Below are 57671 nucleotides of genomic sequence, written 5' to 3'. Positions count from 1 at the left end.
ATCCACATTACGGATAGCCTCTAATTTATTGCCACCTGCATAAGAGATGGAGGATTGAAGATCCTGCTCCATTTCTCTTAGGGTTTCTGCTAAAGCCCCCTTATGCTCAACCGCAATTTTCTTACCTTCGACGTTCTTCTTTTCACCTTTTTGGTATTCTGAAGCGGAGCCAAAGTATTCTTTATAGAGCTTCCCAGCGATTTCGATGGTTTCACCCGGAGATTCTTCATGACCAGCAAATAGTGAACCAATCATGACCATAGAAGCGCCAAATCGTACGGATTTAGCAATATCACCGTGTGTGCGAATGCCTCCATCGGCAATAATAGGCTTGCTTGCAGCCTTGGCACACAAGCGTAGCGCAGCTAACTGCCAGCCGCCTGTACCGAATCCAGTTTTGATCTTAGTGATACATACCTTCCCTGGTCCAATCCCAACTTTAGTAGCATCAGCCCCAGCGTTTTCTAATTCTCTAACGCCTTCAGGTGTTCCTACATTTCCTGCAATAACAAAACTAGCAGGCAGGTATTGTTTAATATGTTTGATCATCCGAATGACTGCTTCGGAATGGCCATGTGCAATGTCAATTGTAATGAATTCCGGAACCAGCTGTTCTTTGGATAATTGTTCGACGAAATCATACTCTTCTTCTTTAACTCCGACGCTGATGGATGCGATTAATTCACGGGAGTGCATGTCTTTGATGAAAGACGTACGTTTCTCCGGTTCAAAACGATGCATAATGTAGAAATAGCCATTTTGCGCCAAGGAGATAGCGATCTTCTCATCAATGATGGTTTGCATGTTGGCAGGTACCACCGGCAATCTAAATTTATGCCCACCGAGGGTGACTGATGTATCACACTCCGAACGGCTGTTTACGATACATTTTGCAGGAATTAATTGAATATCTTCATAATCGAATACTTCTTTCATAATTTACACCTCTAAATGCGAACATTATAGTATTTTGGTTTGTTAATTGTTCGTCCAAATTGTAATGTACCTCATTCTGCGCCGTAAGTCAAAATTCTAGTACATTATGGTGTAAATTGGACATAATTATACGGCAAATTCGTGTACGGCATTCTTTTCCCTCCATTTAAAAAAGCTTGAAGGCAATATAAGCAGCAACGGTCCAGATAATGATCGCGGAGATCTTATTAATGATCCGCATGATTTTGCCACTTGAGTCGATTTGTCCTACGGTTTTTCCGGCTACAGCCAGCCCAAAGAACCAAATCCATGACACTAGGATAGTCGCGCCAGCAAATACAACTTTGTCTACACCTGTGTAACTAAGCGAGCTAGTGCCGATAACGCCAATAGTATCCAAAATCGCATGTGGATTTAATAAAGAAACGGACAGCGCGAACAGGATTTGTTTTTTGGAGGATAAAGGGGTTGCGTCTTGCGCTGACGATGCCGGTGTACTTTTCCAGATAGACCATCCCATATACAAAAGAAATAAAAGTCCTACAGCAAATAAAGCGGTCTGCAGAACGGGGATGGCAAACACAAGGACTGAAACACCTAATACGGCTAATAAAATAAGCAGGGTATCGCATAAAGCGGCTGTAACAATAACGGGAATGGCTTTTTTAAAATGTGGCTGCGAGGCCCCTTGGTTAAATACAAAGACATTTTGTGCGCCAAGTGGAAGAATTAATCCAAAGGCTAGTGCAATGCCATGAAGTAGTGCGGCTAACATAGTTATTATTCCCCCGATACTGGTCATACGTTATGAAATTTACGGACCTATTGGTTTGATTGGTCTACTACAATTTTATGGATAAATAATATGTACTATCATACAGTCTGTGTTTTGATTTAAAAAGCTGCTTATTCAGAGGGACATTGAATGATCAATTACACTAATTACACCATTAGTAAGAATGTCATCTCAACTCATGACTTTTTGTAACTAGTGAGCCCTTAAGGGGTTACACTATAATAAAGATTAAGTCAGCAGAGTATATAGGGGGAAATGTCTTGTTTAATCTGGTCAAACAGTGGTTCTGGTACGATTGGCTCGTCCTCCTGTTTCGGATTTGTTTTTCTACTTCTTTTTTGGTCACCATGTGTTATCTTTCGGAGGATTTTACGATTCCGTTCTGGATCGCGTTTGTTTGGGGCGTGGTCTCTTTTTCTGTGCCTTGGTTTTGTTTGCAGCTGCACTACAAGTATTATCTGATGGCGGAGATCCTCTTTTCGGGTGGACTTTGCTTATATTTGGCTGCTTTGTTTCCTGAATCATACGTAACTTTTCTGCCTATCGCTTTTATGATTGCCAGCAATAGTGCAGAGAAGTCCTATCGTTGGACAGCTCCGATCACGGTCATTTTGATTCCAATTATGTTATCTAGATTGTCACAACAAATGGATGCTGTATCAATGATTTTTAACATGGGTTTAGTGTATACGCTTGGGTTCGCTTTTCATTTACTAGTGGTGAATCACAAGCAGGGTAGAATTATTAAGGAGCAAAATGCTGTTTTAGAGCAGTATATCTCGCAAGTTGAACGTATGACACTTCTGGAAGAACGAGATCGTTTATCCAAAGATCTGCATGATACGGTGGGGCATTCTTATACTTCAATTATTATGGGGCTAGAGACTTTACGTTCGGAGGTGAACACCTCTGAAGGAGAGCACAAAATAGATGCCTTGTTAAAGCTAACCCGCAATGGCTTGGATGATGTTCGGCGATATTTGCACCATGTGGGCGCTTCGGAGGATGCATTGACGCTTATGCAGTCCCTACAGAAATTAGTGGATGACTTCCAGACCTTCTCCAAGGTTAAGATTCGCTTAAGAACATTCGGAGAGCCGTATACAGTATCTAAGCAGGCCCAAATGGCACTATACAGATGTTTGCAGGAGTCGATAACCAACGCTGCACGTCATGGTCACGCCACTGAAATTGTCATCAGCTTACATTATGAAGAGAAGTTGATTCGGCTGGATGTGCAGGATAATGGATTAGGCACTGAAGATTTAAAAGCAGGATTTGGTGTGAATGCGATGAAGGAGCGTGCCTCCAACTTGCAAGGACAGGTGTATTTCTACTCTAAGCCAGGGGAAGGAACCTTAGTGACCTGCAGTTTACCAAGGCTTGAAGAGATACAGGAGGAAACGGTTCGTTTATTGCTGGTGGATGATCAACCCTATATCCGCGATAGTCTGCGAATTATTCTAGAGCAGGAGCCGGATTTTGCGATTATTGGGTTAGCTGAGAATGGTGAACAAGCAATAAGCCTCTGCGAGCAGGAACAACCTCACGTGGTGCTGATGGACTTAAATATGCCAGACATGGACGGTGCAGAAGCGACTAAGCTTATTAAGCAAAAGTGGCCAGGGGTACGAGTGTTGGTCCTAACTACTTTTCAAGAAGCAGATATGGCAGTCGAGGCACTGCAAAATGGGGCAGATGGTTACTTGTTAAAGTCTACCGAGCCGCAGGAGCTGTTCGAAGGAATACGTCTCGTACATCGGGGCGTAAAGATGATTACACCCGATATTACGAATGTATTAATTGATCACTATGAGATGCATCCAGCTTCAGAGGCGTCGCCGACGGAGAAGAATAATGAATATGGGCTGACCTCGCGTGAGCTGGAGATTCTAGAATGCCTCTCGAAGGGAATGCGTTATAAATCTATTGCCGCTAAACTATATCTGTCCGATGGAACGGTGAGAAATTACGCGTCCACCATCTATGCTAAGCTCGGGGTACGAAACCGTGAGGAGGCAGTCGAGAAGGCTTTTGGCATTTCGGATTAACGCTGACTAAATCTAAATCAGTTAAAATTGAGAAACACCTTATTGTTTGCTTTCCCTTGTGGGAGTGGGCAGTAGGGTGTTTTTTTTGTCATATGACATTATGGCACTGGTCGATTTTACACCAAAAGCACTAGCATAAGAGTTGCTTAGATATGAACAATTTTTTATTGCAGAGAGGGAGAGAAAAGCATGAATCAAATGATACGGAAACATGTGAGAAATTTCTGTTTCTTATTAATTACTTTTGCCACAGGGCTATTTTACTTTTGTTTTTATTTGGTGGGCATTACCTTTGGAGTTGCGATGTCCTTCACCTTAGTGGGGATTCCGATCCTCTATTATGTTTTGCGTTCTACCGAGACTTTTTTACAGTATGAGCGAATTCGAACTAAAGTCTATACGGATATCTCCGTTCGCACGCTACCAACCCGATCTCACGAAGAAGGCAGCTTGTGGGAAAAGGTGAAGATGGAGTTGCAGGATAATCATAACTGGAGAGCGATTATAGGGTTGATGTTGCAACTTGGCATCGGCATGGTCAGTCTCATTTGTGCCACTCTTTTTTACTTGACCCCTATTATTCTCCTGTTGTCACCTATCCTGTATTTATTAGATGTATCCTCTATAACGCTATTTGGGATTGAAAATAAAACATTCAACATCTCACTTTTCTTCATGTTGTTAGGTGCAGTGTCTCTATGGATAGGTGCTTATCTCGGAAACAGTCTGGTAAAGATGATCGGCAGGTATACGCGGCGTTTAGTGAAGGATTTTGCTAGAAGATAAACTCAAACAGGAAAGAAGGAAAAATGATGATAACCTCAGTTCCATTTATAAAATTATTCTCACAATCCCTTTGGATGATGTGGGAGAACATATTTGCTGTCATCACCAAATTTCGTAGTCAGTCCGTGCGTAGATACGGGATATGTAAATTGGTAGTGTTGAAATATCACGGAGAAATTTTGGTCTGCCAAGATGGGCAACGGATACTTCCTGGAGATTGGGTGGGTGAGCTTCATTTGGACAATCGCCAGATCGTGCAGCTGACACGGACGCTTGGTGCAGATCGGGCCGGAATTCGTACGGCACGCATGCTTCGCGAGGCTATGAAGGAGATCAGTCGTGATCTAGACAGCAATCCGGAACTAAGCAAAGTAAATGCGCTAACCGGGATTACGCTGCTTCACCGGGGGATTATTCATGGAATAGGTTTTGAGCAGCGCCCCATCAAGTCCAAATGGCAGCGGCACTGGTTCGGGATATACCTTCGTTTCTTACTGCGCATGCTGCATCCGGAAGGGAAACATCGTGTAGAGGACAGCACAGAGAAGTTATCTCCCATGATGCTTGTGCTTAGTAAGCAGTCCTTGAAAGCGCGGTTTGCCCCGCGTAAGACAGAGGCGGCTTCCTAATGTGGGCCTTCATAATTTTAGCAGTGGATGTGATTGTTCTTTATATGATCGTTCCTTTTGCACTTACCCGAATATTGGGATGGGGGGTTCACTCGGAGGTAGGTGCAGAGAAGGAAATTGCCTTTACGTTCGATGACGGTCCGGATCCTTGTTATACACCTGAACTTCTAGATCTATTAAAAGAGCATGGCATAAAGGCGACCTTCTTCGTATTAGGCAAAAAGGCAAAGCAATATCCGGAATTGATCGAGCGTATGCACAGAGAAGGACACCAAATCGGCATTCATAATTATACTCATACACCCAACTGGATCCACTTCCCCTGGACCAATAGACGGAAGCAAGTAGATCGCACAGCAGACATTGTTGAGCGAATTACAGGAGAGCGGCCTATCTTTTACCGCCCACCTTGGGGGCTTCTTAATTTAGGGGATTTCTTTTTGCTAAGAGAATCTTATCGAATCGTATTGTGGTCTGTCATGGTCGGAGATTGGAAAGCGTCACTGAGTGCAGAACAATTAAAGGATGCCTTAATAAAAAAAATAAAACCAGGCTCAATCATCGTTCTACACGACAGCGGAGATACACCGTGGGCAGATGAAGAAGCGCCCTTGAATATGATCACTGGATTAGAAGAAGTCTTAAAAGAAATGGATAAAAAGGGTCTGAAGTGTCTTCGGATGGATGAACTGCTGAACAAGGAAGTTAGTCATAGTAGAGAAGCTAGATCCAGAGTCAAACATCGGGGGCAGATTGATCTGTAGCTATTGAAATTTCTCAATCATTTTTTATATGGCAAGGGCTATGGTAACATTTAGAGTAAAGCGGTCCGTTCCTATATAAATTGTTGAGAAAAGGATGGGGTAGCATGTTGAATGCTTCTTACTGGTTAACCAATATAAGATTAGAACAAGGTTATGTTATTGAGGATGGGCAAGTAGCGGGTACGAATACGAAGATTTGTCATCTCCGCATTGACGGGGATAAGATATCAGAAGTTGTTGGAGCAGACATAGAGCTTCAGAGCCAGCTCCCGAAATATGACTGTAAAGAGTTGTTGATGTTGCCTTCTTTCGAAGAAGCACATATCCATTTAGATAAAACGTATTACGGTGGACCATGGAGAGCGGTAAAGCCTGCGTCCAGTGTTTTCGAACGGATTGAGGAAGAGAAGGTATTATTGCCTAAGCTGCTGCCCATGGCGAGACAACAAGCAGAGAGCATCCTGACGCTTATTCAGGGGTTTGGTGCCACACATGTGCGTAGCCATTGCAATATTGAGCCTGTCAGTGGTTTGCAGCGATTAGAGGCAACTGTACAAGCATTAAATACATTCGCGGGCACAATTTCAGCTGAAATTGTGGCGTTTCCGCAGCATGGCCTGCTGCGCTCGGATTCTGTGCAACTGGTAAAACAATCTCTGGCAGAGGGGGCAACCTTTGTAGGCGGAGTAGATCCTTATACGGTGGATGGAGATATCGAGAAGTCACTTCAGACGATGGTGGAACTAGCAGTGATGAGTAATGCCGGCATTGATATTCATTTACATGATGGAAAAGAAGCGGGAAAGAAAACACTGACGCGGTTAGCTGATCTGACGGAAGAAGCTGGCTTGCAAGGAAAGGTCACGGTCAGTCATGCGTTCTGGTTCGCAGGAGCTCAGCAGCAAGAGGCAGAAGAGGTAGCTAAACGGATGGCATCACTGGGTATGACTATTGCATCCACAGTGCCTATTGGAAGAATGATGATGCCACTTCCGATGCTGCATAGCCAAGGGGTAAAAGTGAAGCTGGCAACAGATAGTCTTACCGATCACTGGTCCCCTTTTGGTAATGGAGATCAATTGGAAAAGGCAGGACGTTACGCGGAGTTGTACGGCTGCAACGATGAATTGGCATTATCTCAATCCCTCGGATTTATAACAGGAGGATTAACACCCCTTGATCCAAAAGGCGAGCAGGTATGGCCAAAGGTTGGCGACACTGCTAGTTTTGTGCTGTTGCATGCCAGCTGTTCGGCAGAAGCAGTAGCCCGAAGAGCGCAGCGCCAAGCTGTCTGGTACGAAGGCCGTCTGGTGAGTGGTTCGATAACAAATAGAGACCTGTGAGGCAGATGATATGCTCCTCTCTAACTATCTGCATCAGTATAAATCGGCGATCCTCTCACTCCCGAAGGGTACAGTGCTAACTAAAGAGGATCTGCAGGTGGATAAGCTTCTAATGGAGCGTAATGGCAAGGTGGAAATTTATTATGCGCCCCATAATGAGTACATTAATCCTTCTGCTAAGGTGATCATTATGGGGTTAACACCCGGGTTCACACAAATGGGTTTAGCGATACAAGAAGCGATCATAGGTCTGGAAGCTGGTTTGCCAGATGAAGAGGTATGTAGAACAGCAAAGGAAGCGGCGAGATTCGCAGGTTCCATGCGGAACACGTTAATTCATATGTTAGATACACTTAAACTGCATCAACACTTGAACCTAACCTCTTGTGAAGAACTATTTCAGCAGCAGCAGACGATCCTGCACACCAGCTCTTTATTGCGTTTTCCTGTGTTCGTGGATAAGAAAAATTATAGTGGGACCCAGCCCAAGCTACTTTCAAATTCATTCCTCAGGGCGCAGGCATTATCTTCCTTGCGTGAGGAGCTGAACATACTGAGCCGGGCCTTAATTATTCCCTTAGGAAAAACAGTGGAAAGTATACTTCAACTCCTTGTGTCCGCAGGTGAGCTAGATAAACAACGCTGCTTATGGGGATTTCCCCACCCCTCGGGCGCCAACGGACATCGATATAAGCAGTTCGCCAGCCATCAAGAACAGATGATGAAGATACTGCATAATCATTCATGGAAGGGCTGATTCAAGCTTCCCATCAGATGATCTACATGAAGTCGAAAAAATAACGAATGACATGAAAAAAGACCGGTGAAGTGTAGGTCAAGCTATCGATCCGGCTTAAATGGCTTTGCTTCAAAGCCACGAATTTATCGCCATCGCCGATTAGCAGATCCCGCTTTAACACGGAAACCGTTAAACTGCCAAAGAAGCCGCTCAAGCTGACCAACATGCCTGACAGTAACCCGAAGATTGGGTTGAGCGGCGTCAGGTAGGGATAGATTAGATAGGAAACTCCTGTCGTGATGACAAATGCGAAAGCGAAACCCTCCCAAGTCAAATACGGATTGGCGGTGGGAACTATTTTACGCTTCCCTACATAAAGTGATGCCAGATAGTGGACCACATCATTGAGCTGCGTTAGCACTACTAGAAAAAGTACAAGCCCGGCTCCATACTCCGGTGTAGCAAATTGAAAGTAGGCCAAGTGACTAAGCCCGAATACCATCAGCATTAGCCCCCATTGCGTGGAGCTGACACTACGCATAAAACCAACCGTGCCTTTATTAATCATTCTGGGCAGTGGTAGGAGCAAGAATACATAAACTGGGATGAAGACAATAAACATTCCGTACCACTCGATATAAATCCAGTAGAACTGTAACGGAATGGATAAGTACGCCCACAGAAATAGCCTGCGGTCGGATTTTCGTGATTTCATCATGGAGAAATACTCCTTCAGTGCAAAGAAGCAGAGGACCATGAGAGACAGCAGAGAGACGAGGGGATTAAATAGGGTAGCTAGGCAAAAGATAAAAAGCATTCCCCACCACGTCTTGATGCGAAAGCCAATGCCCGTATAATCTTTATTTGGCTGTAGCTTCCCTATAACTACATACATCAAGTGAATGGCCGATAGGGCCGCAAAGATAAGAATTATAGTTAATAAAGAGCGGTCGATAACTGATCACCAACTTGTCCTAGAGTAGATTCCATTAATGGGTTCATATGTTATTATGAAGGAAACGTTCAAACTTGATAAGGGGAAAATTGTAAATGGCAGCAGATCCATCGGTCTTTATATTACTGACGAATACCGGGACGCTTTTTACGAAGCTCATTCAAGGCTATACAAAAGCACCCTATAATCATGCCTCGATCTCCTTTAATCGAGAGCTTTCTGAGCTGTATAGCTTTGGCAGGAAGCATCCGAGCAACCCCCTGAATGGAGGGTTTGTGAAGGAGGATATTAAGACAGGTACGTTCAGCAAATATCCAAATACAACATGTGTCCTATATGAACTTCAAGTTACAGCCCGCGAAGTGGAGAAAATGGAGCGGGTCTTGCAAGTCTTTATCCGAAGCCGTCAAAAGTATCTCTATAATATTCTCGGCGTAATTGGCATTGCCCTAAAGGAGCCTGTCGAATTCAGCAACTCTTATTTTTGTTCGCAATTTGTAGCGGAAATTCTAGAGCGGTCGGGTATTAAGTTATGGAATAAGCTGCCTGCACTCGTTACTCCGGATGATTTTCGCCAAAGTGATCGGCTGAGATTGGTTTACCAAGGTAAATTAAGTGAATATGAACCTGAGCGCCTAGGAGGAGACGAAGGATGAATAGCAAAGAAATATTTTCTAATCGGGTAGATTCGTATGTGAAATATCGGCCGAGCTATCCTGGAGAAGCCATTAATTATTTGTACAATACTATTGGGCTCCAACCCAATTGTGATATTGCTGATATTGGTGCAGGAACAGGAATATTCTCAGCATTACTTCTGGAGCGCGGGAGTTGTGTGACTGCCGTTGAACCCAATCCGGAAATGCGTAGAGCTGCGGAAGAGAAGTTCGCAAAGGATAACCATTTCTCTGTATCGCCGGGGTCTGCTGAACATACAGAATTATCAGATCAGTCGATGGATTTTATAGTATGCGCCCAAGCGTTTCACTGGTTTGATAGGGACGCAACGCAATTGGAATTCAAGCGGATTCTAAAACCGGGTGGAAAAGTTATTCTGATATGGAATTCCCGGCTTACTTACGGTACCCCATTTCTGGAGGAATATGAGCAGCTGCTGCAGACCTTCGGCACGAACTACACTCAAGTTAATCATAAGAACATTACCCCTGAGATCCTTAGTTCCTTTTTCAAGAAAGAACAGATGCAAGTAGCGCATTTTAGCAATCAGCAGGTATTTGATTTGGAGGGCTTAAGCGGGCGGCTTCGATCGTCTTCCTACACTCCGGTCCCCGGAGATCCAAGCTATGAGAATATGATGGCTGAGCTGCGGAATATTTTTGAACGAAATAACCAGGGTGGGCAAGTGTTTTTTGATTATAAGACGGAAATTTATTGGGGCGAAGTGTAAAGTAAATAAAAAGACTCAAACCTTAGAGATAACAGGGTCTGAGTCTTTTTTACTTGTAGTTATGAAAGATGTACGTAAAACGTGGTGGACTCGCCGACGAAACTTTTGGCATAAATTTTTCCTTTATGCTGTTCAACAATGGATTTGGCAATCGCCAGCCCTAGGCCATATCCTCCTTGTTTACGCACCCGGGAGGCATTTGTACGGTAGAATCGGTCAAAGATGCTCGCTAAGTGCTCCGGTGCAATGCCCTCCCCCGTATTGGTGACCGCTAACACCATGTCATTATGTTGTTTTTTAAGGGATAAGGTGACTGAGCCTTTAGGGTTCGAATATTTTACAGCATTGTCCAAGAGGATCATAATCACTTGTTTGATCTGTTCACTATTGCCTAGCACTGTCAGATCAGGCTCGATGTCATATTCAAGGGAAATATGCTTCTCAAAGATTACAGCTTCCATCGTTAAAATGATATTTTCAACCACGTCGCTCAGATTGAATTTCGAATAAATCATTCTCGATCTGGAATCGTCCATCTCGGTCAGGTACAGCAGATCATTGGTCAGGCTGGTCATTCTCTCTGTTTCCGATTTGATATAGTGCAGCCACTTGGACTGATTGTGAATGGTGTCATCACTGTTGGACAGGAGAACATCCGCATTGGTGTTAATAATGGTCAACGGCGTCTTCAACTCATGGGAAGCATCCGCAATAAATTGTTTCTGTTTCTCAAAAGCCTCCTTTACCGGCGCAATTGAACGATTAGCAAAAAAGCGGCTAGCGAAGTACAAGATAATCAGCATCACTGAGCCAACTACAGAGAAGGTATAGATTAGATTGGTGAGGATTTTTTGCTCTGCAGTGATGTCCAGAAATACAAGCATCGCCCCATCACTCGTATGCTGGATGTTGAAGATCCATTTGCTGCTATCCAAGGTGAACCTTCCGGTATCTTTACCGGCACTTAGCGCTTCTTGCAGAGCCGTATTATAAAATTCATCGTCCATAGTAAATTTGGAATCTTTCCCTATGAGGTTCGACGCTGTATCTATCTTCAGCATAAATGAGACTGACCGTTCAGGAGGTGGAGTCCCGTTATCCATACGTTTATTATCAGCATGGGGTAACTGGGAACTTCCCTTAGTTGAGCCCATTCGTCCTGTATCACCACCGGGAGACTTGTAGTTTTCCATGATTCTGTGAAGATCCATCTGAATATTGTTTTGGACATCTTGGTACGTAATTACATAAATCGAGATGAAGGCCACCAGCATGATCACCGAGATAGTGACTAAGTTAACAATAAGAAACCGATTTCTGAGCTTCGTGAACATTAGGTCGTCACCTCTAATACATACCCTACGTTTCTGATCGTACTAATACGTACGGTCGAATTTAAGAAGGTCAGTTTTTTTCTCAAAAAAGAAATATACACCTCTACATTATTGTGCTCAGCATCAGAATCGAAGCCCCACAGCTTCTCAATAATTTGTTCTTTGGAGGTTACGGCTTGTTTCCTCAAGATAAGAAGCTCCAATAGTTCACATTCCTTTAGATTGAGCTTGATCTCTTTGCCACCCACGGTAAGCTTCAGATTGGATGTATTCAGTTCAATATCCCCGAACTTTAAAGCATCATCCGGTATCACCTCGCCTTTACGTCTTAGTACAGCCCTTATTCTTGCCAATAAGATCTCTGAGGAAAAAGGTTTGGCGATATAATCGTCAGCCCCATAGTCCAGCCCAGTGACCATATCTGTAATCTCACCCTTTGCAGTAAGCAGGATAACGGGAGTGGGTATCCCCTTTTTTCGCAGCATCTTGAGGACGCTAACCCCATCCATCTCAGGCAGCATAATGTCGAGCAGCAGCAAATCATAGATTCCACTCAGTGCATAATCCAGACCCGACCTGCCGTCATGGACTGCATCCACCGAATAATTATGTTTTTTTAATATTTGAGTTAAGGCTTCAGCGAGATGAAGCTCGTCTTCTACTATTAATATTCTCATGGTTTTGCCATCCCCTACATAGAACCAGTATTTGTTATTGAGGTCATTATATCAGTATTACCTTTATTGAACCTTAATGAAGAGAGACAACAGCGGCCGGAAGTCCAACATACACCGCAGTTACGATGTACACCTGTGTTAAGGGAATGTAAAAGATAATCAATAATTTGTAAAACCATTTAAGATTCATTAAAGGTTTGGGATCTAAGATACATTCATAAGCACACGAGACAACGATAAACAGAAAGGATTGATCACATATGGCGATTGAGGTATTCAACCGTTATGAGAACAAATATTTGTTGGACAACGAAGCCTACTATAAATTTTATAACCAATTGCTTGAATACATGGAACTAGACGATTTCAACAAGCAACATGAGTTTTACTCCATAACCAACTTATATTATGACACGGAGCACAATACCCTGATTCGTAACAGTCTTGCGAAGCCCAAGTACAAAGAGAAGCTTCGTTTAAGAGCTTACGGTGTTCCAAATCAAGATACGAAGGTGTATCTGGAAATCAAGAAGAAGGTATTTGGTCTTGTTAATAAAAGAAGAACGTCGCTCAAATTAAACGAGGCTTATGATTTTGTCGCCACCGGCATGGAACCGGAATTCAAGGATTACATGAATAAACAGGTGATTGAAGAGATCAAATATTTTCTGACACGCTATGATTTGCAGCCCAAGGTGTATCTGTCTTATGACCGAAAAGCGTTGTTCTGTAAAAACAATCGCGATCTAAGAATTACATTCGATACAAATATTCGCAGCCGCCGGTACGATCTGAAGATGGAGCACGGTGTTCATGGCGAACCCTTGCTGGAGCCGGGGCAGTGGCTTATGGAAGTAAAGGCTGAGAACACGATTCCGGTCTGGCTGGCCAAAATGCTCTCAGAGCATCAAATGTACCGTACAAGCTTCTCCAAGTACGGCAACGAATATAAAAAAATGCTGAAGAACAGTAAAACAGAACGGGAGAGTGCCCTCTATGCTTGATTCATTATTTACCGTAGCAACTAGTACAGAGTTAACGTTTACCAACGCACTGCTAACTATTTTTATAGCTATTGCTCTTGGCGGGATCATTAGCTACACCTATATGAAGACGAATGCCAGCGGCTATTCGCAAAGCTTCACACTGACGATGGTACTGCTGCCCGTAATTGTGGCAATCATCATTTTGCTTATCGGCAGTAATGTTGCCAGAGCTTTCAGTCTTGCCGGGGCGTTCTCCATCATTCGCTTTAGAAGTGCGCCGGGCGATCCGAAGGATATCACATTTGTTTTGTTCACCATGGCTTCTGGACTTGCCTGCGGAGTGGGTTCCTTTGGATATGCAGTTTTGTTCACCCTTATCCTATGTGCCCTTATGTTTATCCTTAACCGGACTAACTTTGGCGTAAGAACAACGTCGCAAAAAACATTAAAGGTAACCATCCCGGAGAGTCTGGGATATGAGGAAGCCTTCGCTGAAGTATTCAATAAATATAATGTTGGGTACGAGCTTAAAAAGATTAGAACAACTGAGCTTGGCAGTTTATATGAGCTGGTCTACGCTGTAACGCTGGGTGAGGCTGTGAACCAGAAGGAATTTTTGGATGCGATTCGTACCCGGAACGGTAATTTAGACCTCTCGCTGACCATGACTCCAACTGCTAATGACTATTAAGATAACGAAAGGATGGATGAAAAATGGATAAATATATAACCGGAAGTAAAGTAGGAATCTTGCTATTGTGTGCATTACTTATGTCGGCTTGCAGCACCAATTCCACAACAACACAGTCTGAAGCGGCGGGTACAGCAGCAGCCTCGGGAACAACGATAACTCAGAACGGGGCTGCCACGGGAGTACAACTGGCAAGCGCCAAATTGTCCGATCTGGTGACGTTCGATGAAGAGGATTCTAATACAACTTGGACGGCTGACCAATCGACGGAAATTGCTTTGGCTGGAACAAGTGCGCTTGTTGACGGCACCGGGGCTGAGTCTAAGGATGGCTCAGTGACAATTACTGCAGCAGGAACTTATGTGCTGTCTGGTAAGCTGAGTGATGGACAGATTGTAGTTAATAATCAGGATGAAGGTAGTGTGCACTTGGTACTGAACGGTGTGAACATCACGAACAGCGATAGTGCTGCAATTGATATTAAAGAAGCGGGCAAAGTAATCATTACCTTGGAAGACGGGACGGAGAACTCCGTATCTGATGGAGCAACTTACGTGTATGCCGATGAAACTACAGATGAACCAAGTGCGGCTATCTTCAGTAAAGCGGATTTAACGATTAATGGTACCGGGAAGCTGTCTGTTTCCGCTAACTATAATGACGGAATTACGAGCAAGGACGATCTGAAAATTATGGGTGGCACTATTGAAATTAAGGCTGCCGATGACGGGATTGTAGGTAAAGATCTTGTCGCTGTACAAGACGGAAATATCAGCATAACGGCAGAAGGCGATGGTATGAAATCAACCAACGATACTGAGACGGACAAAGGCTTCATAGCAATAGCAGCAGGAACATTTGATATTACGGCTGGTAATGATGGAATTCAAGCTGAGACTTCACTTGTAATAGATGGCGGAACATACACCATAGTTACGGGTGGGGGCAACGAGAAGGGTGAAGTGAAAACAGGTGATCAAGGGCAAGGTATGGGCATGAGAGGTGGCCGAGGTCAGGGAACAGGGGATCAAGCACCAGGAACAACAGGAACCTCAATACCTGAAACAAAACCAGAGACGATGCCAGAAACAAAACCGGAGGTACCAACAACGGAAGCACCAACAACGACAACAACGGCAACAACTACAGAATCGGAAACACCAAGTACTAAAGGATTGAAGGCTGGAGGAGATATTAGCTTAAACAACGGAACCTTTACCATCGATTCTGCTGATGATGCAGTGCACAGCAACAGTAACATTGCTATAGCTGATGGAGAATTCAACATCAAAACTGGCGACGATGGAATCCATGCGGATGCCTTGGTGGCGATATCTGGTGGCAAAATTGATATTACGAAGAGCTACGAAGGGATTGAAGGAGCAAACATCGAGATTTCCGGTGGCGAGGCTCATGTGGTTGCTTCTGATGATGGAGTGAATGTAGCAGGAGGTAACGATGAGGCGACTGTAGGCGGCGGCCCTCAGGAGCAGGATCAATTCAGCGATTCTGCTAGCAATATGCTAACGATTAGTGGAGGAACACTAACGGTGGATGCTTCAGGTGACGGGCTGGATTCGAACGGCTCCATCACAATGTCGGGTGGCACGGTTATTGTCAATGGACCTACCAATAGCGGTAACGGTGCACTTGATTTCGACGGTAGCTTTGAACAGAGTGGAGGAATTTTGGTGGCTGCGGGAAGTTCGGGCATGGCACAAGCACCGTCTGACACCTCTAGCCAACATGCAGTGAGCATGACTTTCCCTCAGACCCAGGAGGCTGGAACCTTGGTTCATCTAGAGGACAGCGAAGGCAACACAATCCTGACCTTTGCTCCTTCGAAGAGCTATCAAACGGTGGTGATTAGTTCACCGGATCTGAAGGACGGAGGTTCTTACACCCTCTACTCGGGAGGTACCTCGACTGGTAGTGAAGCGAACGGACTGTATACGGATGGTGAATACACAGGAGGAACAAAAGTAGTAGCGTTCGAAATTACCAGCAGCGTAACTTGGCTAAATGAATCAGGAGTAACAACCGCAAACACTAATCAAGGTCCAGGTGGCGGTGGTGGAAACAGAAGACCTTAGTTTGTAAATTGCATATCAAAAGCCACTCCAGCATTATTTTGGAGTGGCTTTTGATAGTTTGAGGTAAATCAGTCGCCGTTAACAGGGATGGAATTCTGTTTAATCGGTTGATTTGAAGTATTGATGATCACATTATGTGAATTAAAAGACAGAATCTCAATCAGCTGCTCTGCCATATGGTTAGCTGTATATTTAAATCCGCCTTTTACCCATTCTATGATTAATCCAAATAGAGCATAGGCGGTATAACTGGAAAACAATTCGATATTAACATTGGTATTAGTGTTATTAACTGCGACTAAGTCCCGCTTGGTGAGCTCCTTTAAGAGGTCGCAAATCCTATTTTGGAACCCTGGCAGAACATTGGAATTTATAATGATGGTATAAAAATTAGAGTAAGAGACCACATGTTCAAAAATCTTGATGCTCGAGGTGGTCAGCTCACTAACTATAAATTTATCGGTATGAAGATAGGGTTCTTTATAAGCCTTAATTAAATCCTCCAACACATCATCAATTAGCTCATTCAGAAGTTCTTCTTTGGTTTGATAATGTTTATAGAAGGTTCCGCGGTTTAAATCGGCAAGGGTAACGATATCGGTTATCGTAATGGTGCGGAAATTCTTTTTTTCCATGATTAATATCAATGCGTTTTTAAGCTCTTTACGCGATTTGCTAGTTCTCCGATTATTTTTAAGCAACAGAAGACCACCTAACTGTCTATTTTCTAATCCTATTTGAACAGAATCCTGCATTATATATATTTATGAACATTTGGTGTCCCATTTGTATATTGATAGTTAAATTTTAGAGGATTAAACTTGAGTAGTATAAATTTTAAGCGTTAAAGAGATTTTATATATTGATATTTACATTATAGATAAACGTAAAGGAGACTTCCAACATGAAACTTCAAGACAGAGTTGCAGTGGTTACCGGGGCGGCATCAGGTATGGGGAAATCTATCGCAGAGTTGTACGCTAAAGAAGGGGCGAAAGTGATTGTAGCCGATCTTAATCTCGAAGGTGCAGAACAAGTAGCTGCAGGGATCAACAGTAATGGTGGAGTAGCTAAGGCACTGAAAGTAAATGTTGCCCTAGTTGAAGATATCGATAGCATGATTGATACCGCAGTAAAAGAATACGGAACACTAGATATTCTTGTTAATAACGCCGGTATTATGGATGGGTTTGAGCCAGTTGGCGACATTAGCGACGAGAAATGGGATCTTATCTTTGATATCAATACCAAAAGTGTAATGCGGTCCACTCGTAAAGCAATGCCTATTTTTCTGGAAAAAGGAAAAGGGGTTATCGTTAATACCGCTTCTACAGGTGGCGTAAGTGGTGCCCATGCGGGAGCAACTTATACTGCCTCTAAACATGCTGTAGTAGGCTTGACGAAAAATACAGCTTTTATGTATGCCAACAAAGGGATTCGTTGTAATGCTATCGCACCGGGAGCTACTGCCACAAACATCAGTGCTTCAATGAAAAATATAAATGAATTCGGCGTGAGCCGTACACAATTAACACAGGCTGTGATCCCTCGTGTAGGTACACCTGAAGAAATCGCACAAGTTGCGTTATTCCTGGCTTCGGATGATTCCAGTTTTGTGAACGGAGCTATCATCGCTGCTGATGCGGGTTGGACTTCTGCATTCTAAATGTTGGTTGTCTACCTCTGCCTCAACAATTTATCCACGGAGTCTTAGGGACCCAGATGGCGTTATTCGCAAATTTTCAGTCTTTTGAGAAGGGATTCGGACTCCAGAGACGCTATTTCATATAAATCGACCCATATTTGGTGTTTTCGCGCCAATAGCTGCAGTGGAGTCCGATAGCAATTCAAATATGGAATAATGGCGCATTTAAGGTCTGCTGGGTCCGCCAACCAATTTTTTCGGGCAAAATGTTATCGGATTAAACGAAGGAGTGCCCCAGCACGCTACCATTATGCCAAATGATGACCCAAACGGGATGTTACATAAAACTCCGCTAGAGATTAATCTAGCGGAGTTTTTTATACGCTTGATATTTCCAGGGGAACCCTGCAAAATAGAGAGAATGCTAACTATAGAGGAGTTATATGAAATGAACGATGTTATGGTGCGGAATCATGTAAAAGTCATTGGAGCAGGAGAAAAAACTATCCTTTTTGCGCATGGATTTGGGTGTGATCAAAGCATGTGGCAGTTTATTACGCCATCATTTGAGAAAAAGTATCGAATCGTTCTATTTGATTATGTAGGCTCAGGCCATTCAGATTTAAGCGCATATACATCGGATAAATATCATACTCTCCATGGTTATGTACAGGATGTACTAGATGTCATCGAAACATTTGAACTCAAGGATATTATTTTTATAGGCCATTCTATTAGCTCTATGATCGGTTTGCTTGCTTCAATCGAGCGGCCGGATTATTTTGATAAAATGATTATGATCGGACCTTCCCCACGTTATTTAAATGAGGGAGATGCTTATTTCGGGGGCTTTGAAAAAAGTGATATTACTGAGCTTCTGGATATGATGGAGATGAATTTCGCGGGCTGGGCTAGCTTTATGGCTCCACTTGCGATGAATAACCCTGACCCAATGTTGACTAAACAGCTGGAACGAAGTTTTATTTCGGCCGACCCTATTATCGCTAGAGAATTTGCGGAAGTTACATTTTTTTCGGATCATAGAGAAGATCTGCCTAAAGCGACAGTGCCTACACTCATATTGCAATGCTCGGATGATAGTATCGTTCCTATAGAAGTAGGAGAATATTTACATAGACACTTGAATAATAGTACGTTCCGGTTAATGGAGGCCAAGGGCCATTATCCGCATATTAGCCATCCACAGGAGACCATTACTTTGATTAATGAGTATCTTAGGTGAGATGGAGAAGATTATGGTGTTGAAAGGATATTTAGACAATGGATGACCGGTTAAAATATGCGCCGTGCGGATATGTTTCCATTACCCATGAAGGAATGATCCTCAATGTGAATCAAACCTTTTTGGATGGGATGGGATATCAGCAGGTTGATTTGGTAAATAAACATTTTGAATCTATCATGTCTACGGCGAACAAGCTTATTTTTCATTCATACTTCTATCCTTTTATCAATCTGAATGGACATGTAGAAGAGCTATTTATCAATTTGAAGGACAGCAAGGGACAAGCCGTCCCTTACTTGTTAAATGGTAGACGCCTCGAGTGTGAAGGTGTAGAGGTCATTGATTGTATTCTCGTACAGATGGGCAAACGTATTGATTATGAGCTAGAGTTACGATCTGCGAAGAAGCAAATAGAAGAGGCCTATTGGGAAAAAGATCAGGCGCTGGCAAAGCTCAAACAAATCCACCTTGAAATCGAGCAAAAGCAAGCTGAATTGCTGGAGATGAATGCCGTTTTAGTAGAGCTATCTACTACAGACAAGCTTACTGGATTAAAGAATAGAAGGTTCCTGCAAGAAAAGCTGGAAGAGCAGATTGCAGCGTATCACCGTGATCAGGCGCCTTTTTCATTATGTATTTTAGATATTGATCACTTTAAAAATGTGAATGATACCTACGGTCATCAGATGGGTGATTATGTCCTGGAGAAATTGGCGAGTATCCTGAAATCCCAATCTCGTAAAGAAGATATCGTAGCTAGGTATGGTGGTGAGGAGTTTATCCTTCTGCTGCCTAATATAGATTCATCGGATGCCAAGGCTATAGCGGACAATTTGCGGCAATTCATAGCCAGCTCCACTTGGGAGATTGGCAGGGTTACGGTAAGCATCGGCATAGCTACTTTTGAAGCAACCGATACAGACATCACTCTTCTGGAAAAAGCTGACCATGCGCTTTACGCTTCGAAAGAACAGGGGAGAAATCGCGTTACGCATATTATGGATTTGAGTGAAAAGCTTCTTTAATTGGAGGCTTTTTTTGTTATTTATAAACGATACATCCTCTTTGCTCTAATTGCTCTAATAATTCTGTTCTTCTTAAGCTGTGATTCCATCTTAAATCCAGTTTCTCTAATCGTCCAAGTTGTAGAATCGAATCCGGGATTTCTTGCAGATGATTATCTCTTAAATCAAGCTCAACAAGGCTGCTTAATTGACCTATTTCCTCAGGAAGCTGATTAAGTTTATTTTTTCTAAGGTTCAGTCTTCTTAACTTGCTTAAATTACCGATAGATGAAGGCAGCTTAGTGATTCGATTATCACTTAAATCAAGTATCCGAAGTTCTTCTATAGCACCCAAATGTTCTGGTAACATGACCAGTTGATTACCATAGAGATGGATCTCTCTTAGCCCTTTTATTTGTGTGATCGAATCAGGTAAACATTCTAGCTGATTATAATAAAGCCGCAATTCAATCAGACTGCTCATTTCGCCTATACGGGCAGGCAATTGCTTGAGATGATTATCTGTTACGTTCAGATACTTAAGTTTCTGGAGAATACAGAGCTGCTCCGGCAGCTGTTCGAACTGATTATTGCTTAGGTATAGAAAAGAATCCAACCCCTGCAATCCGCCAATGCTCTCCGGCAACACCTTCAGCCGATTATGGCCTAAATCCAGCATTCTTAGGTGAACTAAGCGACCGATGTTCTCGGATAACTGTTCGATTTCATTGCCCGCATAATTAAGTGCCTCTAATTCGTCATGAAGGAAGAGCTGATCGGGAATCTCTTTAATATGATTGTTGTACATGCTCAGTTCTAGCAGCGGATTGCTCTCAAACACGACATCTGGCGTTTCAATAAGTCCTTTTCCGTCAAAATTATATTTCATGAATGGATCTCCTTTGTAATTTGTATTGGCATCAAGCCTATGTGACAACGTTACGATAGAATATAACAGGATGATGATTTATTATCAGTATGTTGGCATACAAAACTATGGAATGTGTTAGAAAGGAATAATGAGATGGAAGCTTCTTTTTGGACTGGCACTCGCTTTTTTCAAGGTTTACCCTCGGAGAAGATCGAGGCGGTCTCAGGATTATTCACTTATAAGGCATATTCTAAGGGGACCCTGGTGTTTGCAGAATCAGATCCGGGGGATTATGCCTACATTATCTATTCGGGGATTATAAGGGTGTACGCTACCACGAAAGGGAAAGAGCATACCGTAGATCTTTTTGGAAAAGGCGATTTCTTTGGCGATCTGGAAGTGATCCATCCCTCCAATATAAGAGTGCTGTCTGCGGTGGCTATGAATGATACTGTATTATTTGAGATTAAACATGAGCTTTTTAAGCAGATGCTTGCCGATTACCCGTTGATTAAGGAGCAATTGATGCTGCTGCAAATGGACCGTTTATTTTTATCGAATCGGTTATTACATGAAATGAAATTTCATGATGCGAGAGCGCGTGCGATATTTACGCTGAGAAGACTATACCAAAGATTTGGAGTAGAGGAGCAAGGCAAACAGAGGATTGATCTTCGATTGACCCATCAGCAGTTCGCGGATATGATCGGAACGTTAAGGGAGACGGCTACCCTTGTGCTTAAAGATCTGCAAGAGCAAAAGATTATTGAGATTCAACATCAGCAGATCACCGTGTTAGACGCGACATATTTACTGGAGTATACGGATTTCGATTGAGAAGAGCCGTTCCGGGATCTTTTTCAGAGAATCGATTATTAAAGGGGTTATGAATATGGCTTGTAATCATTGTGTAGTAAGAGAGCTGAATTTTCAAATCAAGGCTCATGGTGAGCTTAATCTTAGGGTTTTACCTGAGGTTATTCATCACTTGAGTAGAAGTAATACGATACATAAGGTAGAAGAAAATGTGATTACGATTAAGGAAGCTGAAGCGCGAGATCTTCTAGATTTCTGTAACGATCATATGGAGTCCGGGAAAATTGAATTTCGTATAGATGACCAAGCATGGAGACCTCTATCCGAGATGTCTACTGTAATGGATATGAAGTGGATTGATGAGGTTATCACTAAGGGTCTTGTTACTTGTTACTTCCAACCGATTGTGAACGTAAGGGAAGAGATTTTTGCATACGAGCTTTTATCGAGATTTAAAAAAGAAGATGGATCCCTTATCTATCCTAATGAGATCTTTGCGGCAGCACGGAATCGTGGGCGTTTATATGCTTTAGACCGGTTATGTAGAATGACTGCCGTAAAATATGCTGCGCCCTTAAATAAAAAAACGTTTATTAATTTTATCCCTACATCAATTTACGCTCCAGAGTTCTGCTTAAGATCAACCGTTGAACTGGCCAATCAATTAGGCGTCGACCCCTCTCTTTTTGTCTTTGAAGTTGTTGAGACGGAGAAAGTGGATGATCTCGCTCATTTGAAAGCTATTTTGACATATTACAAGGATCGGGGATTTGAATACGCTTTAGATGATGTTGGTGAGGGCTTCAGCACGATCGAGATGTTATTGGAGCTTAAACCTCATTACATGAAGTTAGATATGAAATATGTTCAAGGCGTGTCCAGTGATCCGAACAAACAGAAAATAGCTAAACAATTTTTAGAAAAGGCTTTAGAAATCCAATCTGTTCCTTTAGCAGAAGGTGTGGAGTTTAGAGAGGACTTTGAATGGCTTAAGCAGAGTGGTTATCAGTTGTTTCAGGGATATTTATTTGGAAAGCCTGATCCTATTCCCAAACAGTAATCCTAATGAGTATATATCGGTCCAGAGGATGAGATGAATTTCAGGTCAGAGTCTGAGTACAGCCAACCCCCGGGGTTGTATAATTTAGGTAATTTGAAAAGGGGGACGGGATGGATATGAAATGGCATCAATTTGTAACGCGCTGGGCGGATTCTAGGGGCTTTGATGGACGAGAAATTGATTATCAATGGCCTTCTCCCTCATTTCCGGTCATCAGTATTCGTAGTAATTTAGGGCGATACTCAGGTCAAAAGTATGGTCATGGAAGTAAACCCCGTGTAAAGACAGCTGTTGGTTTAATCGCTATTGGAGATGTAGCTGTCGGATTGATTTCCATAGGTGCGATAAGCGTGGGCGTACTTTCCTTAGGAGCAATATCACTGGGAATGTGGTTAGCGATTGGAGCAATAGCACTTAGCTGGCTTGGCTTCGCAGTGGGAGCGATTGCGATTGCAGGAGTGGCTGTAGGAGCGATCGCAATCGCGGAAAAAGCGTTGGGGGCCATCGCCATAGGGGATACGGCGTTTGGTGCGATAGCGATAGGCAGGATCGCTGGGGGTGCCATAGCTATCGGACAATGGGCATATGGTGTAATCGCAGTTGGCGAACATGGTTTCGGATTAATTCCCATCACGGGCGATGTGTGGAATTGGTTCCGGCGTTTGTTCGGATCGGGGAGTTAATTAGACCTCCAGTCCTAAAGGATCCCATTCTCTTCCGGGATAGTCGATAAATAATATCTATCACATGAGAAAAACTAATTGCAATTACCTATACTCATTTCATACCAATTAATCATGCGATCAGATCTAGGCTTATGTTACTCTTTGAATGTATTCGAAACTTCATAGGCAAACCTATGGAAATGTAGGGACGCAAAGCTATAGGGACTAAGGTTATCATAACTATTGTCAGCCAGCTGCCAAAGAGTGTGTAACGCTTTTTGTTAAAATATAAGAAAGTATAAGTTATACACCTATACTTAATATCTTATATTTCTCGCTTAAACGCTTACCGTCCTTATAAGGACGCCGAAGACGTTTATGCTTGTTAAGGTTTAATAAAAATTAAGTCTTAATTTTTAGGCGACTTTATACGCAATCAAGCTACTCTTTTGGGGTAGTTTTTTTTGTGCCCATTTTTGGGCACTGGAGAGATTCATATGACATCTGGGGGTAAGAAGAGATGAAGAAAATGATTGCGATCGCTACATCGGCGGCCATGTTGGCCAGTTTTTCGAGTGAGGCAGGTTATGCTTTAGCAAGTGAGGCAAGCAAGGTAAATGTAACAAAAACAGTCGCGCAAAGTAAGGTCAACTTATTAAGCAACGCTTCGGTTATTCCGTTTGAGCTGTACGGCAAGGATGTTCTAAATGCCTATAATGAGGTTTTTAGAATGAATCCAGCAAATATTAAAACCATCACAAATAACGGTGGCAACTACTCAGGCTCACCTATAGCTAAGGCTATGGATGGGGATATGAGCACGCATTGGGAGACTGGCAAACCGAATAGTTCAACGTTTACGAATGAGGTTGTGTTTGTTTTCAATGAGTCCACTGAATTAAATAGAATGGTCTATGCCGCTAGGCAATCTGGTGCTAGAGGTAAAGGTTTTGCTCAAGAATTTGATATCTATGGCTCCACTACCGATGCGGGTGATTTCACACTCGTGTCTTCTGGAGAATATACAGGCTCAACCGGTGATGTAGTGGAGATTCAGTTCGCACCTACGGCTTTTAAGAGACTTAAATTTGTCTTCAAAAAAGCGAACCAAGATTGGGCGAGTGCGGCTGAGTTTTCTTTTTATAAAGAGGATAGTGTCTCTGCTAAAATGAAAAATTTATTTACAGATGATACCTTGAGCCAAGTTAGTGCTGCCTTTAATACGACAGAGAAATTAACAGCTTTAGAGAATGAAGTGCAGGCACATCCACTGTATACGCAGTTTAAAGAAGAGATAGAGAATGCAAAGATCCTTTTGGAGAACCATCAGGTAGACGCAACGGCAGCCAAGGTTTCGAAGCTAAAAGGGTATGGTACAGCCTATGAAAATGCCTATAGCCAAGCTTATAGAATGCCAAATGCAAACGTATCAAAAGTAACGGTGAACGGTGGAAGCTACCCAGGTACGAAGCCTGAATATATGCTGGATGACCAGCCCACTACGCATTGGGAAACGAACAAAAACAATGATGCAAGCTTCACGAATGAAGTCGTGTTTGAACTAGCGCAAGCGGAAGTGCTGGACAGAGTGGCTTTTTTGGCTAGAGATAACCGCAAAGGATTCCCAGAGGCTTTTGAAATCTATGCATCAGAGACGAGTAAAGGAGAGACCTTCCAACTTGTATCTAGCGGAACCGCGATTAGTACCAATGATTTTCTGGAATTTAAATTCGAACCGACGAAGTTTAAAAGATTAAAATTTAAGTTCACAAAAGCTAATATTAACAGACCTTTTGCGGCTGAATTTAGATTTTATACAGAAGATAAAGTAAGCGAAGCTGTAAATGGTATTTTCACAGATGGAACGATGAGTGCGGTTGTGTCTGCTTATAATAACGTTGCAAAAATCAATGAATTGGAGGAAGCGGCAAAAGTACATCCGCTCTATCCAATCCTTAAAGATTCATTGGAACTAGCTAAGAAGCTGGTTAATGGCGAGGTTCAAATCGAAGGTACCATCATAGAGGCGGAGCAGCGTGGAGATATGAAAAAACATGCTCAGCAAAACCTGAGAATAGGCTTCGGCACGAACAACCAGCCTACAGGACTTGCGGCAATGCCTGGCGAGACCATCAATGTTTATGTGGATGCTGCTTCGGGTGATAAGTTGCCTTCTTTGATCTTTTCTCAACAAGAGGGAGCTTGGAATAGTTGGGCTAGGGGCGTACAATTGCGTGCGGGCAAGAACACTATAACTGTACCTGAAATTGCAACGACTAGTGCTTATGCTCATGATGTAACTAAGGGCGGCACCGTTTATATCGTAAATCCCTATACAGCTGAGGAGCAAGGGAAGGCGCCACTGATCCGCTTCGAAGGTTTAGAAAAGATTCCTTTTATGACCAAGACCACGGATCCAGAACAATTCAGAACCTTCTTAACCACATACAAACAAAGATTAGACGAAGATAAAGCGGCTCATCCAAATGTTCAAGATCGCAAACTTATCGATGTGGTAGAAATGGCCAGCGATCATGTTATTTTTACAGGAACTGCGACTGAAGCGTACAACAAATTTATTACGCAAGGAAATAACCCGCTGGATACCGTAACTGGGTATGACACCTGGATGAAAAGCATTTTTACCTTCTATGGCTTGGATGGCAGTAGTGAGATTCATGATGCCAAGCTAATTCGTGAGAATATTCGATTGATGCAGCCTTATGGTGCGATGTATGCAGCGGGAGATCATACAGGGATCCAACTTGGAACAGTAGGAACCATGTTAGGTGATTTTAACAAAGCTTATCCGGGCTGGGGACTGAATCACGAAATTGGGCATCGCTTGGCTATGGGTGAACGGGAATATGGCGAAGTAACTAATAATATGGTGTCTATGTTTATGTCTGTCGCGGCGAATTCGATAGATAATCGTATACCGTATGAATCAGATATCTATAAATATGTCCTCGAAGAAAATAAAGTGGTAATGAATCAGCAGGGCTTATTTGCACAACTCGGAGCCTATTGGCAGCTGGAGCTGGCACATCCGGGATACTGGACAGAGCTGACCAAGCTATATCGGGAGCGGAAGGTCACCCTTCCCAACGGTGACAATTCCAAGCAGCAGTATTTGGTGGAGTTCTCCTCCGAAGTACTGGGATTAGATTTAAGCAGCTATTTTGCCAGACATGGCTTCACTGTGAATCCTGAGACAAAAGCGAAAGTAGCCAAGTATCCGGCACCGCAAAAGTTATGGTATTTAAATAACTCGGTGATTAATTATGAGGGAACTGGAATAGCGGATAAAAATCTGGCCATTAAGGTTAATATCACACCTAACACCACGGCTAGAACGAACACGTTAAGTTTCAGTATAGATAAAGAGCTTAAGCAAGACTTTTTAGGATATGAAGTGTATAGAAATGATGTGTTAGTTGGTTTTACAGGAACTGACCAATTTGTGGATCAGAATGTAGATGCGAGTATCAACTATACGTACAAGATCGTCGGTTATGATAAAAAGCTGAACCCACTGAAGCCCGTACAGGTTAAAGCCTTTAAGCCAGCCTTGTCTGTTGAAGATCAGCTCACTTTAAAGCTTAATCAAACCTTTGATCCGATGAGCTATGTAAAAGCGGCTAACTATCTAGGAAACGATATTACTGCGGATGTCTCTCTGAAAGCCAATAACGTTGATGTAACGCAAAAAGGCAACTACGAAATTGTATATGAAGTGAAAAGCGAAGGGGTTACGAAAACGAAAACCACACAGGTTACGGTAACGAGCGACTACGCCTATATTTCCGATCTCAATGCCAAGTCAGTCGTTGTAGGCTGGGGTGAATTAAAGAAAGATAAAGCTATTTCCGGGGGAATCATAACCCTTGTTCGCCAAGGATTGGCTGCGACGTACGCGAAAGGGATTGGTGTTCATGCCAACTCTGAGGTAGTTTACGATATTGAAGGTAAGGGTTACGACTTCTTTGAAAGCTACATTGGGATCGATCAGGCCATGAAAGGGAAACCTTCCTCGGCTACTTTTGCAGTGTATGTGGATGGAGAACAGAAATTTGAGAGTGATGTTTTCCGGGCAGGAACAGAACATCAATTTGTGAAAATCCCAGTGACTGGCGCAAGAGAGGTGAAGCTGGTCACAACAGATGCTAAGGATGGCAATGCTTCAGACCATACGGTATGGGCCGATGCGAAGTTCTCGAATAATTCAAGCAAACCTATCATTACAGTGCCGGAAGAGACAAACTTCGTTAAGCTGAACAGCGAATTTGATGTGTTGAGCGATGTAACAGCTTTTGATACGGAAGATGGTAATTTAATTGGAGCCGTTGAAGTACAATCCAATGGATTCACATCAAGCAAAACAGGGACTTACAACGTCGAGTTTTCAGTTACAGACTCAGATGGAAACTCCGCTGTGCAGGCCAGAAAGATTGTTGTATACAGCGCTAGTAAATACCTGAGTGATGTAGATTGGCAATCGGCAAAAACGGATTATAATGTGGTTCGAAAAGATAAGGCTAGCTCTAACAATCCGTTTAAGCTGCTGGTAAATGGTGAGGTCAAAGAGTTCGCTAAGGGCTTAGGAACCCATGCCAGCTCTGAAATCGTGTATAATCTGGCGGGTGCAAACTATGAATATTTTGAAACGTATGTAGGGGTTGATAGAAATATCCCTGAGCAGAGCAACTCCAGTGTAATTTTCAAAATCTTTGCCGATGGGGCAGAGGTTTATAACAGCGGACTGATGAAATTTGGTACAGAAGCCAAGCTTGCGCGGATACCTGTTAAGGGTGTAAGTGAATTGAAGCTGGTGTTAGATAATGCAGGTAACGGAAATGCTTCAGATCACGGTGATTTTGCTGATGCGAAGTTTTTGATCTTGAACAATACACCAGAGCTTACCATACCTAAATCTGTCTCAACCAAAGTGGGCCAAGCGATTGATATCAGTGAAAGCTATTCGGCAATGGATTCGGAAGACGGTGACTTGACGGCTCAAGTGAAGGTCACAGGCCAAGAGCAAGTTAAATTCAACCGGGCTGGAAAGTATCCAATCACTTACACAGTAACAGATAGTGATGGAAATACGACCACGAAGATTAGAACTATAGCCGTAGTAGACATGACGGACTTTACGTATCTGACGGATTACGACTGGAACTCTACTCAGAACAGCTATACTGCACCTTTGAAGGATAAATCTATTAGTGCCAATACGCTGAGATTAACAGATGAGAACAATCAGGTAGTGTCCTATGAAAGAGGAATTGGAGCGCACTCTAACTCGACGATTGTATACAATCTAAGCGACAAAAACGCGGACTATTTCACTTCCTATGTAGGTGTAGATAGACAAATGTACGGTTCTGTTGGTTCGGTGAGCTTTGAGGTGTTTGTCGATGGAGAGAAGAAATTCGATAGTGGAGTCATGAGTTCGAGAGATCCGCAGAAATTCATTGAATTGGATATTAATGGAGCAAAAGAACTGAAATTAGTTGTCACAGACGGGGGAAATGGCAACGGATCTGACCATGCTACATGGGGTGGAGCCAAACTACATTTCGCGAATGGAGATCACTTATTCACTGGAGATCTGGAACAGGCGATTGCAGCGGCTAAAGCAATTTCTCTAGAAGGCTTCACACCTGAGAGCATCGCGGCATTTACGTCCAACCTCTCGACAGCAGAGACAGTGTTGGCTAACTCTTCTGTTACGCAAAGTGAAGTAGACGAAGCTGTAGCAGCGTTGCAACAAGCAACCGAAGGTTTGGTCCAAATAGATCTTACGCAAGAGATTACTGTGGCGGACCCGTATTTAAGTGCTTCGATCAAGACTACATTGGGCGTAACTGGAGAACTAACGCTAGGGGATATGTATAACCTTACAACGTTAACCAGCGAAACCAGAAGAGCCAGATCCTTGGAAGGTTTGCAGTACGCAAATAACCTAGAGACACTTGACATTACTGGAAATGAAATTACAGATTTCTCCCCATTACAAGGGTTAACTAAACTAACGAGCTTATTGGCCGACCCACAAGTGTTAGAGGTAGGAGAATTTAAGGGACCTGTGGTTGAAGTAGCTAATCTGGTGAAAGGGCTCGATGGCAGCAAAGTGATCCCTAATTCCGCTGGGGTAAGAAACACTAGAACATCTAAAGAAATTGTGTTTGATATGAAGGAATGGGCTGCTAATCCGGATGTGTTTACTATTGACCTATCAAACGAGGAGAAAGGAACTTACATGCTGGGGTTAACTTACCAAGTCGCAGGTAATCTCGTGCAAATCATTTCTTTTATTAATAATAATTAAATTCCCAAGAAAACAGGCGGATTGTGGTCTCTATAACCATGGTTCGCCAGTTTTTAAATGAGGGGTTTTTATGTAAAAATATCCATTTTGTCATATGACAAAAGAAATGACAACGCTCACTATAAGCGGTGTAGTCTTTTAACTATACTTAATCAGAAATGCGTCAAATTTAAATGAATACTCTAATTGAAGCTTTTTATACAAAGAAGTAAATAATGTATGCGGTTTAGAGAGAGGTGTTTCTGTGAAAATCATCATTGTAGATGATCATCCATTAGTTAGAAGAGGGCTGGCATCTGTCATTGCAATGCAATCGGATATGCAATTTGCAGGTGAAGCTACGACTGGCCCGGAAGCACTTGATGTGATTGAAGAGACAAATCCAGACATTGTCCTCATTGATCTTAAACTTGCTGATGAATCAGGACTGGATGTCATTAAGATAGCACGTACCCGCGGCATGGTTAGTAAATTCATACTGTTGACTTCCTCTGCGAGCAGAGAGGATTTTTTGAGGGCTGAAGAAGTACTGGTAGACGGATATGTACTGAAAGAGGCACTGCCGGAGGAATTACTCTTTGCTATCCAGTTGGTGAACAAAGGGAGAAAATATTACGATCCTGGCCTAATGGAAGAAAAGATGCGAATGAGCGCCAGCAGTCCAACAGATGAATTGACACCAAAAGAGAAGGAAGTCCTGATTCAGCTTGGACAAGGTGCTTGCAATAGAGTGATTGCCACACGTCTTTTTATCAGTGAATTTACGGTGAAGAAGCATGTCAGTCAGATTTTAGCGAAGCTGCAGGTTACTGACCGGACACAGGCGGCACTGTGCGCCAACGCGATAGGATTAACGAAATATGAAATGTCTTATGAGTAGAACGGCAAGATCAGATGTTATAATGGCTTTAACTACTTTGCGAGATTGAGTATTCTGTCTAATTGTAATTAGGGAGTGCTGTTGATGTTTGAATTGCCAGGATACCAAACCTTAGATCTGATAGATAATACCGCAGATATCAGGTTATACAGACTTCTACGTCAAGAGGACGGCCTAAGGGTTATCGCTAAGACAACAATAGGAGAATACCCGGGAGCTGCCATGGTCGATGCTTTTCGTCATGAGTATGACATGCTTAAGCGACTTTGCGGACGTGGTGCAATAGAGGCGTACAGTTTGGAAATTATGGCGGACCGACCAGTCCTTCTCTTAAAAGATATAGAGGGGAGTACTCTTGGGCAGATCCTGCGTATGCCTGTTAATTCACTGGGTCTTCCAGCGCTGCTTCGGATCGCTACAGCTATTGCTGATTGTCTTATGCAAATTCATCGTGAAAAAATAACACTAAATGAACTAACCCCCGCTCATCTAATCGTCAATCCCATTACTTTTGAAGTGAAATTTATTGATATAAGAATGTGCTCTACCGAAAACATCACGAGTCCTTTGTCACCGTTAAGCGGTCGGCCCGATGTTCTGCTTCCTTATATAGCTCCAGAACAAACGGGACGAACCGGAGTCAAACCGGATTACCGTTCTGACTTTTATTCGCTTGGGATCATCCTGTATGAATGTCTCTCAGGCAGCCGCCCCTTTGAGCTGCATGATGTTGTTGATATTGTATATCGTCATCTTGCAGATACACCTGAGCCTCTGCACCGCAAGTTCCCCACTATCCCTCTATCGGTCTCTGATATTGTTGGTAAATGCATGGAGAAGATGCCTGAAGCGAGATACGCCAGCGCATTAGGCATTAAATCGGATCTTGAGGAATGTCTATCCCGTCTAGAAGAATCCGGGCATATTGAGCCTTTTCCACTAGGAAGCTGGGATATCCCAGAGCGGTGGATGGTATCAGGACGCTTCTATGGAAGACATCTTGAGCAACAAAGCTTAAGGGAAGCGCTGCAACGAGCATCACAAGGTGCCGTAGAGACGGTCTGGATTAGCGGGGAGAGTGGTATCGGCAAAACAACCTTTCTAAAGGAGACCCTTAGAAATACAGTCTCTTTGGATGGTTTCTTCGCCAGAGGCAAATTCGAATCCCGACATACCTCACTCCCTTATGGCATCTGGCATCAAGTCATAGAAGAGTTGGTTAGTCAGCTGCTGATGGAAACAAAGCTGCAAGTGGAGGTTTGGAAGCTGCGTATTCTACAAGCAGTGGACAATTACGGTCAGTTGCTGATCGATTTTGTTCCTAAGCTTGAACTCTTGATTGGCCCACAACCCTCCGTGCCTTCACTGCCACCGCTGGAAGCTCAGCATCGCTTTCAATTAATCATGAGCCGATTTATTCAACTCTTTCCTCATGAGGATCATCCATTGATCTTGGTATTGGATAATTTGCAATGGGCTGATGATACGTCGCTGCAATATCTCACTTCGCTTATAGAGGATACGGCAACGACTCATCTGCTAATCGTGCTTTCCTATCGCAATCGGGAGATTACAAGGCTGCACCCACTCAGTAGGCTGGAAAAGCATCTGATTGACCGCAACGTAGCGATGAGCAGAATTTCTTTACAAGCGCTTGAACTCACCGATTTAAAACAACTGCTACTTGATGTTATGCGTTACGAGGCAGCTGACTTGGACGAGCTGGCGCGTGTGCTGCTTCATAAGACAGATGGAAACCCGTTATTTATTAAGCAATTCCTTCAAGATTTGATAGATGATCAGCGAGTGGAATTTGATGAGAATATTCGAAGCTGGAAATGGGATCTCCAGCGTATTACTGAATTAAATGTTCCCGATAACGTAGCTTCATACCTTTCAAGTAAATTGCAACAATTTCCTGAACAGACGGTATATGCACTTAGCAGAGCCGCATTCATAGGCAGCCTATTTGATTTACGTACACTTGCTGATATTACGGAGACCCCGATAGAGGCATTGAGCGAAGCGTTGGCGGTTGCTGTACATGGGCGCTTGTTGCAGCCCGTTAACGGGGAGGAATATCCGCATTATAAGTTTCAGCATAACCGCATTCATCAGGCAGCATATGCCTTTATTTCCGAAGAGGAGCGTTCCGAGCTGCATTGGAAGATTGGTCTGTTATTGCTAGGCCGCAGCCCGCTAAGTGAAGGAACGACCCTATTTGAAGCTGTCCAGCATTTGAATCAGGCACTTACATGGTTAGACCGCCCTGAACAGAGGCTTCAACTGGTAGAGCTGAACTTACAGGCAGGGGTCAAAGCGAAGCAAACAACCGCACATGAGACAGCCTTACAATATATGCTTCAGGCAACGTCATTATTAGCGGAGCAGAGCTGGGAGGCGCATTATGGGCTAACCTTCCGGGTATTTCGTGAGAGGGCAGAGCTCGAATATTTATGTTCCCATTTTGATACGGCTAATGAATTATTCCATCTGTTAATTGATAAAGCTACGACAAATATGGATAAGGCTTATGTCTACGCAATGAAGGTGCAGTTGGAAGCAAGTAATGATAACCACGAAGAGGTGATCTCCTTAGGCCAGCATACCCTATCGTTACTGAAAGTGAAGCATCAATTTGATCCTGGTTATGCTCAATTGACGCTTCAATGGTTACGATTGCGGCGTAGACTCAAGAAGGTCTCACTCGAATCGCTTACTCTTTTACCTCCAATGACTGATGAAGCACGTAGAATCGCAATGTCTACTTTAGATCATTCGAGCAATGCTTGTTTCTACGTCAATCGAGAAGGGTGGCTCGCTTCTTCCTTCACCATGATTGAATTAACGCTTGATTATGGGATGACCCCGGAGGCTTCCATTGGATTCATAGGCTATGCAATGTTTCAGTACTATTACTTCCGTAATGATGAAGAAACATTTAAATGGGCCATGCTGGCATTCAGCTTATCCGAACCCTATCCGAAACAGCATATGACAACCTTAGCCGCGTTCGCCATGTGCTACGATAGCTGGCGGCATTATGATCCAGCTATGCTCCATACATTTACCGAGAAGGCTGGTAAAGTGGGACTGGAATCAGGTGACTTATGGAAGGGCAACCAGAATGTGCTGATCAACTGTGCCTCCCTTTTGCAATTTGGTCATCCTCTCGGCGATATCTATGAGCGATTAATTACTCATTCCGGAGATTTGCTGCGCCATAACAACAGTCTTCACTGTAAGCAGGCTATTGTAGCGGCGGCCATTCTTGTTCGACTGACAGGTTATCGCTCTATAGATGATCCCTTTCCCATCGCGGAGATTAGCGAGCCTGATTTTGCACAGTCGGTTCATGGGGACACCTTTGATTTTATACAAGAAATGGTCTGGATCTATCAGTATTTGACGGGCTATGTATTTGGAGAATACCGAGAAGCCGGTGAGGCATTAGCCAAATCAGCGGCCATTATAAAATCACGCGAAGATGGCTTAGACAGTCCCATGCAGATCATGTATGAATGTTTAGTTTGGGCTCAGTTGTATGAGGAATATAACGCTGAAGAGCAACGTACATATCGGGCAAAAATGCGTAAATGCTTGAAGAAAATGAAAAATCTTGCCATGCGTTGTCCGGGGAATTATCAGCATAAATATCTATTGATGAAGGCTGAGTTAACTCGTCTATCGCGAGATCCCCGCCAAGCTGAAGCGTTGTATGAGCAATCCATTGAGAACGCTCGGGTCCACGGTCATATTCACGATTTAGCGATGGCGGCGGAATGTTATGGCAAATATGGGCTTCGTCATGGCAAAATGCATCTGGCAAGAATCTATATGACTGAGGCCTATGAGGCTTATCTGCAATGGGGCGCAAAGGCTAAAGCGGCTGACCTGGAGCAGCAGCATCGCCATTTGCTGCATATTAAACGAGAGCCCGGGCTCGATCGTGTGGATTCCCTTTCTGTGGTAATGTCTGCCCAAGCATTATCGGGCGAGATGGAGATGAGCCGATTATTGGCCACGCTGATGCGAATCATGCTCCACAATGCTGGGGCAGAATATGGGGCTGTTATTTTTGATCATGACGGCAAATGGATGGTGGAAGCTTATGGGACCTCAGAAGCCCAGCATATCGAATCTGTTCCACTTGGGGAAGAATCGGGGTTGGTCCCGGCAGCGATTATAGCTTACGCGGCAAGAACACAAGAACAGGTTGTATTACATGATGCGCTCAGTGAAGGGATATTTACACGTAATACTTACGTTAGGAATAATAGACTGAAATCTGTTCTATGTCTCCCCATCATGAATCAGAATAAATTGGTTTGCCTGCTCTATTTGGAGAATAATCTATCGCCGGGTGTATTTACTCCAAGCAGACTCGATGTGCTCAAGCTGCTTGGTTCACAATGCGCAATCTCAATCGCTAATGCCAAGCTATATTCGGGAATCCAATATCTCAAAAAAAATCTGGAGGATCAAGTGGTAGAAAGAACTCGCAGCCTGGAGCGTTCGATGCGGGAAACATCTGCGGCTTTGGCCGAAGCTACTGTTTTTGAGGAACGCAATCGTATTGCCCAAGAGATTCATGATATTGTCGGGCATACCCTTACATCGACGATTCTGCAGATTGAAGCTGGCAAGCGGCTGCTTCAGAAGAAGGAGATAGACAGCGGCTTTCAGCGTCTGGCAGAAGCCCAGGATCTTGTGCGGCATAGCTTGAATGAAATCCGCGGCTCTGTCCATATGCTGAAAGAGGACAGGTATTCTGACCTAACCGTGATGCTGAGGCAGTTGATTAAAGATACAGAACGCAATGCAGGCGTTGTTGTTCATGCAGTTATTTATGATCTGCCGGAAGCCATGTCAACAGCCTATAAAAAGGCAATCTATCATGCTTTGCAGGAGGGCTTAACTAATGGGATCAGACATGGAAAGAGTGCCGAGTTCCATTTTAGTCTGGAGTCTGTTGGAGCGAACTTGCAGTTTAGACTCAAGGATTGTGGGCTAGGGATGAGTCCAATCGTGATGGGATTTGGACTTAGGACGATGAAGGAACGGGTTGAGCAACTGGGAGGCAGCTTATCCATCGATTCAGAAATGGATGAAGGATGTTTACTGGAGATTGATCTGCCCATGCGAAGGGTTGTGGATAGAACATGAGTAAAATAAAAATTGTAATTGCCGATGATCAATTGTTGACGCGGGAAGGACTTCGCACCATTTTGGATCTGGAAGATGATATGGAAGTGGTCGGTGCTGCCAAGAATGGAGAAGAGGCTTGCGAGATGGTGGAGGCACTCCAGCCTGATCTGGTGCTGCTTGATATTCAAATGCCAGTTATGGATGGCCTTAGCGCCTTGAAACGAATAAAGCAGATTCGGCCGAACATCTTCATTCTGATCCTGACTACTTTTATAGAGACTGATTATATTGTAGAGGGAATGGCCTACGGAGCAAGCGGTTATATGCTGAAGGACATGGACGCAGATAAAATGATCGCTTCGATTCATGATACGTTATCCGGGCAATTTATTCTGCCAGCTCCGGTAGCAGCCAAACTGGCGTCGAGGATGAACAGGTTAACAGAGGACTATGAACATTGGCAAAGATCGGGTCTGGATCGTATCAGTCTGACAGAACGGGAAGAAGAGCTGGCACAGCTCATTATCCGGGGACTGAACAATCGTGAAATCGCCGATACATTACATATTGCGGAAGGTACGGCGCGTAATTATATTAGCAATCTTTACAGCAAATTAGAAGTGGTTGATCGGGCCCAAGCGATTGTGCGACTGCAAGCTATTTTGTAATAGTTGTTGCTGTTAACGAATTACTGTCGGGGCCAAATATTCAAACAGCGGGAGATTCCTCAGTATTCCAAATGTAACGGTCAGAATCAACATTATAGCCATAATTGCCTGGCTAAGAGGCCGGATTTGCTTCTTATTAGTAATCCAATACAACATATACAGAGGTGCTAAAATAAACAGCAACGGGTTAAATCTAAACGCTTGAATAACGTCGAGCTTCAGCAAGGAAAGAATAACTCTTGTGACTCCACATCCGGGACAATACAATCCAGTCCATTCATGAAATGGACAAGGGATACTAATCTTGGTTAAGGGTATCCATGCTTTGAGATAAACTACGCCGACGAGACTTAAGGACACACCCCAAAATAGTTTAGGATGTGTCCTTTTATAAGTCGTAAACTTATACCAGTTTATTAACATCGGATTGTACCAAGGCATACGTGACAATACCCAGACCAAAGAGTGTCAGGATCACATAAAGCACTGAATTATCTGACGGGTACTGGCCGCGCTGTCTTTGAGCTTCAGCAATATGTTTACCTACCTGATAGGCCCAAATGAAGCTCCAGATCCCACACGTAACCAACGTTAAAAGAAAATGTTTTCCTCCTGTAAATGTATAGTCCCCACTCAGTTCGCCTACCTCATTGGTTAGAACAATAAACCAATATATTGTATAGAGCCCACATGTAATTAATGACAAAATAATGGCGAATGCAACACTTCTGCGACTAATCATTACTCACTCTCCTATCTATTTACATAAAAATTCGACATTTCCATCTTATTGAATTAGGAAAAAATATACAAGACAATATTTGAGAATTACTGTCCGCTGTCGAAATCTAGACAAACTTACTGCTGATATCTAGTGGAAACCTTACCAAATATGAAATATACTTTTGAGGCTATGCACTGGAACCACAACTAGATTTACATTAACGAATGGAGGACACTTTGATGTCTACTTTGCCAAATTGCCCGAAATGTAATTCAGAATACACTTATGAAGATGGTAGTTTGCTCGTCTGCCCGGAATGTGCGCATGAGTGGAGCCTCGACACAGAGGCTGAAAGCAGTGAAGAGAACAAGGTTGTCAGAGATGCCAACGGTAATATTTTAAATGATGGAGATGCTATAACTATTATTAAAGACCTTAAAGTAAAAGGAAGCTCATCCGTTCTGAAGATAGGAACAAAGGTGAAAAACATCCGTTTAGTGGACGGAGATCATGATATTGATTGCAAAATCGATGGTTTTGGAGCTATGAAATTAAAGTCCGAGTTTGTTAAAAAGATCTAAAAAATAAGAATCAGCTTAACTTCAACAGAAGTAGGCTGATTCTTTCTTTTTGATATGGTCATTCGCTCAAAGGAGTGTTATCTATTAATCTCAACAATCTGATTTCGTCCGGCATTTTTTGCTTGATATAAGGCTTTGTCCACAGATTCGAATAAATCATTTAGTTGATTGGTCAGGCTTTCTGTATATTGAGCTGCAAAATTACTAATGGACAGCAGTCCCATACTAACAGTAATTGATAGGGCATGAGCAACATCCTCTACATGTACTTTATTAGCTTCTATTATAGATTTGATATGTTTTGCCAAGTGGTTTGCTTGTGTTTGATCTGTATTTGGTAAGTATATGATAAATTCTTCTCCGCCATAACGCGCCAGAACATCCGTCTCCCTCAACGTTTTCTTAATTACCTCTACCGTGCTGCAAATGACCACATCACCGATTAAATGGCCGTAATTATCATTCACTGTTTTGAAAAAGTCGATATCCAGAAGGATGATAGCAAAAGGCTGCTTGAGTTTCATATTTTCTATGATCTCATGCTCTAAGTGTAACGTTAAGTAATGACGATTATAACAACCGGTTAAGCTGTCCGTTATGGCCATCTGCTTAAGTTTTTGGTTGGTTTGCGATAGTTCATTCTGGATTTCAGTTAATGCAGCATTACGCTCTTGCAGGGTCTCGTTCTGGTGATTGGTCTCGGCTATGAGGCGATGCAGCTCGCTTCTGTCCTGAAAAGTAAGAATGCGTCCAACCCTGATTCCACCTACCACAATCGGCGCGGCAGTAATGTTAATGTATGCATTGAGTGAGGTGTAGAATAGTTCAACCTCGGTTCTCTCCATGGGCTGGTTCAAGTATGTATGAAGGAATAAATCGAAAGCTCCGGAAGTTTGCTCCATGGGTGCGATGGTCGACACGTCAAAGCGAGCACCGGTTTGTAGATTGATTCTTGGGAAAAGCGAGCGATTGATTTCTACTACAGTCTCACTATCATCCAGTACAAGAATTCCTTCTGTAATGGTGTCAATGATATCCTGATGGGCGATGGTTACGAGATCAAATATTTTATCCCGATGAATAGCAATTACGAAAAAAATTGCCGAGATTAAGATCCCCAGAGAGGTCAGCCCCGGAATAACTGGATCAGATTTAAGCAACACCACATTAAGAAAAACATCCAATAATATAAATACCGTTAGCACCAGCACCCCTTTGAGCACATGAGCAACCTGTTTTTTGATCCGCTGTGTAGTGTTTGAGACTAGGGCTGAATAGATGATATACAGAGAAATCATTACGCTGGTGGTTAAGAAGATAATAAGCAGCCAAAAAATCGGACCATAATATCTTTCGATATATCCGCCGTTCATAGGGAGAACAAAATTTCCGTTTGGATTAGCGATCACTACTACTATGATCAATGCTGCGAGAATGTATAGGATCAGCGTGTTCTTTTTTCGAAGGAGATGTGAATTTCCAGTGAGAAGTATCGTAAAAAGAAGCCAGCCAATCGTTAACAGAACCGAGTCGATAAATGCGAGCTTCACATAAAACAATTGAAACCTGGGATTGTCGGTTGTTTTGATAGCAAATTGACAGAAGGGCCATAACATCATAGTAAAATGAAATACTAAGTATGCTTTATGTAGGTTAGTGATGGTTACAGACGCAAATATGTAGATGAACAAAGCGAACAAAACAAAAAATAATAATAAATCAATCCATGTCATGATATTCATTTCAGTGACACCTTCTCCCACCCGGTTAACAGTTCTTTCATGTTACCTTGAATTTTAATGGTTTGCCATATGATCATTTGTTCTACGAGAACGGCTATTTGTTTAAGAGTGTTTCAACATATTCCTTCAAAATCCTCTATTTGTAAGCGTGGTTTTGCAAATTTTAAGGATGAGTTTCTCGACAAACTGGGGTTGGACAGAATGATTAGCTTTTTTAACCTTAACTTGTGTTATAATCAAACAAACAATTTAAAGAGGAAATTATAGTTAAGGGGGATTTGTAAGTGGAAATAGGAATAAGCACGTTCGTAGAAACAACACCGGATGTTCAGACGGGTGAAGTGATAAGTCATGCGCAGCGATTGCGCGAGGTTGTAGAGGAGATTGTGCTTGCTGATCAGGTGGGTTTAGATATATTTGGCGTGGGCGAACATCATCGCAAAGATTATGCGGCTTCTTCTCCAGCAGTTTTACTGGCTGCGGCGGCCTCACAGACGACACGGATTCGGCTAACCAGTGCAGTTACAGTACTTTCCTCTGATGACCCCGTACGTGTGTTTCAGGATTTCGCTACCCTGGATGGAATCTCGAATGGACGCGCAGAGATCATGGCAGGCCGGGGTTCTTTTATCGAGTCGTTCCCGCTGTTTGGGTATGATTTGAATCATTATGATGAGCTGTTCGATGAGAAGCTGGACTTGCTGCTCAAAATACGGGAATCCGAAAAAATAACCTGGAGCGGCGTGCACCGTCCTGCCATTAATAATCTGGGGATTTATCCGCGTCCCGTGCAGAATCCTTTGCCAGTATGGATTGGCAGCGGAGGAAATACAGAATCCGTAATTCGTGCAGGTCTACTAGGATTACCGCTTGTGCTGGCTATCATTGGCGGCAGTCCGCTACAGTTTGCTCCGCTCGTGAAGCTCTATAAGAAGGCTGCGGCGCAAGCGGGACATGATGTGTCGAAGCTGCCCGTTGCTTCACACTCACACGGCTTCATTGCAGAGGATAATCAGCAGGCTGCGGATATGTTCTTCCCTTCTACGCAAGCTAGTATGAATGTTATTGGCCGGGAACGCGGATGGGGTCAATACACCCGTGCAAGCTATGATGCGGCACGTAGATTTGAAGGTGCCTTGTACGTAGGTGACCCAGAGACCGTTGCTGAGAAAATCATTCACCTGCGCAAGCAAGTAGGCATCACACGTTTTATGCTGCATGTGCCGCTTGGCACAATGCCTCATAAGGATGTAATGAGAGCCATTGAGCTATTGGGTACCCAAGTAGCACCCATTGTTCGCGCTGAAATATCGAGATGGGAAGCAGAGGTTGAAGCTAAGTAGTAACTATGATCTTACTAAATTATTGATGCTGTTGATAATGGAGGGGGAGATGGATATGACAGAGCACACTATAGCGAGCAGACTTGAAGCATTAGGAATTGTCCTGCCTGAGGCTAGTGAACCCGCGGCAAAATACGCTAACTACGTAATTGTTAATGGCTTATGTTTTGTATCGGGAAAAGGACCGGCGGGCCATCCCAAAGGAAAGCTGGGACAAGACTACACTACCGAAGAAGGCTACCATTTTGCACGTTTAACGGGTATAGAGATCCTTGCCGTCCTTAAGACAGCTTTAGGTTCTTTGGATAAAGTGAAAAGAGTAGTCAAAGTTCAAGGCTTCGTTAATGCAGATCCCCTCTTTGAAGAACATCATAAAGTGCTTAACGGTTGTTCAGATTTAATGCTGGAGGTGTTCGGAGACAAGGGTCTTCATGCTCGTTCTGTATTGGGTGCTGTTTCTGTAAGGGACAATCTTCCGCTCATTATTGATTCCATTTTTGAGGTAGAGGAACCTGTCTAGCGGGCTCCATGAGGGCATACTTAAAAAGAGGACTGTGGTACCGAAAGGTGATCGCAGTCCTCTTTTTTTAGGTGCTTATGCTGTAGCTAGATGCTCACCCCAATATTTGTAACAAAACTAATTACCCTTTTTTTAGTAACAATAGGTGCACATATCAATCAACGAGGTGATGACATCATGAAGTTTCAAAAGAAAGCTATGTTACTTTTACTACTTACATCTATGCTCTATACTGCTCCGGCCTATGCGGGGACAACGCCTCAGACTCCGGTTACAGCCGTCTATCTGGATGATCAACAGCTACAATTAGAGGCTCAGCCCTTGCTCGTAAACGATACAGTACTAGTCCCTATGCGCAAGTTATTTGAAGCTCAAGGGGCAAAGATTACTTGGAATAATGATACCAAGACCGTTAAGGCAACCAAGGGAGACCTGGTGCTGACCTATCATATTGGCGATCAAGCAGCGAATAAAAATGGCCATTCCTTAAGTGTAGCCGTTCCCGGCCAGATTGCCGGCGGTTATACGATGATGCCACTGCGTTTTGTCAGCGAAGCTTTGGGCAGCACTGTGAAGTGGGATACTGCTACTCGTGCTGTTCGTATCTACTCGGCAGTGGATTACGATACGACAATTCTATATGGAGTTAATCTGCGAAGTTTGCCAGATTCGTCAGCCCAATCAACGGTTCAGCAAATGTTGTCGGCAGGAGATAAGGTACATGTGGTTAGAGAAGTAGATGCTTTATGGTTAGAAGTGCGAACGCAGGATAACAAGAGTGGATATATCTCTGCTAAACCCAAATATAGCAATTATACGAGTGCTGCTCTTGTAGAGCGGCAGGGAAACGAGCTGCTTGCTTACGGAGAAAAATATCTGGGAACGCCTTATGAATTTGGCGCTGCTACTGACCAGACGTCAACCTTTGACTGTTCTTCTTTTGTAGGACATGTATTTAAGGATATGTTGGCAATTGACCTGCCACGTGTCTCTTACAATCAGGCCAAAGAGGGCAAAGAGGTTGGAATTAACGAGCTGCGCAAGGGGGATCTGTTATTCTTCAGTGCACGTGGACTTGATATTGGACATGTGGCGATTTACGCGGGAAATAATCAGATCCTACATACGTACTCCAAGGAGCTTGGCGTTCATTATGAAGCCTTAAGTGACAAGTGGAAGAAACGTTTGGTGACGGCTCGCAGATTGTTTTAGCTAGGTAATAATTAGGCTATAATTATCACGGTGAATAAGCATCCGAATACATTTGGGGGATGAAGCAGATTGGCTAAGACCATAGTAGAAAAGTTGAAATCCCCTCTCCATTAAAATTTATCAGAAAAGAACTCCAGCAAGATGTGTGGAAAGCCTTAAACACCCTATCAGAAGCTAATCGTATAGTCACAATTCTCTACTATATCGACAATTACAAGGTTAGGGAAATCGCCGATTTCCTTGATTTATCCAGCGAAGCTGTTGAGAGTAGACTCCGTAGATCAAGAGCGATCTTAAAAAGGGAGATGTTGAGTACAGTGAATAATAATCTTAGTGAAAACAAATTACAGGACGAATTTAAGAAGAGAGTCTTTCAGGATGAAAGAATGACTGAAACGAATTTTCGCCGTGTGGCTATGGGCCAGAGTGAATTTGATGATATTGATATGCATAAGACAAACTTCTCCAATGTAAATATGGAGGGGACCGGATTCGATAATATTAATATGAGCAGTACCACCTTTAATGACATCAATATGCATTCTGTTAAGTTTAATGAAGTGGGGCTGTGGGAAATAGAGGTTAGTAACAGTGAACTAGGAGAGGCTTATTTCCACGATATTCATTTGTACGGCAAAGGCAATAAGTTTGAGCGATGCCAGCTGAACGGGACATCCTTTGTAGATTGTGATCTTTCGAATGTGGATATAAGAGACTGCAATCTTTCAGGCGTCACAGTAAATGGTATTTCATTAGAGCTATTGTTAGACAGCTATAATAAAAGTAAATAAACTATATAAATCATAGATTTAATTGGAAACCACTTCTTTCTAGGAGTGGTTTTTGAGTTTAGGGTATAATGGATGAAGAGTGTACAGCACAACCTATAGGAGTGAAAAATAGATGAAGCGCATCACCATTTTAATTGCGGATGATGAGGCGGAAATTGCCGACTTGGTGGCCTTGCATTTGCAAAAAGAGGGGTATCATATCCTCAAAGTGTCCGATGGAAGGGCAGCGGTACAAGCCATTGAGTCGCAAACGATAGATTTGGCGATTCTGGATATTATGATGCCGGGGCTGGATGGTTACGAGGTAACCCGCCATATTCGGGAGCATCATCATCTGCCGATTATTTTTCTGAGTGCTAAAACTTCCGATCTTGATAAAATCACCGGACTGGTTATGGGCGCAGATGATTATATGACCAAACCGTTTAATCCAATGGAGCTGGTCGCCCGGGTTAATTCCCAGTTGCGGCGTTCCATACAATTCAGTCAGCCCGCAGCCATAACTAAATCGGTGCTAGAGGTTCGGGGATTGATGATTTCACCGGATGAGCATACGGTTACTCTTTATGGTGAGGTCATAGAGTTAACTCCAAAAGAGTTTGATATTTTGCATTTATTGGTTAGCCATCCCAAGCAGGTGTTTAGTGCGGAGAGCATTTTTCAACAGGTGTGGGGCGATGCTTATTATGAGAGTGGGAACACGGTCATGGTGCATATCCGTACCTTGCGCAAAAAGCTGGGCGAAGACATCAATAAGAATAAATTCATTAAGACGATCTGGGGCGTTGGATATACTTTTAATGGGTAAAGCCAGTGAAGTTTATATATTTTAAGAAAAACTTTATATTTGTCCCGCCTTTTCTTTAAAGTGTCTTCGTTATTCTATTCCTATCAAGGAAATGGGAGGACATTGCTGATGAAGAAGTGGGGCTTTTTGGCGTTGGTTGTGTTGTTGCTTGGGTATGCAGCGGCTCGTTATTTACCGAATACGGGCAATTTAGGATACGATGATAAGATTCGCAAAGAATCTATTACAAATAACAATAGTTTAGAGGTGGTAACACAAGATCAGGTGTATCAAGGGGATTTGTTGCTGGTGAATAGACAATACCCGGTACATGAGGATAGTGTGAAGCCTGATATCGTGACCTTATATGAGCAGGCGGATCTGGTGCAGGGTTATGGACTGCTGGATACCTCGATTCGTTTGTCTGAAAGTGTAGCGCATAAATTCAATAAGATGGTCAAAGCTGCCGAAAAAGAGGGTGTGAATCATTTTTTAATTAGCAGCGGGTACAGGGACTTTGAAGAGCAAGAGAAATTATATCAGGAAAAAGGCTCGGACTATGCTTTACCGGCGCAATACAGTGAACATAATTTAGGATTATCTCTGGATATCGGGTCGTCCCAAGCAGAAATGAGTAAAGCGCCTGAAGGAAAATGGCTGCAAAAAAATGCTTGGAAATACGGCTTTATTCTCCGCTATCCGAAAGACAAAACCGAGATTACGGGGATAAAATATGAACCCTGGCATTTCCGTTATGTAGGGTTGCCGCACAGCGCCATTATTCATGAGAAAGGGCTTGTGTTAGAGCAATATTTGGATTTCTTGAAGGAGAACAAAGAGATTTCGACAACAGTAGACGGTAAAGCTTATACAGTAAGTTATTTTCCGGTATCCAAATACACTACGATCAAAATTCCACAGGAAGGGCAATATATGACTTCAGGCGATAACATGGATGGCATAATTGTTACTACATATTAATGACTAAAGAGCCGAAAAAAAAGTCTGCTATAAACCTTTTGCTGGCAGCGATATTTATCGTCTATATGTATTTTTTAATCCGAATTATTTTATTTAAAGGTGCACCGGTTAACTTATTATCGCTTTTGGATCAAGCGGGACGTATGTTTGAACATCCAGACAGGATTTTTAATCGGCGTGGCAACTATATCCCTTTTAAGGAGATCTCACGGGGGATGGACAATCTGTCACTTTCAGATCCTTTTTCATCTATTAATTTAGTAGGGAATCTGTTGGCTTTTATTCCATTTGGGATCTTGGTGCCTATGCTGTTATCGCAAAAAGTAAGGCTGTTTCAAAGAGTCTTCTTTCTCTCACTGGCGCTGAGCTTCTGTTTTGAATTCACGCAATTAGTATTGTATATCGGTACCTTTGATGTGGATGATCTTATTTTGAACACTAGCGGTGGGGTGGTTGGTTACTGTATCTATAGACTGTTGACTTCTTTCGGATGGATTGCATCTATATCAAAGCGGTGTTAGTATTTGTGGATATAGATCTAGGGTAGAAGGGGCATCGTATGAAAAAGCGTATTTCGGATATTGTTTCCATCATAGTAGGAGCTTTGTTATTCTCCTTGGCCGTTAATTTGTTTGTAATTCCAAACGAGTTCGGTGAAGGCGGGGTCACGGGACTGACTATGATTACTTACTATTTGTATCAGTGGTCACCCGGTATTGTTAGTTTGATTCTTAACGCTTTATTATTAATTGTGGGGTACAAATTTCTAGACAAAACTACGACGGTATACACGATTATTGCGGTGTTTTTCAATTCGTTATTCCTGATTCTTACGAAAAATTGGAATATTGGCAGTGATGAGTTGATAATTAATGCAATATTCGGGGGTATCTTCTCAGGTGTGGGGATCGGGCTGATTATACGAGTGGGTGGAACGACTGCAGGGTCAACCATCATCGCCAGAATCCTACATAAATATTTGGACTGGAACGTTAGTTACGCACTGCTGCTCGTCGATTTAATTGTGGTGTTCGCTTCGTATTTCATCATTGGAGTACAAAGTCTGATGTTTACGATCGTGATGCTCTATGTAGCCACTAAGATAATGGACTTCATTATTGAGGGAGTGAACCCTAAGAAGGCTGTTACGATTGTATCCCAAGAGCAGGACAAAATTGCTGAACAGGTTAATGGAATTATGGATAGAGGCGTCACAGTAATATATGGCCGTGGGTACTATACCAAGACACCTAAAGAGCTGCTGTATATTGTGATTAGCAAGCAGGAAGTGACTATGCTTAAGAAAATCGTCAAATCCATTGATAAAGAGGCATTTATTACCATACACGATGTAAGAGATGTATTCGGAGAAGGGTTTGTGGAGCTGTCAAAATAATAAGATAAAAAGCTATCCCGGAAGCTATAATGGCTGCTTGGATAGCTTTTTTTGATTTTGGGTACGTTATTGTGATGGATATCATTGCAATTATTGGTTCGTTCACATTTTTTCAATTTCCCGTGTGATTGAACGCACACTATGGCATGCGAAGCTTCTATATGCTTTTTATAGAGGAATTAATTTATTGCAGGAAAGAGGGTATTTAGATGTTAGATCAACAAACAATTGAAATCATAAAATCAACGGTGCCTGTCTTGCAGGTTCATGGGAAGACCATCACAACTACTTTCTATCGCATGTTATTTGAAAATCATCCGGAGTTACTAAATATATTTAATCACGCCAACCAACGGGAAGGTAAACAGCAGACTGCACTTGCTAACGCCGTACTCGCGGCGGCAATGAATATTGATCAGCTAGGAAATATCTTGCCTGTGGTAAAACAGATTGCGGAGAAACATCGGGCATTGGGAGTATTACCTGAACATTATCCCATCGTAGGTGAGACTTTGTTAGCTGCCATTGGGCAAGTACTTGGCGATGCGGCGACGCCAGAAATTATTGATGCTTGGGCAAAGGCGTATGGCGTGATCGCAGATGCCTTTATTGGTGTCGAAGCAGAGAAGTATCGTGAGGCTGCCGAAATTCCCGGGGGTTGGAGTGGATTTAGAAACTTTGTGGTTACTAAGAAGGTTAAAGAAAGTGAACTTATTACTTCCTTCTACCTTTCTCCTGAGGACGGAGGGGCTATAGCTTCTTACTTGCCGGGTCAATACATCACGGTTCGTGTTCAGCCTGAGGACGAGGAATACACCCATGTTCGCCACTATAGTTTGTCCAGTGCGCCGGGACAGTCGTATTACCGCATCACAGTTAAACGGGAAGGTGAGGGGCCCGATAAACCGGCTGGTGTCGTATCTACTTTCCTTCATGATGTTGTTCAAGTGGGATCTATATTGGAAGTGAGCTCGCCAGCGGGTGATTTCGTACTAAATAAAGATAGTGATCGTCCAGTGGTTCTTATCAGCGGTGGGGTTGGACTAACCCCTATGGTAAGTATGCTGGAGACGTTAATTGCTACGCAGCTAGAACGAGAGGTAACGTACATTCATGCAGCCATCAATGGAAGCTTGCATGCTATGAAAGAAATGGTGGCGGATTTAGAGCAGTCCCATCCTACCCTACGATCCTATGTATGTTATGAAACCCCAAGTGAAGGAGATACGTTCCATAAAACAGGTTATATTGATCTAGCTTGCCTGCAAGAAGTAACAGACGTAAACTCTGAATTCTATTTCTGCGGACCGACTCCTTTTATGAAGGCGATATATAAGGCTCTTAAGGAATGGAAGGTGGCTGAAGACAGAATTCATTATGAATTCTTCGGCCCGGCTGGAAGTTTGGAAGCATAAGCTGTAAAACCAAAAGAGCGTCCCAGTCCTAATGACTGTGACGCTCTTTTTTACAATAGAAGTTTATTTGAAGGCAGCGAATGGGTTAGTTCCCTTTGGTAATATTGAACTGAAATTAAAGGTGTACGTAGGAATTCCAGCCGCATAAGGGGCAATTTCATACTGTTGGTAGAAGATTGCAAGGCCACTCTCGGAAACGTAGAAGTTTGGTTTTTCTGTTAGTCCGCCAGGTGTATCTGGAAAAGCTAGCTCCTTGGTGCTTTCCTTCAACATTTTATCTAATTTTTGTTTGTAGTTTGGCTCTGCCTTCAGCAGGTCCTTAAGTTCTATTGGTTTGCCGTCTTTCAGCGAGAAGGTAAATCCCTCACGAAGGGCTCCACCATGAGCTCCACCTGTATAACCATACTGATCCGTCACTAAGCTTAGTACACCTTCACGGTTAAAGGAGACAACAAAAGTTTGAGAGAAGTCATATTTATTCTCTATAGTGCCATCTCTATGACTAGCCTGTTCTTCGCTCTCTGCGACGAATTGTTCAGCTTGCTTTTTGAAGATTGCATTAATCTTAGTTTGTACTTCATCTGTTAAGCCGCTGATTTTTGGATATTGCACTTTGATACTAGCATTTTTATTACTCTTATCTAAGGTTTCAGAGGTAATTTTGATGTCATTCATTACTTTTTTACTTAGATCAAGTGATTTCAATGAAGGATTATAAACGCCTTGCACTCCTAAATAGTCAGACAAGAGTTTGAATGGAACATAAATCCGGTCGTTGATGACCTTCACATCATGACTGCCGGTCATGCTATAAATGTAATAGCCATTCAGGGTTGTACTAACACCGTAATCTGAGACCTCCATGTCCAGCTTCATGGAATCGCTGCCCACACTATAAGTTTTAGTGCTTGCATTATAGTTAATGGAAAGGCCAAAAGCATCCCGTAGTACAGTTAAAGGGATCATGGTATTGCCGTTTACTATTTTCGCTTGCTGCGATAAGGTCTGGCCTTTATATTTAAGCACTACAGAGGGTTGCTGTGCGGCTTGTTTTACCGTATTTCCTCCGGTAGTTGCGGCTTGAACTAAAGTTCCTCCTACTAGTCCCGACCCTCCAAGCAATACTCCAGCAGCCAAGATGGCTGAGGTCCATTTCATACTTTTATTCATAACTTAATCTCTCCTTCCCAAGGATGGGCTTATGTAGTTGCAATATGATATTTTTTCCTCTATCACTCCTACAATTATACCTAGGTCCTAAATAGATTTGATTACAAAGGCGGTTACAGTGTTGTTGCATAGATATGCAAAAGGTATATACTTTTTAACCATTTTGTACGATTAAGACACTAGCATTAAGAATGTAAAGTAATTACGGTGAGCTCGGGGCGACAATTAAAACGAACAGGCATACGAGTTACTCCTATCCCGCGAGTGGTGTAGACCTGAAGTTGGCTGTTGGGCAGTTGATATAATCCACTTGAATATTTACTTCCGTGAGGCGGGGTATATAAAGCTCCGATAAAGGGAAGCCGCACTTGGCCTCCGTGGCTATGGCCAGACAATTGCAGATCTATAGGCAGCTTGCAAAAGTCATCGGCGAAATCAGGTTCATGGGCAAGGAGAATTGTGCAAGCCTCTTCCGGGATATGAAGCAGCGCTTGGGCAATGTCTGCTTTTCCGACCCAAGGATCATCTATTCCGGCAATATAGAGCTTGTCCGTACCTTGGGTTAAGACGATATGTTCATTATGGAGCACGTGGAAGCCCGATTGTGTTAGCCCTTTCGTTACAACCTTTCTGGTCCCAAAAGCATCATGATTGCCTAATACTGCAAATTGTCCAAAAGGAGCCCGCAACTGAGAGCACAAGGCTACGGCTTCTGAAATATAATCGGCTGAATGATCTAATAAATCGCCGGTGAAGCAGATCAGATAAGGCTTTACCTGTTGAATTTGCTGCGCTAACTCCGTTAAAGCTTGCGGCTTGGAATATACCCCCTGATGTAAATCACTAAAATGAACGATACGAAATTTATCGAAGGCTGGAGAAAGTCTAGGGAGTGTAATATCTACGTATTTGATTTCTAGCCAGTAGGGTTCGATCCAATGTGAATAGATGCCGGATGCACCAGCTGTTCCAAGAAGGCCTAGAGTTACTTGAGCGCTTTTCTGTAGAAATTGTCGTCTGCTAATAGTATTCATAAACAAATCATACGTGGGGATTGTTACTCTACTATGACAATATTCATTTAATAACCCATTGTGACGATAAAACTACATATACATTTTTTTTATATGGGAGATGAAGAGATGAGTATTATCGATGCCTTAGTCCTCGCAGCACCTTATTTCAAAAAGATTCACTCGCAGGATATTATGATTGGAATCACGGACAGGGAGATCTTCCATTATTACGCACCAAGTAAAGTTATTGATCTCGGATTGGTTAAGGGTAACCCTATTCCGCCTGAAGATCTGTCGCTTTCAAATGGACTGAAAGGTATAGCAAGCTCTAACCGAATCCCAGCAGAAATTTATGGAGCTCCTGTAATCTCAACATGTGTACCTATCTACGGAACGGATGATGATGTAATCGGGGTTTTTGCCATTGCCTATACACTAGAGAACGAGAATAAGCTTGAAGGATTCACAGATGAGATTAATGAGATAAGCAGTCATCTAATGGAGATGGTGCAGAGCGTAGCTGCCCAATCTCAGGAATTATCAGCTACTTCCCAGCAAATATTGGATAACACGCGTAGAGCCGTAACGGAATCACAAGAAGTGAATAAGGTTGCCGGCTTCATTCGTGAGATTTCTGAGCAGACGAACCTGCTTGGGCTGAATGCGGCAATCGAAGCCGCGCGTGTAGGAGAGCAAGGGGCAGGTTTTGGGGTGGTTGCTACGGAAGTACGCAAACTATCCGTTAACACTAAAGAAGCAACCCATAATATTGAAAAATCACTGAGTGATGTTCAAAAGTCCATTAAGCAAATGGAGCAAGAAATTGAAGCAATCTCCGCTTCTTCACACTCACAAGCAGAATTGGTCACTGAATTCAGCGGTGTCATTGAGCGCCTGAATAAAGCGAGTAATGAAATGACGTCCTTTATGCAATCCATTATCCAGTAGATAGTGAATGCATAAGATTACTTCACCCAAACCATGCTAGAAGAGAACAGGCGCATTTCAGAAGGGAGCGTATTTCATTTATGAAACAACCCGATTCCAGTCTGCAAGCGAATGACAATGTAACTCAAGCCAAAAATTCTTTGGGTAAGCTTCATTTCTCTGTCTCTCAGGCACTTAGTCATCCAACAGAACAGACTTTGGCACAGGCTGAGAACCGCCTGGCACATACTGAGCAGGCGATTCAGCAAGCTCAGGACTGGCTAGGTCCTCAAGGTGTGGAGTTGGCTGAAGAACTGTTGACCGAGGATAAGAGCAGACTTGCCTCATTGAATAAGCAAGGGAAACGTTCAGAGCGCTAAATGGTCCTGCCGCAACCTGTGAAGCTCCAAGCTTCACGGGTTGTTCTTATGCGCTGTTCCCTGAAAGATGTGGCATAGGAAGAGGGATGTTATACTGGATTGAGAGTTTAAGCAAGGGTTTAGATGGGGGATAAGGGATATGGATGGCAAGCACATCGAAGAATTAACCCGGCAGGCGGAAGTTTTCATTCGACAATGTTACGCTGAACTAGACAAGTCTGAAGCCGAGACGGATCATCGCATCCTAGCCGTACATGAGGAAATTAACCAATCAGGCAGTTACACACATACAAAGGAAGAATTAGCGCATGGTGCAAGAATGGCCTGGCGCCACAATAGCCGCTGCATTGGGCGTCTTTTTTGGCAATCCATTGAGTTAATCGATGAACGCCAAGCAGAGACTGAGGAACAAGTTGCTGAAGCGTTGCTGCGACATCTGGAAAAGGCGAACAACGGAGGACGTATTCGTTCACTCATCACGGTCTTCCGCAGCGGGGAAGATCCGAATCGGCAGATTCGGATCTGGAACCACCAATTGATTCGTTATGCCGGGTACCCTGGCGATGAAGAACACGAACGCGCTGGCGATCCGGCATCGGATGAATTCACAAAAATATGCCAGCAACTAGGTTGGCAAGGAACGGGTGGCGATTATGATGTGTTGCCGTTAGTGATCAGTATTGGCAACGGGCATCCCTACGTTTTCCCCATTCCTGATCACTTAATTCAGGAGGTACCGTTAACACATCCTGAAATTGAACGTTTTGCTGAGCTTCAGCTTCGTTGGTATTCTGTACCCATTATCGCGGACATGCAGTTGGAAATTGGCGGTATTCTGTACACGGCTGCTCCTTTTAACGGTTGGTACATGGAGACTGAAATCGGCTCGCGTAACTTGGGGGATACCGGACGATACAACACTTTGCCAGCTATAGCTGATGTGATGGGACTGGATCGCTCCAGCAATACAACGCTTTGGAAGGATCGGGCGCTTCTTGAGCTGAATCGCGCAGTGCTGCATTCCTTCAAGCAAGCAGGTGTCAGCATCGTGGATCACCATACAGCAGCTGATCAATTTGTTCGATTCCAGCAACAGGAGAACGAGCAGGGGCGCAAAGTCTCAGGGCGCTGGTCCTGGCTGATTCCGCCTATGTCACCCTCGTCTACACCGATTTGGCATGATCGTACGTTAAAAGAATATGATTTCAGCCCTCGTTTTCTTTATCAACAATCACCCGTGGCAACCTGCCCATTTCACTAGCAGACGAAGGCAGTATAGGTCGCAACTTGAATCTGGATAGAGGCATTTTCCTTGGAAATGTCTCTTTTTGTTTGACTATAGAAAAAGCGCCAAGTTCCCCTCCTAAGGAAACTGGCGCTTTTTAGGCTTTTAAATGATCCAGAAAAATTTGTTTGAGCAGCTCAAGCTGATCGTCGGAGTCTAGATCCGATTCCAGCAGGAGAATATTTTTTTTCATCGTTAGTTTTCTGGAAAAGAGGGCAAAGCTATTCATGAGCGTAATTAAGGTCTCTTTTACGGGGAGACCCGCACGAATAGAACCGTCTTCTACCCCATTTTGAATGATTCTGGAATATTCATGCCAAATTTTGCGGTTGAGTGCATTGAAACTCAGAACATCCTCAACAGGCTCACTTGAGTGTGAGGCGTAGCTTTCGAAATTGACCATAAAAATAATACTTAGATGATTTTGATCCTGAATAAAGAAATCAAATAATTTCTCGATTTGTTCAAGACAAGTAAGGGGCAAGTCCGCTACGTATTTAAAATGATCGAGCATAGGCTCCAGCATTCGGGTGGCTACAGCCACTATGAGCTTTTCTTTTCTAGGAAAATAGCGAAATAACGTCGCAATCCCGATATTGGCTTCGCTTGCGACATCTTGCATCGTCGACTTTTCGATTCCTTTTTGTGAAAATACTCGTTCTGCGGATTCGAGGATCGTAATTAATCGTTGCTGCTTACCTTCGGATCGTTCTTTTTCATATCGTGTTTTAGGATTCATGAGGGCTAGACCCTTCCATTTTTTGATTGGGATTTTCAATTATTAGTATTATATCCACCGTTTATTGGATTAAGCAAGGAGTAGTTGTAGTTCTTTTACAAAAATGATATGATGTATATCACAGTGATAGTGTGACTATCATCACTCAAATATTATATCACAATACGATTATAGAGGAGACCTAATTATGAATCGTCTAACTAATAAAGTAGCAATTATTACAGGTGCAGGCAGTGGCATGGGCCGTGAAGAAGCCCTTTTATTGTCCAAAGAGGGCGCTACAGTTGTGGCAACTGATATTAACGAGGCTGCCGTACAAGCAGTTGTGAAGGAAATTGAAGCAAATGGTGGACAAGCAGCAGCTTATGCACATAATGTGGCTTCCGAAGAAGACTGGATCAAGGTTGTAGAAGATGTGATTAGCAAGTTCGGGAAAATCGACATTTTGGTAAACAATGCAGGGATCTCATTCCCGGTTCAATTGCTCGAATCCACTGTTGATCAATGGAACAAAGTAATGAACATCAACGTGAGCAGCGTATTCCTTGGCATGAAGCATGTTGTTCCTCAAATGAAGAATAATAAAGGTGGTTCTATCGTTAATATTTCATCCATCGCAGGTTTGACTGGCAGCAGCGGTGCTGGTGCTTATACAGCTTCTAAAGGTGCAGTTCGTATGCTAAGTAAAGCAGCAGCTGTAGACTTTGGTAAAGATAACATTCGTGTGAACTCTGTTCACCCAGGATTTATCGAAACCCCAATGAGTGCTGAATTTGTAAATAACGAAAAAATGCATAGCTTCTTTATGTCTCAGACTGCGCTGCCACGTGTTGGTCGTGCTTCTGAAGTAGCTGAAGCTGTATTGTTCTTGGCTTCTGATGAAGCTTCTTACATTACAGGTGTTGAGCTGCCGGTTGATGGCGGAGTCGTAGCTAAATAATAATCTTTAATTAAGAAACACTAAGAAGCCGTCCCATACGTAGATTTTCTCTACGCGCGGGACGGCTTCTTTTGCTGTTTTAGGTCTATTTCTACCGAACATTAGCCTACACCCCTGCATACCATATAGCACTCGGATAGTAGGAGAAGGGTGTGGTGCAGAGATGGGCATCCAGTTAATAGCGCTCCATTATGTATATCTGGCATTTATCATATTTATAATGGCACTTCTGATCAAGAGACGGGACACAACGATGATCTGTATTGCGGGCATCTTTGTACTTGGGTGGTTAGCCACGGAAACCGTCAGTGGTTCAGTCACAGGTGTATTCAACTCTTTTGTATATGCAACCAAGGAGCTAATGGGTACGATCATGATTATTTCGATCATAGTAGCCATGAGCCGGGTATTAACACGCACGGGGATTAACGAGATCATGGTTGCTCCACTTACCCGCTTTTTGCGCACACCGTTCATAGCCTTTTGGGGGATCGGTCTGATTATGATGGTCACCTCATGGTTCTTCTGGCCTTCACCCGCAGTGGCCTTGATCGGGGTTGTGCTGCTGCCGGTTGCCATTCGAGTGGGACTGCCTGCTCTTGGAGCGGCGATGGCAATGAATTTATTTGGCCACGGGATTGCACTCTCAGGTGATTATATTATTCAAGGTGCGCCTAAATTAACAGCAGATGCGGCAGGACTTCCAGTGACCAGTGTCATGGAGGCGAGTGTTCCGCTTGTAATTGTTATGGGCGTGGTGACTACGATAACGGCGTATTGGATGATGCGCAGAGATCAGAAGAAGGGAACTTGGCGAGACGGGCTTATTGCCGGGAAAAGTGCCGGGAGTGCGTTATCTGCAGAGAATGATACGGCAGAGGATCCAGCGGTGATTCATCCAGCATTGAAAAAATGGCTGGCCATCGCCATTCCCATCCTGTTTTTAGCCGATGTAGCAGGCATGTTCCTGCTCGATTTGCAGGGTGGAGACGCAACTGCCTTAGTTGGTGGAACTGCGGTATTCATTCTGGTTGTAGTCACCTTGTTGGCACATCGTAATAAAGGATTGGAGCAAGTAACTTCTTATCTGATTGATGGACTTACGTTTGGCTTCAAAGTATTTGGTCCTGTGATACCGATTGCCGCTTTTTTCTATCTGGGGGATTCGGCGTTTGCTGAATTATTCGGCAAAGTGCTGCCCGCCGCATCTCAGGGGATTGTAAATGATCTAGGGGTCGCTCTAGCTCATAACGTCCCTCTGAACGGCGCAGTGGGTGCTGTGACCGCAACTATAACCGGAGCCATTACAGGCCTAGATGGTTCAGGGTTCTCGGGCATTTCACTTGCCGGGTCTATTGGGAAATTGTTTGCGGTGGCCACACATTCCGATGCGGCGACTTTAACTGCGCTGGGTCAGGTAGCTGCAATTTGGGTAGGTGGAGGCACGCTGATTCCGTGGGCATTGATTCCGGCCGCCGCTATTTGCGGAGTAAGCCCCTTTGAGCTGGCGAGACGGAATGTTAAGCCTGTACTCATTGGGCTGGTTGTCACGACGATTGTCGCCATGTTTCTGGTGTAGAGGTTGGATAACTATAGGAAACCAAAAAAAGGCTGCCGAGAGAATCTCGGGCAGCCTTTGGGTGTGTTTAATGTATCCCTTTCATGAAATTCTGAATTTTGGAAGAGAATAGGAAGAGGATAAGCGCAAGGATAAGGGCCACTCCCCCAATTACTCCAAAGTACATCATTTCGGTATCCGGGGTATAGAACTTCACAATCTGAGCATTAATTGCTTGGGCAGCGGCATTCGATAAGAACCACATACTCATCATTTGAGCGGTAAAAGCCGCCGGTGCCAGTTTGGTCGTTGCTGATAAACCCACAGGGGACAAGCATAACTCCCCGATTACGATGATAAAATAGCTGAGTACCAGCCATAATGGATTCACAAGTGAATTAGCTCCACCGAAATAAGCAGGTACTAGAATCACCAGGAAGGATAAACCTGCAAACAGTAAACCAAGCGAGAACTTTTGCGGAATCGAGGGTTGACGGTTACCGAGCTTTAACCACAACCAGGCAAATATAGGTGCAAGAGTGATAATAAACAGCGGGTTAAGCGATTGGAACCAAGCAGGAGAAATGTGTAAGCCTGCAAAATCCAATTGGGTCCGTTTATCAGCAAAACTAGCTAGAACTGTGGAAGTCTGCTCTTGAATCGCCCAGAACATAATCGATGCGATAAATAAAGGAATGTATGCGAGAATTCTTGACCGTTCAACGGCTGTTGTTTTGGGACTGCGGTACATCATAATGAAATACATCGTAGGAATAAGTAAGCCTAATACCCCTACTATTTTTATTAATGTTTCAAAGGTAAGCACTCCGGTAAGAATGCCGATCGTAATCAAAATCGCAAGTACAACTAATCCTACACCAATCCAAGTAAAGATTTTTTTCTTCTGATCTGCAGGAATAGGGTTGTGTACAATCGTACCGGCCAGACCCAGATTTTTTGTGCGAGTCATAATATAAACGACTAGTCCAATAAACATTCCGACTGCGGCAATCGAGAAACCTAGATGGAAATTATTCATGCCTACTGCACCAACAATTAGTGGGGAGAGAAATCCTCCCAGGTTGATGCCCATATAAAAAATGCTGAAGGCAGCGTCACGGCGGTTATCCTGCTCGCTATAAATTTCGCCGACAATACTTGAAACATTGGGTTTCAGTAGACCCGTTCCGAGTACGATTAAAACCATCGAAGCAAAAAACAATGTGGTATTGCCTGGAATAGCCAGTAGTATATGCCCGAACATGATTAAAACGCCGCCGTAGAAAACAGCCCTCGAAGTTCCGAGAAGCCGATCTGCAAGCCAGCCTCCGATGATCCCTGACATATATACAAGCGATCCATAGATAGACATAATAGAAAGTGCCATATCTTCAGGTAATCCGAGGCCGCCTTGGCTTACTTCATAATACATGTAGTAGACAAGGATAGCTCGCATGCCATAATAAGAGAAACGCTCCCAAAATTCTGTGAAGAAAAGGGTGAAAAGTCCCTTAGGATGTCCGAAGAAACCCTTTTGCGGGACGCTATCTACTATTTTTTGCCGGTCTGTTACTGCCATGAATCAAATCCTCCTAGATGACAAATATCTATATATCATGATGCAAACGCCTCTATTTTA

At 43.3% G+C, this 57671-nt stretch carries 50 protein-coding genes and 1 riboswitch (1 of these 51 running past the window's edge); of the genes, 36 read left to right on the top strand and 14 right to left on the bottom strand.

The features are described 5' to 3' along the window. On the bottom strand, nucleotides 1-936 hold the 5' portion of the coding sequence (guaC, locus tag MKX34_RS31535) for a GMP reductase (RefSeq protein WP_036682307.1). The gene continues 48 nt to the left of window position 1, outside the view; 936 of the gene's 984 nt are visible here — the first part of the coding sequence; the start codon lies at nucleotides 934-936; its stop codon lies off the left edge, out of view. Between the two features lie 166 nt (nucleotides 937-1102). Continuing rightward, complete coding sequence (locus tag MKX34_RS31530; protein WP_036682305.1) at nucleotides 1103-1711, bottom strand: LysE/ArgO family amino acid transporter; 609 nt, start codon at nucleotides 1709-1711, stop codon at nucleotides 1103-1105. Between the two features lie 281 nt (nucleotides 1712-1992). Here MKX34_RS31530 and MKX34_RS31525 point away from each other — a divergent pair, with 281 nt between their 5' ends. The 6 genes from MKX34_RS31525 (at nucleotide 1993) to MKX34_RS31500 (ending at nucleotide 8062) form a co-directional block, all read left to right on the top strand. Further along, a complete protein-coding gene (locus tag MKX34_RS31525) occupies nucleotides 1993-3783 on the top strand; it encodes a hybrid sensor histidine kinase/response regulator transcription factor (RefSeq protein ID WP_076099758.1) in 1791 nt (596 codons plus the stop codon). A gap of 189 nt (nucleotides 3784-3972) precedes the next feature. After that, nucleotides 3973-4569, top strand: a complete 597-nt coding sequence (locus tag MKX34_RS31520; RefSeq protein WP_036682302.1) for a sensor domain-containing protein — start codon at nucleotides 3973-3975, stop codon at nucleotides 4567-4569. A 23-nt stretch (nucleotides 4570-4592) separates the two neighbouring features. Then, nucleotides 4593-5198, top strand: a complete 606-nt coding sequence (locus MKX34_RS31515) for a hypothetical protein (RefSeq protein WP_038573845.1) — start codon at nucleotides 4593-4595, stop codon at nucleotides 5196-5198. After that, nucleotides 5198-5962: a polysaccharide deacetylase family protein gene (locus tag MKX34_RS31510; protein ID WP_076099757.1), complete on the top strand. Its 765-nt coding sequence runs from the start codon at nucleotides 5198-5200 to the stop codon at nucleotides 5960-5962. Before MKX34_RS31515 ends, MKX34_RS31510 begins: the two co-directional genes overlap by 1 nt. Nucleotides 5963-6066: 104 nt before the next feature. Then, nucleotides 6067-7305, top strand: coding sequence for an amidohydrolase (locus tag MKX34_RS31505; RefSeq protein ID WP_036682298.1), 1239 nt, complete (start codon nucleotides 6067-6069; stop codon nucleotides 7303-7305). Nucleotides 7306-7402: 97 nt separating this feature from the next. Then, nucleotides 7403-8062 (top strand): uracil-DNA glycosylase family protein, encoded by a 660-nt coding sequence (locus tag MKX34_RS31500; RefSeq protein WP_256717289.1) that lies wholly within the window; start codon nucleotides 7403-7405, stop codon nucleotides 8060-8062. A gap of 22 nt (nucleotides 8063-8084) precedes the next feature. Here the strand turns inward: MKX34_RS31500 and MKX34_RS31495 are convergent, their stop codons facing one another. Continuing rightward, nucleotides 8085-8999, bottom strand: coding sequence for a phosphatidate cytidylyltransferase (locus tag MKX34_RS31495; RefSeq protein ID WP_076099755.1), 915 nt, complete (start codon nucleotides 8997-8999; stop codon nucleotides 8085-8087). Between the two features lie 95 nt (nucleotides 9000-9094). On the opposite strand from MKX34_RS31495, the gene MKX34_RS31490 reads away from it, so the two are divergent. Further along, nucleotides 9095-9655, top strand: a complete 561-nt coding sequence (locus tag MKX34_RS31490) for a hypothetical protein (RefSeq protein ID WP_036682293.1) — start codon at nucleotides 9095-9097, stop codon at nucleotides 9653-9655. Then, a complete protein-coding gene (locus MKX34_RS31485; RefSeq protein WP_076296987.1) occupies nucleotides 9652-10407 on the top strand; it encodes a class I SAM-dependent methyltransferase in 756 nt (251 codons plus the stop codon). Before MKX34_RS31490 ends, MKX34_RS31485 begins: the two co-directional genes overlap by 4 nt. 59 nt (nucleotides 10408-10466) lie before the next feature. Here the strand turns inward: MKX34_RS31485 and MKX34_RS31480 are convergent, their stop codons facing one another. Next, nucleotides 10467-11741, bottom strand: a complete 1275-nt coding sequence (locus tag MKX34_RS31480) for a HAMP domain-containing sensor histidine kinase (RefSeq protein ID WP_076296988.1) — start codon at nucleotides 11739-11741, stop codon at nucleotides 10467-10469. After that, nucleotides 11741-12418: a response regulator transcription factor gene (locus MKX34_RS31475; RefSeq protein ID WP_036682288.1), complete on the bottom strand. Its 678-nt coding sequence runs from the start codon at nucleotides 12416-12418 to the stop codon at nucleotides 11741-11743. The genes MKX34_RS31480 and MKX34_RS31475 overlap by 1 nt, the downstream gene beginning before the upstream one ends. Nucleotides 12419-12678: 260 nt before the next feature. Between MKX34_RS31475 and MKX34_RS31470 the strand changes: the two genes are divergently transcribed. From MKX34_RS31470 to MKX34_RS31460, 3 genes are read left to right on the top strand one after another with little or no spacing between them, the layout of a single operon-like run. Further along, nucleotides 12679-13422, top strand: a complete 744-nt coding sequence (locus MKX34_RS31470) for a polyphosphate polymerase domain-containing protein (protein ID WP_076105108.1) — start codon at nucleotides 12679-12681, stop codon at nucleotides 13420-13422. Then, on the top strand, nucleotides 13415-14095 hold the full coding sequence (locus tag MKX34_RS31465) for a DUF4956 domain-containing protein (protein ID WP_076132792.1): 681 nt from the start codon (nucleotides 13415-13417) through the stop codon (nucleotides 14093-14095). Before MKX34_RS31470 ends, MKX34_RS31465 begins: the two co-directional genes overlap by 8 nt. 23 nt (nucleotides 14096-14118) lie before the next feature. After that, nucleotides 14119-16188 carry a carbohydrate-binding domain-containing protein gene (locus tag MKX34_RS31460; RefSeq protein ID WP_076296989.1) on the top strand — a complete coding sequence of 690 codons (2070 nt, stop codon included), beginning with the start codon at nucleotides 14119-14121 and terminating at the stop codon, nucleotides 16186-16188. 68 nt (nucleotides 16189-16256) lie between these two features. On the opposite strand, the gene MKX34_RS31455 is transcribed toward MKX34_RS31460, so the two are convergent. Continuing rightward, nucleotides 16257-16823, bottom strand: coding sequence for a TetR/AcrR family transcriptional regulator (locus tag MKX34_RS31455; protein WP_063829811.1), 567 nt, complete (start codon nucleotides 16821-16823; stop codon nucleotides 16257-16259). A 269-nt stretch (nucleotides 16824-17092) separates the two neighbouring features. Here MKX34_RS31455 and MKX34_RS31450 point away from each other — a divergent pair, with 269 nt between their 5' ends. The 3 genes from MKX34_RS31450 to MKX34_RS31440 all read left to right on the top strand — a co-directional run bounded on the left by MKX34_RS31450 (nucleotide 17093) and on the right by MKX34_RS31440 (nucleotide 20104). Beyond that, nucleotides 17093-17854, top strand: coding sequence for an SDR family oxidoreductase (locus MKX34_RS31450; RefSeq protein WP_036682280.1), 762 nt, complete (start codon nucleotides 17093-17095; stop codon nucleotides 17852-17854). Nucleotides 17855-18281: 427 nt separating this feature from the next. Next, a complete protein-coding gene (locus tag MKX34_RS31445) occupies nucleotides 18282-19076 on the top strand; it encodes an alpha/beta hydrolase (protein ID WP_036682278.1) in 795 nt (264 codons plus the stop codon). A gap of 38 nt (nucleotides 19077-19114) precedes the next feature. Beyond that, the gene (locus MKX34_RS31440; RefSeq protein WP_076296990.1) at nucleotides 19115-20104 is read left to right on the top strand and encodes a sensor domain-containing diguanylate cyclase; all 990 of its coding nucleotides are present in this window, start codon (nucleotides 19115-19117) and stop codon (nucleotides 20102-20104) included. A 16-nt stretch (nucleotides 20105-20120) separates the two neighbouring features. On the opposite strand, the gene MKX34_RS31435 is transcribed toward MKX34_RS31440, so the two are convergent. Next, entirely contained in the window at nucleotides 20121-20972 is an 852-nt protein-coding gene (locus MKX34_RS31435) for a leucine-rich repeat domain-containing protein (RefSeq protein ID WP_076296991.1), read from the bottom strand. 135 nt (nucleotides 20973-21107) lie between these two features. Between MKX34_RS31435 and MKX34_RS31430 the strand changes: the two genes are divergently transcribed. The 7 genes from MKX34_RS31430 to MKX34_RS31400 all read left to right on the top strand — a co-directional run bounded on the left by MKX34_RS31430 (nucleotide 21108) and on the right by MKX34_RS31400 (nucleotide 36525). Further along, on the top strand, nucleotides 21108-21791 hold the full coding sequence (locus MKX34_RS31430; protein ID WP_076140610.1) for a Crp/Fnr family transcriptional regulator: 684 nt from the start codon (nucleotides 21108-21110) through the stop codon (nucleotides 21789-21791). Nucleotides 21792-21942: 151 nt separating this feature from the next. Continuing rightward, nucleotides 21943-22830, top strand: coding sequence for an EAL domain-containing protein (locus MKX34_RS31425; protein ID WP_306018811.1), 888 nt, complete (start codon nucleotides 21943-21945; stop codon nucleotides 22828-22830). A gap of 110 nt (nucleotides 22831-22940) precedes the next feature. Further along, on the top strand, nucleotides 22941-23513 hold the full coding sequence (locus tag MKX34_RS31420; protein WP_244886409.1) for a hypothetical protein: 573 nt from the start codon (nucleotides 22941-22943) through the stop codon (nucleotides 23511-23513). Nucleotides 23514-23670: 157 nt separating this feature from the next. Continuing rightward, nucleotides 23671-23757: riboswitch (cyclic di-GMP riboswitch) on the top strand. A 258-nt stretch (nucleotides 23758-24015) separates the two neighbouring features. Beyond that, nucleotides 24016-29829: an NPCBM/NEW2 domain-containing protein gene (locus MKX34_RS31415; protein ID WP_076296992.1), complete on the top strand. Its 5814-nt coding sequence runs from the start codon at nucleotides 24016-24018 to the stop codon at nucleotides 29827-29829. A 244-nt stretch (nucleotides 29830-30073) separates the two neighbouring features. After that, on the top strand, nucleotides 30074-30709 hold the full coding sequence (locus MKX34_RS31410; protein WP_076105102.1) for a response regulator transcription factor: 636 nt from the start codon (nucleotides 30074-30076) through the stop codon (nucleotides 30707-30709). An 84-nt stretch (nucleotides 30710-30793) separates the two neighbouring features. Further along, nucleotides 30794-35875: an AAA family ATPase gene (locus tag MKX34_RS31405; protein WP_076296993.1), complete on the top strand. Its 5082-nt coding sequence runs from the start codon at nucleotides 30794-30796 to the stop codon at nucleotides 35873-35875. Beyond that, on the top strand, nucleotides 35872-36525 hold the full coding sequence (locus MKX34_RS31400) for a response regulator transcription factor (protein WP_036682266.1): 654 nt from the start codon (nucleotides 35872-35874) through the stop codon (nucleotides 36523-36525). The genes MKX34_RS31405 and MKX34_RS31400 overlap by 4 nt, the downstream gene beginning before the upstream one ends. Before the next feature lie 12 nt (nucleotides 36526-36537). On the opposite strand, the gene MKX34_RS31395 is transcribed toward MKX34_RS31400, so the two are convergent. Further along, nucleotides 36538-36948 carry a DUF2752 domain-containing protein gene (locus MKX34_RS31395; protein ID WP_076274861.1) on the bottom strand — a complete coding sequence of 137 codons (411 nt, stop codon included), beginning with the start codon at nucleotides 36946-36948 and terminating at the stop codon, nucleotides 36538-36540. Beyond that, on the bottom strand, nucleotides 36929-37267 hold the full coding sequence (locus MKX34_RS31390) for a DUF4234 domain-containing protein (protein WP_051491231.1): 339 nt from the start codon (nucleotides 37265-37267) through the stop codon (nucleotides 36929-36931). The genes MKX34_RS31395 and MKX34_RS31390 overlap by 20 nt, the downstream gene beginning before the upstream one ends. A gap of 221 nt (nucleotides 37268-37488) precedes the next feature. Between MKX34_RS31390 and MKX34_RS31385 the strand changes: the two genes are divergently transcribed. Then, nucleotides 37489-37830, top strand: coding sequence for a zinc ribbon domain-containing protein YjdM (locus tag MKX34_RS31385; RefSeq protein WP_036682263.1), 342 nt, complete (start codon nucleotides 37489-37491; stop codon nucleotides 37828-37830). Between the two features lie 77 nt (nucleotides 37831-37907). Here the strand turns inward: MKX34_RS31385 and MKX34_RS31380 are convergent, their stop codons facing one another. Beyond that, entirely contained in the window at nucleotides 37908-39572 is a 1665-nt protein-coding gene (locus tag MKX34_RS31380; RefSeq protein WP_076296994.1) for a diguanylate cyclase, read from the bottom strand. Nucleotides 39573-39856: 284 nt separating this feature from the next. Here MKX34_RS31380 and MKX34_RS31375 point away from each other — a divergent pair, with 284 nt between their 5' ends. From MKX34_RS31375 to hmpA, 9 genes are all read left to right on the top strand, one after another. Continuing rightward, a complete protein-coding gene (locus MKX34_RS31375) occupies nucleotides 39857-40915 on the top strand; it encodes an LLM class flavin-dependent oxidoreductase (RefSeq protein WP_076124143.1) in 1059 nt (352 codons plus the stop codon). A 55-nt stretch (nucleotides 40916-40970) separates the two neighbouring features. Then, nucleotides 40971-41435 carry a RidA family protein gene (locus MKX34_RS31370; RefSeq protein ID WP_036682469.1) on the top strand — a complete coding sequence of 155 codons (465 nt, stop codon included), beginning with the start codon at nucleotides 40971-40973 and terminating at the stop codon, nucleotides 41433-41435. 177 nt (nucleotides 41436-41612) lie between these two features. Next, nucleotides 41613-42647 carry a stalk domain-containing protein gene (locus MKX34_RS31365; protein WP_036682258.1) on the top strand — a complete coding sequence of 345 codons (1035 nt, stop codon included), beginning with the start codon at nucleotides 41613-41615 and terminating at the stop codon, nucleotides 42645-42647. Between the two features lie 386 nt (nucleotides 42648-43033). Beyond that, nucleotides 43034-43438 (top strand): pentapeptide repeat-containing protein, encoded by a 405-nt coding sequence (locus tag MKX34_RS31360; protein ID WP_141118434.1) that lies wholly within the window; start codon nucleotides 43034-43036, stop codon nucleotides 43436-43438. Nucleotides 43439-43550: 112 nt separating this feature from the next. Further along, the gene (locus tag MKX34_RS31355; RefSeq protein WP_036682255.1) at nucleotides 43551-44246 is read left to right on the top strand and encodes a response regulator transcription factor; all 696 of its coding nucleotides are present in this window, start codon (nucleotides 43551-43553) and stop codon (nucleotides 44244-44246) included. A 108-nt stretch (nucleotides 44247-44354) separates the two neighbouring features. Beyond that, nucleotides 44355-45206, top strand: a complete 852-nt coding sequence (locus tag MKX34_RS31350) for a D-Ala-D-Ala carboxypeptidase VanY (RefSeq protein ID WP_038573816.1) — start codon at nucleotides 44355-44357, stop codon at nucleotides 45204-45206. Continuing rightward, on the top strand, nucleotides 45206-45727 hold the full coding sequence (locus MKX34_RS31345; protein WP_051491230.1) for a VanZ family protein: 522 nt from the start codon (nucleotides 45206-45208) through the stop codon (nucleotides 45725-45727). Before MKX34_RS31350 ends, MKX34_RS31345 begins: the two co-directional genes overlap by 1 nt. Nucleotides 45728-45765: 38 nt before the next feature. Then, the gene (locus tag MKX34_RS31340; protein WP_036682251.1) at nucleotides 45766-46602 is read left to right on the top strand and encodes a YitT family protein; all 837 of its coding nucleotides are present in this window, start codon (nucleotides 45766-45768) and stop codon (nucleotides 46600-46602) included. 209 nt (nucleotides 46603-46811) lie between these two features. After that, the gene (gene hmpA, locus MKX34_RS31335; protein ID WP_076296995.1) at nucleotides 46812-48017 is read left to right on the top strand and encodes an NO-inducible flavohemoprotein; all 1206 of its coding nucleotides are present in this window, start codon (nucleotides 46812-46814) and stop codon (nucleotides 48015-48017) included. Nucleotides 48018-48080: 63 nt separating this feature from the next. On the opposite strand, the gene MKX34_RS31330 is transcribed toward hmpA, so the two are convergent. Beyond that, nucleotides 48081-49187: a DUF4163 domain-containing protein gene (locus MKX34_RS31330; protein ID WP_076296996.1), complete on the bottom strand. Its 1107-nt coding sequence runs from the start codon at nucleotides 49185-49187 to the stop codon at nucleotides 48081-48083. A gap of 185 nt (nucleotides 49188-49372) precedes the next feature. Beyond that, a complete protein-coding gene (locus tag MKX34_RS31325; RefSeq protein WP_076296997.1) occupies nucleotides 49373-50221 on the bottom strand; it encodes a metallophosphoesterase in 849 nt (282 codons plus the stop codon). A gap of 108 nt (nucleotides 50222-50329) precedes the next feature. Here MKX34_RS31325 and MKX34_RS31320 point away from each other — a divergent pair, with 108 nt between their 5' ends. The 3 genes from MKX34_RS31320 to MKX34_RS31310 all read left to right on the top strand — a co-directional run bounded on the left by MKX34_RS31320 (nucleotide 50330) and on the right by MKX34_RS31310 (nucleotide 52771). Then, nucleotides 50330-51151 (top strand): methyl-accepting chemotaxis protein, encoded by an 822-nt coding sequence (locus MKX34_RS31320; RefSeq protein WP_036682244.1) that lies wholly within the window; start codon nucleotides 50330-50332, stop codon nucleotides 51149-51151. Nucleotides 51152-51231: 80 nt separating this feature from the next. Then, a complete protein-coding gene (locus MKX34_RS31315; protein WP_038573810.1) occupies nucleotides 51232-51510 on the top strand; it encodes a hypothetical protein in 279 nt (92 codons plus the stop codon). Between the two features lie 139 nt (nucleotides 51511-51649). Further along, on the top strand, nucleotides 51650-52771 hold the full coding sequence (locus MKX34_RS31310; protein ID WP_036682240.1) for a nitric oxide synthase oxygenase: 1122 nt from the start codon (nucleotides 51650-51652) through the stop codon (nucleotides 52769-52771). 121 nt (nucleotides 52772-52892) lie between these two features. Here MKX34_RS31310 and MKX34_RS31305 read toward each other — a convergent pair whose 3' ends face one another. Continuing rightward, nucleotides 52893-53534 (bottom strand): helix-turn-helix domain-containing protein, encoded by a 642-nt coding sequence (locus MKX34_RS31305; RefSeq protein WP_036682238.1) that lies wholly within the window; start codon nucleotides 53532-53534, stop codon nucleotides 52893-52895. A 187-nt stretch (nucleotides 53535-53721) separates the two neighbouring features. Between MKX34_RS31305 and MKX34_RS31300 the strand changes: the two genes are divergently transcribed. Together MKX34_RS31300 and MKX34_RS31295 are read left to right on the top strand one after the other, a co-directional pair. Then, nucleotides 53722-54474: an SDR family NAD(P)-dependent oxidoreductase gene (locus MKX34_RS31300; RefSeq protein ID WP_038573803.1), complete on the top strand. Its 753-nt coding sequence runs from the start codon at nucleotides 53722-53724 to the stop codon at nucleotides 54472-54474. Between the two features lie 163 nt (nucleotides 54475-54637). Beyond that, entirely contained in the window at nucleotides 54638-56053 is a 1416-nt protein-coding gene (locus tag MKX34_RS31295) for a hypothetical protein (RefSeq protein WP_076099744.1), read from the top strand. A 67-nt stretch (nucleotides 56054-56120) separates the two neighbouring features. Here MKX34_RS31295 and MKX34_RS31290 read toward each other — a convergent pair whose 3' ends face one another. Continuing rightward, a complete protein-coding gene (locus MKX34_RS31290; RefSeq protein ID WP_076191619.1) occupies nucleotides 56121-57611 on the bottom strand; it encodes a peptide MFS transporter in 1491 nt (496 codons plus the stop codon). Between the last annotated feature and the right edge of the window lie 60 nt (nucleotides 57612-57671).

Origin of the sequence: Paenibacillus sp. FSL R5-0636 (assembly GCF_037974255.1) — a bacterium.
Classification (GTDB): domain Bacteria; phylum Bacillota; class Bacilli; order Paenibacillales; family Paenibacillaceae; genus Paenibacillus_AQ; species Paenibacillus_AQ odorifer.
Note: the sequence above shows the minus strand (reverse complement) of the source record. Positions and strands in the feature narration are given on the sequence as shown.

Bases quoted from the DNA above. Each gene is read 5' to 3' on its own strand.
- MKX34_RS31530 (WP_036682305.1), bottom strand. From the start codon at position 1,711: ATGTTAGCCGCACTACTTCATGGCATTGCACTAGCCTTTGGATTAATT.
- MKX34_RS31520 (WP_036682302.1), top strand. From the start codon at position 3,973: ATGAATCAAATGATACGGAAACATGTGAGAAATTTCTGTTTCTTATTA.
- MKX34_RS31515 (WP_038573845.1), top strand. From the start codon at position 4,593: ATGATGATAACCTCAGTTCCATTTATAAAATTATTCTCACAATCCCTT.
- MKX34_RS31510 (WP_076099757.1), top strand. From the start codon at position 5,198: ATGTGGGCCTTCATAATTTTAGCAGTGGATGTGATTGTTCTTTATATG.
- MKX34_RS31505 (WP_036682298.1), top strand. From the start codon at position 6,067: ATGTTGAATGCTTCTTACTGGTTAACCAATATAAGATTAGAACAAGGT.
- MKX34_RS31490 (WP_036682293.1), top strand. From the start codon at position 9,095: ATGGCAGCAGATCCATCGGTCTTTATATTACTGACGAATACCGGGACG.
- MKX34_RS31485 (WP_076296987.1), top strand. From the start codon at position 9,652: ATGAATAGCAAAGAAATATTTTCTAATCGGGTAGATTCGTATGTGAAA.
- MKX34_RS31480 (WP_076296988.1), bottom strand. From the start codon at position 11,741: ATGTTCACGAAGCTCAGAAATCGGTTTCTTATTGTTAACTTAGTCACT.
- MKX34_RS31475 (WP_036682288.1), bottom strand. From the start codon at position 12,418: ATGAGAATATTAATAGTAGAAGACGAGCTTCATCTCGCTGAAGCCTTA.
- MKX34_RS31470 (WP_076105108.1), top strand. From the start codon at position 12,679: ATGGCGATTGAGGTATTCAACCGTTATGAGAACAAATATTTGTTGGAC.
- MKX34_RS31465 (WP_076132792.1), top strand. From the start codon at position 13,415: ATGCTTGATTCATTATTTACCGTAGCAACTAGTACAGAGTTAACGTTT.
- MKX34_RS31460 (WP_076296989.1), top strand. From the start codon at position 14,119: ATGGATAAATATATAACCGGAAGTAAAGTAGGAATCTTGCTATTGTGT.
- MKX34_RS31455 (WP_063829811.1), bottom strand. From the start codon at position 16,823: ATGGAAAAAAAGAATTTCCGCACCATTACGATAACCGATATCGTTACC.
- MKX34_RS31450 (WP_036682280.1), top strand. From the start codon at position 17,093: ATGAAACTTCAAGACAGAGTTGCAGTGGTTACCGGGGCGGCATCAGGT.
- MKX34_RS31445 (WP_036682278.1), top strand. From the start codon at position 18,282: ATGAACGATGTTATGGTGCGGAATCATGTAAAAGTCATTGGAGCAGGA.
- MKX34_RS31440 (WP_076296990.1), top strand. From the start codon at position 19,115: ATGGATGACCGGTTAAAATATGCGCCGTGCGGATATGTTTCCATTACC.
- MKX34_RS31435 (WP_076296991.1), bottom strand. From the start codon at position 20,972: ATGAAATATAATTTTGACGGAAAAGGACTTATTGAAACGCCAGATGTC.
- MKX34_RS31430 (WP_076140610.1), top strand. From the start codon at position 21,108: ATGGAAGCTTCTTTTTGGACTGGCACTCGCTTTTTTCAAGGTTTACCC.
- MKX34_RS31420 (WP_244886409.1), top strand. From the start codon at position 22,941: ATGGATATGAAATGGCATCAATTTGTAACGCGCTGGGCGGATTCTAGG.
- MKX34_RS31415 (WP_076296992.1), top strand. From the start codon at position 24,016: ATGAAGAAAATGATTGCGATCGCTACATCGGCGGCCATGTTGGCCAGT.
- MKX34_RS31405 (WP_076296993.1), top strand. From the start codon at position 30,794: ATGTTTGAATTGCCAGGATACCAAACCTTAGATCTGATAGATAATACC.
- MKX34_RS31400 (WP_036682266.1), top strand. From the start codon at position 35,872: ATGAGTAAAATAAAAATTGTAATTGCCGATGATCAATTGTTGACGCGG.
- MKX34_RS31395 (WP_076274861.1), bottom strand. From the start codon at position 36,948: ATGTTAATAAACTGGTATAAGTTTACGACTTATAAAAGGACACATCCT.
- MKX34_RS31390 (WP_051491231.1), bottom strand. From the start codon at position 37,267: ATGATTAGTCGCAGAAGTGTTGCATTCGCCATTATTTTGTCATTAATT.
- MKX34_RS31385 (WP_036682263.1), top strand. From the start codon at position 37,489: ATGTCTACTTTGCCAAATTGCCCGAAATGTAATTCAGAATACACTTAT.
- MKX34_RS31380 (WP_076296994.1), bottom strand. From the start codon at position 39,572: ATGAATATCATGACATGGATTGATTTATTATTATTTTTTGTTTTGTTC.
- MKX34_RS31370 (WP_036682469.1), top strand. From the start codon at position 40,971: ATGACAGAGCACACTATAGCGAGCAGACTTGAAGCATTAGGAATTGTC.
- MKX34_RS31365 (WP_036682258.1), top strand. From the start codon at position 41,613: ATGAAGTTTCAAAAGAAAGCTATGTTACTTTTACTACTTACATCTATG.
- MKX34_RS31360 (WP_141118434.1), top strand. From the start codon at position 43,034: ATGACTGAAACGAATTTTCGCCGTGTGGCTATGGGCCAGAGTGAATTT.
- MKX34_RS31355 (WP_036682255.1), top strand. From the start codon at position 43,551: ATGAAGCGCATCACCATTTTAATTGCGGATGATGAGGCGGAAATTGCC.
- MKX34_RS31350 (WP_038573816.1), top strand. From the start codon at position 44,355: ATGAAGAAGTGGGGCTTTTTGGCGTTGGTTGTGTTGTTGCTTGGGTAT.
- MKX34_RS31345 (WP_051491230.1), top strand. From the start codon at position 45,206: ATGACTAAAGAGCCGAAAAAAAAGTCTGCTATAAACCTTTTGCTGGCA.
- MKX34_RS31340 (WP_036682251.1), top strand. From the start codon at position 45,766: ATGAAAAAGCGTATTTCGGATATTGTTTCCATCATAGTAGGAGCTTTG.
- hmpA (WP_076296995.1), top strand. From the start codon at position 46,812: ATGTTAGATCAACAAACAATTGAAATCATAAAATCAACGGTGCCTGTC.
- MKX34_RS31330 (WP_076296996.1), bottom strand. From the start codon at position 49,187: ATGAATAAAAGTATGAAATGGACCTCAGCCATCTTGGCTGCTGGAGTA.
- MKX34_RS31325 (WP_076296997.1), bottom strand. From the start codon at position 50,221: ATGAATACTATTAGCAGACGACAATTTCTACAGAAAAGCGCTCAAGTA.
- MKX34_RS31320 (WP_036682244.1), top strand. From the start codon at position 50,330: ATGAGTATTATCGATGCCTTAGTCCTCGCAGCACCTTATTTCAAAAAG.
- MKX34_RS31315 (WP_038573810.1), top strand. From the start codon at position 51,232: ATGAAACAACCCGATTCCAGTCTGCAAGCGAATGACAATGTAACTCAA.
- MKX34_RS31310 (WP_036682240.1), top strand. From the start codon at position 51,650: ATGGATGGCAAGCACATCGAAGAATTAACCCGGCAGGCGGAAGTTTTC.
- MKX34_RS31305 (WP_036682238.1), bottom strand. From the start codon at position 53,534: ATGAATCCTAAAACACGATATGAAAAAGAACGATCCGAAGGTAAGCAG.
- MKX34_RS31300 (WP_038573803.1), top strand. From the start codon at position 53,722: ATGAATCGTCTAACTAATAAAGTAGCAATTATTACAGGTGCAGGCAGT.
- MKX34_RS31295 (WP_076099744.1), top strand. From the start codon at position 54,638: ATGGGCATCCAGTTAATAGCGCTCCATTATGTATATCTGGCATTTATC.
- MKX34_RS31290 (WP_076191619.1), bottom strand. From the start codon at position 57,611: ATGGCAGTAACAGACCGGCAAAAAATAGTAGATAGCGTCCCGCAAAAG.